This window comes from Bradyrhizobium sp. SZCCHNR1043 (assembly GCF_032489675.1).
Lineage (GTDB): Bacteria > Pseudomonadota > Alphaproteobacteria > Rhizobiales > Xanthobacteraceae > Bradyrhizobium.
Window position 1 is genome coordinate 114,131 of the sequence record NZ_JAUEYN010000014.1, and the last position, 57,671, is coordinate 171,801.

45 protein-coding genes (2 of these 45 running past the window's edge) are annotated in these 57,671 nt (G+C 65.6%); 19 read left to right on the forward strand and 26 right to left on the reverse strand.

Going from position 1 to position 57,671, the window contains the following annotated elements; translation table 11 throughout:
- On the forward strand, nucleotides 1–690 hold the 3' portion of the coding sequence (locus tag QX039_RS24270; protein ID WP_315772632.1) for a shikimate dehydrogenase. Its footprint begins 117 nt before the window's first position; the window shows 690 of its 807 coding nt (coding positions 118–807); its start codon lies beyond the left edge, outside the window; the stop codon is at nucleotides 688–690.
- A gap of 29 nt (nucleotides 691–719) precedes the next feature.
- Here QX039_RS24270 and QX039_RS24275 read toward each other — a convergent pair whose 3' ends face one another.
- Genes QX039_RS24275 through QX039_RS24285 form a run of 3 tightly spaced genes read right to left on the reverse strand, consistent with a single transcriptional unit; the run spans nucleotide 720 to nucleotide 4,255 of the window.
- Complete coding sequence (locus QX039_RS24275; RefSeq protein ID WP_315753527.1) at nucleotides 720–1,445, reverse strand: ABC transporter ATP-binding protein; 726 nt, start codon at nucleotides 1,443–1,445, stop codon at nucleotides 720–722.
- A complete protein-coding gene (locus tag QX039_RS24280) occupies nucleotides 1,442–3,211 on the reverse strand; it encodes a branched-chain amino acid ABC transporter ATP-binding protein/permease (RefSeq protein ID WP_315772631.1) in 1,770 nt (589 codons plus the stop codon). Before QX039_RS24280 ends, QX039_RS24275 begins: the two co-directional genes overlap by 4 nt.
- Nucleotides 3,212–3,214: 3 nt before the next feature.
- Complete coding sequence (locus tag QX039_RS24285) at nucleotides 3,215–4,255, reverse strand: branched-chain amino acid ABC transporter permease (RefSeq protein WP_315772629.1); 1,041 nt, start codon at nucleotides 4,253–4,255, stop codon at nucleotides 3,215–3,217.
- Between the two features lie 197 nt (nucleotides 4,256–4,452).
- On the opposite strand from QX039_RS24285, the gene QX039_RS24290 reads away from it, so the two are divergent.
- Complete coding sequence (locus tag QX039_RS24290) at nucleotides 4,453–4,959, forward strand: MarR family winged helix-turn-helix transcriptional regulator (RefSeq protein WP_315734713.1); 507 nt, start codon at nucleotides 4,453–4,455, stop codon at nucleotides 4,957–4,959.
- Nucleotides 4,960–4,977: 18 nt separating this feature from the next.
- On the opposite strand, the gene QX039_RS24295 is transcribed toward QX039_RS24290, so the two are convergent.
- From QX039_RS24295 to QX039_RS24335, 9 genes are all read right to left on the reverse strand, one after another.
- Nucleotides 4,978–6,258, reverse strand: coding sequence for a glycerate kinase (locus tag QX039_RS24295; protein WP_315772628.1), 1,281 nt, complete (start codon nucleotides 6,256–6,258; stop codon nucleotides 4,978–4,980).
- 28 nt (nucleotides 6,259–6,286) lie between these two features.
- Nucleotides 6,287–7,510: an ABC transporter substrate-binding protein gene (locus QX039_RS24300; protein WP_315734709.1), complete on the reverse strand. Its 1,224-nt coding sequence runs from the start codon at nucleotides 7,508–7,510 to the stop codon at nucleotides 6,287–6,289.
- A gap of 249 nt (nucleotides 7,511–7,759) precedes the next feature.
- Nucleotides 7,760–8,983 (reverse strand): ABC transporter substrate-binding protein, encoded by a 1,224-nt coding sequence (locus QX039_RS24305; RefSeq protein WP_315734707.1) that lies wholly within the window; start codon nucleotides 8,981–8,983, stop codon nucleotides 7,760–7,762.
- Nucleotides 8,984–9,296: 313 nt separating this feature from the next.
- Nucleotides 9,297–10,520: an ABC transporter substrate-binding protein gene (locus QX039_RS24310; protein WP_315734705.1), complete on the reverse strand. Its 1,224-nt coding sequence runs from the start codon at nucleotides 10,518–10,520 to the stop codon at nucleotides 9,297–9,299.
- A gap of 10 nt (nucleotides 10,521–10,530) precedes the next feature.
- Entirely contained in the window at nucleotides 10,531–11,547 is a 1,017-nt protein-coding gene (locus tag QX039_RS24315; RefSeq protein WP_315734703.1) for a branched-chain amino acid ABC transporter permease, read from the reverse strand.
- A gap of 2 nt (nucleotides 11,548–11,549) precedes the next feature.
- Complete coding sequence (locus tag QX039_RS24320) at nucleotides 11,550–12,428, reverse strand: branched-chain amino acid ABC transporter permease (RefSeq protein ID WP_315734701.1); 879 nt, start codon at nucleotides 12,426–12,428, stop codon at nucleotides 11,550–11,552.
- A 13-nt stretch (nucleotides 12,429–12,441) separates the two neighbouring features.
- On the reverse strand, nucleotides 12,442–13,155 hold the full coding sequence (locus tag QX039_RS24325) for an ABC transporter ATP-binding protein (RefSeq protein ID WP_315734699.1): 714 nt from the start codon (nucleotides 13,153–13,155) through the stop codon (nucleotides 12,442–12,444).
- Nucleotides 13,152–13,949 (reverse strand): ABC transporter ATP-binding protein, encoded by a 798-nt coding sequence (locus QX039_RS24330; RefSeq protein ID WP_315734696.1) that lies wholly within the window; start codon nucleotides 13,947–13,949, stop codon nucleotides 13,152–13,154. Before QX039_RS24330 ends, QX039_RS24325 begins: the two co-directional genes overlap by 4 nt.
- A 66-nt stretch (nucleotides 13,950–14,015) precedes the next feature.
- Nucleotides 14,016–14,900, reverse strand: coding sequence for an IclR family transcriptional regulator (locus QX039_RS24335; RefSeq protein ID WP_315734694.1), 885 nt, complete (start codon nucleotides 14,898–14,900; stop codon nucleotides 14,016–14,018).
- A gap of 213 nt (nucleotides 14,901–15,113) precedes the next feature.
- Between QX039_RS24335 and QX039_RS24340 the strand changes: the two genes are divergently transcribed.
- From QX039_RS24340 to glpK, 7 genes are all read left to right on the forward strand, one after another.
- Entirely contained in the window at nucleotides 15,114–17,207 is a 2,094-nt protein-coding gene (locus QX039_RS24340) for a 3-hydroxyacyl-CoA dehydrogenase NAD-binding domain-containing protein (protein ID WP_315734692.1), read from the forward strand.
- A 178-nt stretch (nucleotides 17,208–17,385) separates the two neighbouring features.
- On the forward strand, nucleotides 17,386–19,050 hold the full coding sequence (gene pimA / locus QX039_RS24345; protein ID WP_315734691.1) for a dicarboxylate--CoA ligase PimA: 1,665 nt from the start codon (nucleotides 17,386–17,388) through the stop codon (nucleotides 19,048–19,050).
- 19 nt (nucleotides 19,051–19,069) lie between these two features.
- Nucleotides 19,070–20,257: an acetyl-CoA C-acyltransferase gene (locus QX039_RS24350; RefSeq protein ID WP_315734690.1), complete on the forward strand. Its 1,188-nt coding sequence runs from the start codon at nucleotides 19,070–19,072 to the stop codon at nucleotides 20,255–20,257.
- A 250-nt stretch (nucleotides 20,258–20,507) separates the two neighbouring features.
- Nucleotides 20,508–21,698: a pimeloyl-CoA dehydrogenase large subunit gene (gene pimC, locus QX039_RS24355; RefSeq protein ID WP_315734688.1), complete on the forward strand. Its 1,191-nt coding sequence runs from the start codon at nucleotides 20,508–20,510 to the stop codon at nucleotides 21,696–21,698.
- Between the two features lie 144 nt (nucleotides 21,699–21,842).
- Nucleotides 21,843–22,985, forward strand: coding sequence for a pimeloyl-CoA dehydrogenase small subunit (gene pimD / locus QX039_RS24360; RefSeq protein WP_315734685.1), 1,143 nt, complete (start codon nucleotides 21,843–21,845; stop codon nucleotides 22,983–22,985).
- Nucleotides 22,986–23,259: 274 nt separating this feature from the next.
- Entirely contained in the window at nucleotides 23,260–24,033 is a 774-nt protein-coding gene (locus QX039_RS24365) for an SDR family oxidoreductase (RefSeq protein WP_315734683.1), read from the forward strand.
- Between the two features lie 286 nt (nucleotides 24,034–24,319).
- Complete coding sequence (gene glpK, locus QX039_RS24370) at nucleotides 24,320–25,822, forward strand: glycerol kinase GlpK (protein ID WP_315734681.1); 1,503 nt, start codon at nucleotides 24,320–24,322, stop codon at nucleotides 25,820–25,822.
- A gap of 21 nt (nucleotides 25,823–25,843) precedes the next feature.
- Here the strand turns inward: glpK and QX039_RS24375 are convergent, their stop codons facing one another.
- Nucleotides 25,844–26,734: an alpha/beta hydrolase gene (locus QX039_RS24375; RefSeq protein ID WP_315734679.1), complete on the reverse strand. Its 891-nt coding sequence runs from the start codon at nucleotides 26,732–26,734 to the stop codon at nucleotides 25,844–25,846.
- A 110-nt stretch (nucleotides 26,735–26,844) separates the two neighbouring features.
- On the opposite strand from QX039_RS24375, the gene QX039_RS24380 reads away from it, so the two are divergent.
- Nucleotides 26,845–27,438, forward strand: a complete 594-nt coding sequence (locus tag QX039_RS24380) for a GNAT family N-acetyltransferase (RefSeq protein WP_315734677.1) — start codon at nucleotides 26,845–26,847, stop codon at nucleotides 27,436–27,438.
- Nucleotides 27,439–27,498: 60 nt separating this feature from the next.
- Complete coding sequence (locus QX039_RS24385; protein ID WP_315734674.1) at nucleotides 27,499–28,131, forward strand: glutathione S-transferase family protein; 633 nt, start codon at nucleotides 27,499–27,501, stop codon at nucleotides 28,129–28,131.
- 239 nt (nucleotides 28,132–28,370) lie between these two features.
- Here QX039_RS24385 and QX039_RS24390 read toward each other — a convergent pair whose 3' ends face one another.
- The 5 genes from QX039_RS24390 to metF all read right to left on the reverse strand — a co-directional run bounded on the left by QX039_RS24390 (nucleotide 28,371) and on the right by metF (nucleotide 36,364).
- A complete protein-coding gene (locus QX039_RS24390) occupies nucleotides 28,371–29,393 on the reverse strand; it encodes an HlyD family secretion protein (RefSeq protein ID WP_315734672.1) in 1,023 nt (340 codons plus the stop codon).
- The gene (locus tag QX039_RS24395; protein WP_315734670.1) at nucleotides 29,390–30,109 is read right to left on the reverse strand and encodes an ABC transporter ATP-binding protein; all 720 of its coding nucleotides are present in this window, start codon (nucleotides 30,107–30,109) and stop codon (nucleotides 29,390–29,392) included. The genes QX039_RS24390 and QX039_RS24395 overlap by 4 nt, the downstream gene beginning before the upstream one ends.
- Entirely contained in the window at nucleotides 30,106–31,239 is a 1,134-nt protein-coding gene (locus QX039_RS24400) for an ABC transporter permease (RefSeq protein WP_315734668.1), read from the reverse strand. Before QX039_RS24400 ends, QX039_RS24395 begins: the two co-directional genes overlap by 4 nt.
- A gap of 341 nt (nucleotides 31,240–31,580) precedes the next feature.
- Complete coding sequence (gene metH / locus QX039_RS24405; protein ID WP_315772625.1) at nucleotides 31,581–35,447, reverse strand: methionine synthase; 3,867 nt, start codon at nucleotides 35,445–35,447, stop codon at nucleotides 31,581–31,583.
- Nucleotides 35,447–36,364, reverse strand: coding sequence for a methylenetetrahydrofolate reductase [NAD(P)H] (metF, locus tag QX039_RS24410; protein ID WP_315772623.1), 918 nt, complete (start codon nucleotides 36,362–36,364; stop codon nucleotides 35,447–35,449). Before metF ends, metH begins: the two co-directional genes overlap by 1 nt.
- A 371-nt stretch (nucleotides 36,365–36,735) precedes the next feature.
- Between metF and QX039_RS24415 the strand changes: the two genes are divergently transcribed.
- Entirely contained in the window at nucleotides 36,736–37,755 is a 1,020-nt protein-coding gene (locus QX039_RS24415; RefSeq protein ID WP_315734662.1) for an LLM class flavin-dependent oxidoreductase, read from the forward strand.
- 25 nt (nucleotides 37,756–37,780) lie between these two features.
- Here the strand turns inward: QX039_RS24415 and QX039_RS24420 are convergent, their stop codons facing one another.
- Together QX039_RS24420 and QX039_RS24425 are read right to left on the reverse strand one after the other, a co-directional pair.
- Entirely contained in the window at nucleotides 37,781–38,449 is a 669-nt protein-coding gene (locus tag QX039_RS24420) for an SDR family oxidoreductase (protein ID WP_315772621.1), read from the reverse strand.
- A gap of 85 nt (nucleotides 38,450–38,534) precedes the next feature.
- Nucleotides 38,535–39,404, reverse strand: coding sequence for an NmrA/HSCARG family protein (locus QX039_RS24425; RefSeq protein WP_315772620.1), 870 nt, complete (start codon nucleotides 39,402–39,404; stop codon nucleotides 38,535–38,537).
- A gap of 102 nt (nucleotides 39,405–39,506) precedes the next feature.
- Between QX039_RS24425 and QX039_RS24430 the strand changes: the two genes are divergently transcribed.
- Nucleotides 39,507–40,430 carry a LysR family transcriptional regulator gene (locus QX039_RS24430; RefSeq protein ID WP_315772619.1) on the forward strand — a complete coding sequence of 308 codons (924 nt, stop codon included), beginning with the start codon at nucleotides 39,507–39,509 and terminating at the stop codon, nucleotides 40,428–40,430.
- Here the strand turns inward: QX039_RS24430 and QX039_RS24435 are convergent.
- Both QX039_RS24435 and QX039_RS24440 read right to left on the reverse strand, forming a co-directional pair.
- Nucleotides 40,411–41,271 (reverse strand): prephenate dehydratase, encoded by an 861-nt coding sequence (locus tag QX039_RS24435; RefSeq protein WP_315734654.1) that lies wholly within the window; start codon nucleotides 41,269–41,271, stop codon nucleotides 40,411–40,413. The two genes, QX039_RS24430 and QX039_RS24435, sit on opposite strands and share 20 nt — an antisense overlap.
- Nucleotides 41,272–41,292: 21 nt before the next feature.
- Complete coding sequence (locus QX039_RS24440; protein ID WP_315772617.1) at nucleotides 41,293–42,033, reverse strand: 3-deoxy-manno-octulosonate cytidylyltransferase; 741 nt, start codon at nucleotides 42,031–42,033, stop codon at nucleotides 41,293–41,295.
- A 255-nt stretch (nucleotides 42,034–42,288) separates the two neighbouring features.
- Between QX039_RS24440 and QX039_RS24445 the strand changes: the two genes are divergently transcribed.
- From QX039_RS24445 to QX039_RS24470, 6 genes are all read left to right on the forward strand, one after another.
- The gene (locus tag QX039_RS24445; RefSeq protein WP_315734650.1) at nucleotides 42,289–42,837 is read left to right on the forward strand and encodes a c-type cytochrome; all 549 of its coding nucleotides are present in this window, start codon (nucleotides 42,289–42,291) and stop codon (nucleotides 42,835–42,837) included.
- 324 nt (nucleotides 42,838–43,161) lie between these two features.
- Complete coding sequence (locus QX039_RS24450; RefSeq protein WP_315772615.1) at nucleotides 43,162–45,063, forward strand: extracellular solute-binding protein; 1,902 nt, start codon at nucleotides 43,162–43,164, stop codon at nucleotides 45,061–45,063.
- A complete protein-coding gene (locus tag QX039_RS24455) occupies nucleotides 45,060–46,937 on the forward strand; it encodes an extracellular solute-binding protein (protein WP_315772614.1) in 1,878 nt (625 codons plus the stop codon). The genes QX039_RS24450 and QX039_RS24455 overlap by 4 nt, the downstream gene beginning before the upstream one ends.
- 3 nt (nucleotides 46,938–46,940) lie before the next feature.
- Complete coding sequence (locus QX039_RS24460) at nucleotides 46,941–48,053, forward strand: microcin C ABC transporter permease YejB (RefSeq protein ID WP_315734646.1); 1,113 nt, start codon at nucleotides 46,941–46,943, stop codon at nucleotides 48,051–48,053.
- A complete protein-coding gene (locus tag QX039_RS24465) occupies nucleotides 48,053–49,231 on the forward strand; it encodes an ABC transporter permease (protein WP_315734644.1) in 1,179 nt (392 codons plus the stop codon). Before QX039_RS24460 ends, QX039_RS24465 begins: the two co-directional genes overlap by 1 nt.
- Before the next feature lie 5 nt (nucleotides 49,232–49,236).
- Nucleotides 49,237–50,874, forward strand: a complete 1,638-nt coding sequence (locus QX039_RS24470) for an ABC transporter ATP-binding protein (protein ID WP_315735685.1) — start codon at nucleotides 49,237–49,239, stop codon at nucleotides 50,872–50,874.
- Between the two features lie 460 nt (nucleotides 50,875–51,334).
- On the opposite strand, the gene QX039_RS24475 is transcribed toward QX039_RS24470, so the two are convergent.
- The 4 genes from QX039_RS24475 to QX039_RS24490 all read right to left on the reverse strand — a co-directional run.
- Complete coding sequence (locus QX039_RS24475) at nucleotides 51,335–52,141, reverse strand: DsbA family protein (protein ID WP_315734642.1); 807 nt, start codon at nucleotides 52,139–52,141, stop codon at nucleotides 51,335–51,337.
- An 87-nt stretch (nucleotides 52,142–52,228) separates the two neighbouring features.
- Nucleotides 52,229–54,760: a hypothetical protein gene (locus QX039_RS24480; RefSeq protein ID WP_315734641.1), complete on the reverse strand. Its 2,532-nt coding sequence runs from the start codon at nucleotides 54,758–54,760 to the stop codon at nucleotides 52,229–52,231.
- Complete coding sequence (locus QX039_RS24485; protein ID WP_315734640.1) at nucleotides 54,757–55,941, reverse strand: hypothetical protein; 1,185 nt, start codon at nucleotides 55,939–55,941, stop codon at nucleotides 54,757–54,759. Before QX039_RS24485 ends, QX039_RS24480 begins: the two co-directional genes overlap by 4 nt.
- Nucleotides 55,942–57,115: 1,174 nt before the next feature.
- A protein-coding gene (locus QX039_RS24490) for an NlpC/P60 family protein (protein WP_315734638.1) crosses the window boundary here: on the reverse strand, nucleotides 57,116–57,671 show its 3' portion. 284 nt of this gene lie beyond the right edge of the window; 556 of the gene's 840 nt are visible here — the last part of the coding sequence; its start codon lies beyond the right edge, outside the window — the gene reads right to left on this strand; it ends in the stop codon at nucleotides 57,116–57,118.

A 57,671-nucleotide genomic window follows, 5' to 3' on the forward strand; every position in this document is an offset into this window, starting at 1 on the left:
ATCCTGGTCGCGGTGCAAGTCGCGCCGGCTGATCTCGCCGACTTTCTGGCGACGATGACCCGCGTGAAGAATCTCGACGGCATCGTCGCGACCATTCCGCACAAATTCGCCTGCTATCGCGCCTGTGCAACCGCGACCGAGCGCGCGCGTTTCATCGGCGCCGTCAATCTGATGCGCCGCAGCCCGGACGGCGGCTGGCATGGCGACATGGTCGACGGTCTCGGCTTTGTCGGTGCTGCGAGGGCAAAAGGCTTCGAGCCCGCCGGTGTGCGCGCGCTGCAGGTCGGCGCGGGTGGTGCCGGCTCGGCGATTGCCCTTGCATTGATCGATTCGGGCGTGCGCGAACTCGCCATTCACGACAGCGACCCAGGTCGTCGTGACGCGCTGATCGCGCGCCTCAATGAACGGGGTAGGGGCCGCGCGCTCGTCGGCAGCACCGATGCCGGTGGCTTCGACATGGTCGCGAATGCGACGCCTGCGGGCATGCAGCCCGGCGATCCCTTGCCCGTCGATATCGCGACGATCAACTCGTCAGCCTATTGCGGCTGTGTCATCACCCGGCCTGAGGTCTCGCCCTTCATCGCCGCTGCGCGCCAGCGCGGCTGCCTGACGGCGACCGGCACCGACATGTACCGGGCGCTGGAGCGCGTGATGGTCGACTTTCTCTTGTCGAAGGAGGCGCCATCCTGAGACAGCGTCGTCCTATCGAAATATCCCGCTCAGCTCGCGGCCGTCTCGGCAAAGCCGAGATAGCTCGCCGCCACCCGCTCGTCGGTGGCGATCTCGCTGGCCTTGCCGTTGAGCACGAACTCGCCGAGCTCCATCACATAGGCGCGGTCGGCGACCTGCAGCGCGGCCTTGGCGTTCTGCTCGACCAGCAGCACCGAGACGCCTTCCTGGCGCAGCTTGGCGACGATCTCGAAGATGCCGGCGACGATGATCGGCGCGAGGCCGAGGCTCGGCTCGTCCAGCATCAGCATCTTCGGCGCACCCATCAAGGCACGGCCCATCGCCAGCATCTGCTGCTCGCCGCCGGAGAGCGTGCCGGCGAGCTGCTTGCGCCGTTCCTTCAGCTTCGGAAACAGCGTGTAGACGTGCTCGAAGCCGCGTGCGGCGTGCGCCTTCGACATTCTGAAAGCGCCGAGCTGCAGATTATCCTCGACGTTCATGGTGGCGAACAGCTCGCGATGCTCCGGCACCAGGCACAGACCGCGCGCGACGCGGTCCTCGATCTCCAGCCGGGCCATGTCCTCGCCGAGGAACGCGACGCGGCCCTTCAGCGGAAACACGCCCATGATGGCACTGAGCAGCGTGGTCTTGCCGGCGCCGTTGGCGCCGATGATGGTGACGATCTCGTTCTCGGCGACGGTGAGCGAGACCGAGCGGACCGCCTCGACCTTGCCATAGGAGACATGGGCGTCGGTGACTTCCAGCAGCGTGCTCATGCGGTGGCTCCGAGATACGCCTTGATGACCTCGGGATTGGTCTTGATCGCGGCTGGTGTGCCCTCGGCGATCTTGGTGCCGAAATCGAGCACCACGATGCGGTCGGCGAGGTCCATGACAAATCCCATGTCGTGTTCGACCAGCAGCACCGACATGCCGCCGGCGCGGAGGTCGCGCAGCAGCGCGCCGAGGCGCTGCTTCTCCATGTGGCGCAGGCCCGCGGCCGGTTCGTCGAGCAAGAGCAGCATCGGATCGACGCACAGCGCGCGGGCGATCTCGACGATGCGCTGCTGGCCCAACGACAACGAGCCGGCGAGCTGGTGCATCTGGTCGCCGAGCCCGACGCGCTCGATCTGGCGCGCGGCCTCGGCGAGCAGCTTGGCTTCGTCGCCGCGGTCGAGCCGGAACATGCTGGAGAGCGCGCCGGAGTGACCGCGCAGATGCGCGCCGATCGCGACGTTCTCCAGCACCGTCATGTCCGGCACCAGCTTGACGTGCTGGAAGGTGCGGGAAATGCCGAGCTTGACGACGTCCTGCGGCGGGGCGTTGCCGACGGCCTTGCCGAGCACCGCGATGTTGCCGGAGGTCGGCGGCAGCACGCCGGTGATCAGGTTGAAGGTCGTGCTCTTGCCGGCGCCGTTGGGACCGATCAGCGCCACGATTTCGCGGGCCTGGACGTCGAACGAGACGTTGTTGACCGCGACCACGCCGCCGAACTGTTTTCGCGCGTTGTCGACCTGGAGCAGTACGTTTGGAGTCGTCGCAGATCGCTCCCGCGCCGGCAGCTTGACCGACGTGTCCGGCTGCTTGGCAACAGGCTTGAACGGCAGCCGCGCCGTCAGCCACGGCCACAGGCCGGTCGGCGCAAGCTGGAGAAGCGTGACGAGGAGGATGCCGAACACGATGGTCTCGAGCTGGCCCTCGCCATGCAGCAGCAGCGGGAGGTAGCTCTGCAGCACCTCCTTCAGGATCACGACGATCGCCGCGCCGAGCACGCCGCCCCAGACATAGCCGGCGCCGCCGACGACGGCCACGAACAGATATTCGATGCCGGCCTGGGCGCCGAACGGCGTCGGGTTCACCGCGCGGGTGAAGTGCGCATAGAGCCAGCCCGAGAGGCCGGCCAGGACGGCCGCGTAGATGAACACCAGGAGCTTGGCGCGGGGCGCGTAGACGCCGAACGCTTCCGCTGCGATGTGACCCCGGCGCAGCGCGCGGATGGCACGGCCGGTGCGGGAGTCCAGCAGGTTCATCGTCAGCAGCGCGGAGATCAGCACGGCAGCCCAGATCGCGAAATAGATCGTGCCGGGATCGAGCATCTTGAGGCTGCCGATCGACAGCGGCGGGATGCCGGAAATGCCGTCATTGCGGCCGAGGAAGGCGAGCTTGCTGAACAGGTAGTACAGGCCAAGGCCCCAGGCGAGCGTGCCGAGCGGCAGATAGTGGCCGGACAGCCTGACCGTGACGAGGCCGAGCAGCACTGCGGCGAGGCCGGAGACCAGCAGCGACAGCGGCAAGGTCAGCCAGGGCGAGATGCCATACTGCGCCGACAGCACGGCGGTCGTGTAGGCGCCGAAGCCGACGAAGGCCGCCTGGCCGAACGAGGTCAGACCGCCAACGCCGGTCAGCAGCACCAGCCCCATCGCGACCAGCGCCGACAGGCCGATATTGTCGAGCAGCACGATCCAGAATGGCGGCATGCCCGGGATGAACGGAATCGCCGCGACGAGGACGGCAAAGACGATGAGAGGCCAACGCTCGCGCACGGCTCAATCCTTCTCTTCTTCGACCGCGGGCGCGGCGAGCGAACGCAGCAGCAGAACCGGGATCAGCAGCGTGAAGACGATCACTTCCTTGAAGTTCGAGGCATAGAACGAGGAGAATGCCTCGACGATGCCGACCACCAGCGCGGCGACCGCAGTCAGCGGATAGCTGATCAGGCCGCCGATGATCGCGGCGATGAAGCCTTTGAGGCCGATCAGGAAGCCGGTGTCGTAATAGAGCGTCGTGATCGGGACGATCAGGATGCCCGAGAGCGCGCCGATGGTGGAGGCCAGCAGGAACGCGATCTGGCCCGAGAGCGTGGTGCGGATGCCGACGAGGCGGGCGCCGAGCCGGTTCACGGCGGTGGCGCGCAGCGCCTTGCCGTAAAGGGTCAGGCCGAAGAACAGCCAGAGGCCGACGATGAAGGCGATGGTGATGCCGTAGACCGCCATGCCCTGGCCGGTGAAGCGCAGCGAGCCGAGCGTCGCCGTGGCATTGAGCAGGGTCGGGCCACGTTGGCCCTCGGCGCCGAAGAACAGCAGGCCGAGGCCCTGCAGCGCCAGATGCACGCCGACCGAGGCGATCAGCAGCACCAGCACCGAGGTGTGGGCGAGCGGCTGGAACACGATCCGATACAACGACAGGCCGATGCTGGCGACGATCAGCAGCGACAGCACCAGGCTGACGCCGGCCGGCATGCGCTGATCGGCGGCCCACATCGTGGCGAGCATGACGACCACCGGGAAGGCGACGTTGAGGCCGAAGGTGCGAAGGATCTTCGGCATGTGCAGCGTCTTGCGCATCGCATAGAGGTCGAAGGCAAAGGCCACCAGGCCGATCACGACGGCAAGCTTCGCGGTCCCCGGCGTGCGGCCGGCCGCGAGCGAGGCATAGGTGAGGGCGCCGTAGGTGACGAATTCGCCCTGCGGGATCAGGATCACCCGGGTGACGGCAAACACCAGCACGAGCGCCAGCCCGAGCAGCGCGTAGATCGCGCCGTTGGTAATGCCGTCCTGCAACAGGAACAGCAAGATCGTTGTGTTCAAGACAGGACGCTCCCCCTCTGTGGTGACCGGGCGCGGCCGGCGCCCTGCGCCATCCACCGGTCTTGGGCAGTTGAATTCGGCTGCCCGTGTTTGATATAGTGGATAACAATTATCGATTATAATCTCAAGGCCGCTGTTCCGGCTGCGGCATTCGGGACCGGGGATGGAAGCCACTGTGATGAATTCGGCGGATCGTGATGGCCGATAGCGCCAAGCCCGTCGGCAAGAGGGAAGGCCGGAAGGAAGCTGCCGTAGCCGTCGAGGAGACGCAAGCGGTCCAGCTCGGCGAGCTGTCGGATCTGCTTGGCTATGTGCTGAAACGGGCGCAGTTGAAGGTGTTCGAGGACTTCCTGCGCTGCGTCGCGCCGCTGCAATTGACGCCGGCCCAGTTCTCGGTGCTGCTGCTGCTCGACGCCAATCCGGGCCGGAACCAGACCGAGATCGCCAACACCCTGGGCATCCTGCGGCCCAACTTCGTGTCCTTGCTGGACAGCCTCGAGAGCCGCGACCTGTGTGCGCGGGTGCGTTCGGCCAACGACCGGCGCTCGCACATCCTGATGCTGACCGAGAAGGGCCGCGCCGTGCTGGCACGCGCCAAGAAGCTGGTGGTGTCGAAGCACGAGGCGCGGCTCAACGAGCTGCTCGGACCGGATGGGCGCGAGGCGCTGCTGGCGATGCTGACCAAGATCGCGGAGGAGTTCTGAAGGACGCAGTCGCGCCCCTCAATCGACCAGGATGACCCTGACGTCGTTGACGTTGGTGAGCGTCGGTCCCGTCTGCAGCAGGCCGCCGGTCGCGGCAAAGAACGCGGTGGCGTCGTTGTTGGCGAGATAGGCCTGCGGATCGAGCCTCTGGCTTCGCATCGCAGCAATGACATCGGCATCGACCAGCGCGCCGGCCGGATCGGAGGCGCTGCCGCCGCCGCCATCGGCGCCGTCGGTGTCGCCGGCCAGCGCCGCGACGCCGTCCATGTCCTGGAGGAGGTCGGCGAGCGCCAGTGCATATTCCTGGTTCGGCCCGCCGCGGCCCTGGCCGCGCACCGTCACGGTGAGCTCGCCACCGGAGATGATCGCCATGCGGCGGCCGAGCGCGCGGGCCTCCCGCGCCAGCTTGGCGTGATCGGTCGCGACCTCGCGCGCCTCGCCCTCGAGGTCGGCGCCGAGATCGAGCACGTCGTAGCCCGCGGCCTTGACACTGGCCACGGCGGCTTTGAGCGAGCTCGCGGGACGCGCGATCAGCTCGAACGAGGCGCGGGCAAAGGCGGCATCGCCGGGCTTGCAGCTCTCGTTGGCGTCATCATCGAGCGCCCGGGCGATGGCCGGGTCGACCTCGAGCTTGTACTTCGCAACGATCGCGCGGGCATCGGCCAGCGTGGTCGGATCCGGCACCGTCGGCCCCGATGCGATGGCCGAGGGATCATCATGCGGCACGTCCGAGATTGCGAGCGTGACGATCTCGGCCTTCTGCCCGGCCCTTGCGAGCCGGCCGCCCTTGATGCGCGACAGATGCTTGCGGACGGTGTTCATCTCGCCGATCGGCGCGCCCGAGCGCAGCAGCGCATGGGTCAGCTGCTGCTTCTGCGCGAAGCTCACGCCATGGGCCGGCGCAATCCAGTTGGCGGAGCCACCGCCGGAGATCAGCACCAGCATCAGGTCGTCGGCTTCGGCCGTCGCCGCCAGCTGCAATGTGTCGTCTGCCGCTTTCAGCCCGGCCTCGTCCGGCATCGGGTGGCCGGCTTCGATCACCTTGACCCGCCGGGTCGGCACGCCATGACCGTGACGGGTGGTCGCAATTCCGGTCAGCCTCGCCGGATCGAACCCGAGCGTGTCCAGGTAATGCCGCTCGGCGGCCACCGCCATGGCCGCGGCGCCCTTGCCTGCGGCGAGGCAGATGATCCGCCCCCGGGGTGCCACCGGCAGATGCGCCGGAAGCACCACGTTGGGATGCGCCGCGGCGACCGCGGCATCGAAAATGGCGCGCAACAGCGGACGGCGGCCGGTCATGCGGCGCCGCCCGTCTGACGTGCAAAGCCTATTTGAGCTCGCCGCTCATCACGTCGCCGAACAGCTGCCAGCGCTCGCCCTTGAACTGCATCAGCTGCAGCTGCTCGATCGGCTGGAAATCGTCGGGACCCGTGGTCAGCGTGATGCCGGGCAGCAGCCCGCCTTGCGCAAACTGCTTCAGGCTTGCCGCCTGCTTCATGACATTTGCGCGGGTCAGTTCGTCGCCGCATCGCTTCAGCACCTCGACCATCGTGGTGGCGATGTTGTAGCCGGTCAGCGCCGACGAATCCACGGGGTTGATTTCCGGCAGATATTTGGCGAGCAGCTCCCTGAACGCGCCGAGGCCCGGGTCGTTGGCCCATTGCGGATCGGACGCGTCCTTGGCATAGGCCGCCGAGATCACCCCTTGCGAGTTCTCGACGCCGGCCGGCCGCATCACGGCCGCGGTGGAGGCACTGACGTTCGAGATGATGGTCAGCGGCTTCCAGTTCATCTCGCCGAGCTTCTTGATCGCCTGCGCTCCGGACTTCGGCGTGGTGAACAGCACGACGATGTCGGGGTTGGCCGACTTCATCTTGACGATGTGCGATTCAACCGTGGGTTCGGCGATCTCGTAGCTCTCTTCCAGCACCAGGCGCGACGCATCACCGAGCCCGTCCTTGAGGCCCTTCAGGTAGTCCTTGCCCATGTCGTCGTTCTGGTAGAGCACGGCGATCTTGCCGGCGGGCTGCTGCGCGGTGAGATACTTCGCGTAGATGCGCGCCTCGGACTGGTAGCTCGGCAGCCAGCCCATGGTCCATGGAAATGTCTTGGGCTCATTCCACTTGGTGGCGCCGGTCGCGACGAACAGCTGCGGCACCTTCTTGGAGTTGAGATATTTCTGGATCGCCGTATTGGGCGCGGTTCCGAGCACGCCGAACAGGAACAGCACCTCGTCGCTCTCGACGAGCTTGCGCGCCTGCTCGACCGTCTTCGGCGGCGAATAGGCGTCGTCATAGGAGATGAAGTTGATCTTGCGGCCGTTGATGCCGCCGTCGTCATTGACCTTCTTGAACACGGCCGTCATCGCCTTGCCGACCGAGCCATAGGCCGACGCCGGGCCGCTATAGGGCACGATATTGCCGATCTTGATCTCGGTGTCGCTCGCGCCGGTGTCGTATTTCTTGTCGGCATGGGCGCTGCCGGCAACTGCGCCGGCCAGGGCGAGACCGAGCATGCTGGAGACGGTGCGGCGGGTGAGGGCAGTGGTCACGTGGGGACTCCTTCTCGGCCCTGGAGCTTGGCCTTGTTGTTGGATCCGCCCGCAACGCGGGCGACTCGTTTCACTCCGGACGAGTCCCCATAGCGCAGCCGCGCGCTCGGCGTAACCGCCGCCGCTGCATGACCGCCTCTCTTTCAACTCCTAGCTTAAGAAATTCTTGGCAAAGACAGCAAAGATGCTTGGAGAGAGCGCCGCCTGCGGCGGGAGGCCGCAGGAGGCGGTTTCAACTGCGTTCCGTCGTTAGCCGCCGACGTCGGCGGAGATCACGTCGCCGAACAGCTCCCACTTCTCGCCCTTGAAGCGCATCAGCTGCAACTGGCTGACGGGTGCGAAGTCGGTCGCCGAGGTGTTGATCGTGATGCCAGGCAGCAGCATCTCGGTGCGGAAGTTGCGCAGGGATGCGGCCTGCTTCATGACGTTCTCGCGGGTGAGGTTGTCGCCGCACTGCTTCAGCACTTGGACCAGCGTCTGCGCGACGCTGTAGCCGACGACCGTTCCGCCGTCGAGCTTGTCGCCATCGGGAAAATCCTTGGACATGAAGTCGAGGAATTGCTTCATCCCGGCATCGTCCTTCCATTGCGGATCGGAGACGTCCTTCAGATAGGCCGCCGAGATGATGTCCTGCGAATTCTCATAGCCAGCCGGCTTCAGGACGCTGCCGACGGAGGCGGAGACGTTGTTGAGGATATGCAGCGTCTTCCAGTCGATCTCCTTGACCTTCTTGATTGCCTGCGCCGCAAATTTCGGCGTGGTGATGTTCACGAATACGTCGGCGCCCGTGGACTTGAGTTTGACAATGTGATTGTCGATCGAGGGTTCGGCGGTCTCGTAGCTCTCCTCCATGACGATCATTGAGGCGGCCTTGGCGCCAAGCCCGTCCTTCAGCCCTTTCAGATAGTCCTTGCCGTAATCATCGTTCTGATACAGCACAGCGATCTTGGCGTCCGGCTTTTCCTTCAGCAGATATTTTGCGTAGATTCGGGATTCGCTCTGGTAGTTGGGCTGCCAGCCCATGGTCCAGGGGAAATCCTTCGGGTCGTTCCACTTGGTGGCGCCGGTGGCGACGAACAGCTGCGGGACCTTCTTCGAGTTCATGTATTTGTGGATTGCCGAGTTCGGCGGCGTGCCCAGCGAATTGAAGATGAACAGCACCTCATCGCTCTCGACCAGCTTGCGTGCCTGTTCGACCGTCTTTGGCGGCGAATAGGCGTCGTCATAAGAGATGAAGTTGATCTTGCGACCGTTGATGCCTCCCTCGGCGTTGATCTTCTTGAAGTAGGCCGCTTCCGTCTTGCCGATGATGCCGTAGGCCGAGGCCGGCCCGCTATAGGGCATGATGTTGCCGATCTTGATCTCGGCGTCGGAGGCGCCGGTGTCGTACTTCTTGTCGGCGGCGATTGCGGAGCTCGAGGCGAGGACGATGGCGGCGGCCGAGGCGAGGGCGGCCCTTCGCGTGATCATCATGGTGCGTTTCTCCCGTGTTGGTTTGGTTGACGTGTCGCGGCCGCCTTGATGGAGGCTCTTGTTACGCCCGGAACTATAGCAGAGCTGCACCGGGGTGGTTGCGACATCACGGCACGGTCCGTGTTTTCGCGGTGCCTGGGCGGTCCATGTCATGTGCAACTGCGAGAGATCGGCGCAATCTCCGCGAGTGAGTGCTCTGCAAGAACAGCCTGAGATAAATGGCTCGATGCCGATCCAGATATGAAAAAGCCCTCCGCGCCGATAGCGCGGCGGGCCAGTGGAGATCGGCACCGCTTTCTGCGGCGATGCGCGATTACTCGATGGCGCCGCTGATCGCCTCGCCGAACAGCTCCCACTTCTCGCCTTTGAACCGCATCATCTGCAATTGCTCGATCGGCGCGAAGTCGGTGGCCGAGGTGTTGATCTTGACGCCCGGCAGCAGCGTGTCGGGCGCGAAGTCCTTCAGGCTCGCGGCCTGCTTCATCACATTGGCGCGGGTGAGGTCGTCACCGCACATCTGCAGCACCTTCACCAGCGTCTGCGCGGCGCCGTAGCCATAGACCGTCGAGCTGTCGAGCTTGTTGGCGTCGGGATAATGCTGCGCGAGGAAGTCGAAGAACTTCTTCATGCCGGGATCATCGTTCCACTGCGGATCCGCAGCATCCTTGGCATAGGCGGCCGAAAGAATCCCTTGCGAGTTCTCGAAGCCGGCCGGCTTGATCACGCTGCCGACGGAGGCCGACACGTTGACGACGAGATGGGTCGGATGCCAGTCGATCTCGGCGAGCTTCTTGATCGCCTGTGCAGCGAATTTGGGCGTCGTGACGCTAAAGAACACGTCGGCGCCCGAGGCCTTGAGCTTGACGATGTGGCCGTCGATCGAGGGCTCTGAGGTCTCGTAGCTCTCTTCCATGACGATCATGGACGCGGCCTTGTCGCCCAGGCCGTCCTTGAGGCCCTTGAGATAGTCCTTGCCGAAATCGTCGTTCTGGAACAGCACCCCGATCTTGGCGCCGGGCTTGTCCTTGAGCAGGTACTTCGCATAGATGCGGCCCTCGCTCTGGTAGCTCGGCTGCCAGCCCATGGTCCAGGGGAAGTTCTTCGGGTCGTTCCACTTGGTGGCGCCGGTGGCGACGAACAGTTGCGGGATCTTCTTGCCGTTGAGATATTTCTGGATCGCCGAGTTCGAGGGCGTGCCGAGCGGGTTGAAGACGAACAGGACCTCATCGCTCTCGACCAGCTTGCGCACCTGCTCGACCGCCTTGGGCGGCGAGTACGCGTCGTCATAGCTGACGAAGTTGATCTTGCGGCCGTTGATGCCGCCCTCGGCATTGATCTTCTTGAAATACGCCTCCTCGGTCTTTCCGATCACGCCGTAGGCGGACGCCGGCCCGCTATAAGGCATGATGTTGCCGATCTTGATCTCGGTGTCGGAGGCGCCGGTGTCGTATTTCTTCTGGGCGAATGCTCCGCCCGAGGTGAGGGCGATGACCGCCGTCGCGAGCGCGGCGATTCGTAGTTGTTGAATGAGCTGCAAGAGTTCCTCCTTAGTTCTTTCTGAGTTTGCCGAGCAGCTGCTGCGCCACCATCGCCACTTGCCGCGAGCCGTGCGGTACGAGGAAGATGACGAGGAACAGCAGCACGCCGAACACCGCGCCGGACAGGCCCTTCGAAATGCTTTCGGCGATATTGGGGACGAAGATGATGAAGGCGGCGCCGACGAACGAGCCGGGCAGCCAGCCGACGCCGCCGACCACCATGCCGAGGAACAGCGATATCGCGAGCACGATCGTGTAGCTGTCGGGCGCCACGAACTGCACCGCGATGGCGCCGAGACCGCCGGCGACGCCGGTGATGCCGGCGCTGACGCCGAACGCCAGCGTCTTGTAGGTCGCGACGTCGATGCCCATGGCGGAGGCCGCGATCTCGTTGTCGCGGATCGCCATGAAGGCGCGGCCGGAGCGCGAGCGCAGCAAGTTGACCGAGAACACGTAGATCGCGATCGTGATCGCCAGCGTGAAGTAATACAGCCACATGTCCTGCGACATCGGCAGGCCGAACGGCGCGTCCGGCTTGGTGACGACGAGGCCCTGCACGCCGCCGGTCCATTGCTCGAAGAAGCCGAGCTTGAGGATCTGCGGCATGGCGGTGGCGAGCGCGAACGTGGCGAGCGCGAGATAGACGCCTGACAGCCGCAGCGCCGGCTGGCCGAACAGGAAGCCGAAGCCGAAGCAGATGACGCCGGCGACCGGCAGGGTCAGCGCGTAGTTGACGTTGTACTGCTCCATCAGGATCGCCGAAGTATAGGCGCCGACGGCATAAAACGCGCTGTTGCCGAGCGAGAACTGGCCGGAGCCGCCGGTCAGGATGTTCAGCGCCAGCACGGCTAGCCCGTAGATCAGGAGCATCGTCATCTGGAAGATGATGAAGTTCTTGACGAACAGCGGCGCCACCAGGAGCAGCAGCACGATCACGAAGGCCGTACCGGAGCTCAAGGTCATGGCCCGCTTCGGAATGGCCTCGACCGCGGGCGCCTGGGATGAGATGTCCTCGATTGCGCTCATGATCAGACTCGCTTCACGATGTTGCGGCCGAACAGGCCGGCGGGCTTGATGACCAGGACGGAGATGATGAGGGCCAGCGCGATCGGCAGCTTCATCTCGTTGCCGACATGCGGGATGTAGGTTCCGGCGAGATTCTCGAAGATGCCGACCAGGAAGCCGCCGAGCACCGCGCCGAACGGGCTGGTGAGGCCGCCGAGCACGGCCGCGGCGAACCCGTAGATCAGGACGCCGCCCATCATGTTGGGCTCGAGGAAGACCACCGGCGCGATCAGCATGCCGGCGATCGAGCCGATCGCCGCCGCCATGCCCCAGCCGAGCGCGATCATCCAGGACGTGTTGATGCCGACCAGCCGCGCCGACTCGGGCACCGCCGCCGCCGCGCGCATCGCAAGCCCGACCCTGGTGTACTGGAAGAAGAAGTACAGGCCGATCAGCAGCAGCAAGGTGATGCCGATCATGCCGGCCTGATGCGTCGAGATCAGCTGGCTGCCCAGGAACGGCGACGATCCGAACGGTGTCGGATACTGCTTGATGGTGAAGTCCCAGGTCAGTCCGGCAAAGGAGTTGATGATCGAGTACAGCGCGATGAAGCCCGCGACCTGGGTCAGGATCGGCGCCTTGGTGAGCGGCTTGAACAGCACGCGCTCGATCGCGATGCCGCCGGCAAAGGAGAAGGCCAGCGTCACCACGAAGGCAACCCAGTAGGGCAGGCCCCATTGCATCAGCTGCCAGGAGATGAAGGTCGAAAACATCGCCATCTCGCCTTGCGCGAAGTTGAGATGGTCGATCGCCTGGTAGATCATCACGACCGCGAGCGCCATGCAGGCGTAGATCGCACCCGTCGCAATGCCGGCCAGGACCTGGTTGGTGAACAGCTCCATTGTCCCGCCTCCGTTAGTAGCCCAGATAGGATTTGCGGACGTTCTCGTCGTTCGCGATGTCCGAGGCGACACCCGACATGACGATGCGGCCGGTCTCGATCACATAGGCCTGGTCGGCGAGCTCCAGCGCGAGCTGCGCGTTCTGCTCGACGACGAGGATCGATACCTTTTCCTCGCGGTTGATCTTGCCGAGGATGCCGAAGAGGTCGCGGACCACCAGCGGCGCGAGGCCGAACGACGGCTCGTCGAGCAGCATCAACCTGGGACGCAGCATCAACGCCCGCGCCACCGCCAGCATCTGCTGCTCGCCGCCGGACAGGGTGCCGGCCTGCTGGGTGTGGCGCTCCTTCAGCTTCGGGAAGTAGGTATACATCCGCTCGATGTCGGCAACGATGCCGGCCTTGTCGCTGCGCGTGATGGCGCCGAGCTGCAGGTTTTCTTCCACCGTCATGTTGGTGAAGGTGCCGCGGCCCTGCGGCACATGGGCAATGCCGAAGCGCACGATGCTCTCGGTCGATTTGTTGTTGAGCGGCTTGCCCTCGAACTCGATCGCGCCGGTCGAGCGCACCATGTTGCAGATGGCGCGCAGGGTGGTGGTCTTGCCCGCGCCGTTGGCGCCGAGCAGGGTCGTCAGCGAGCCTTCGTTGAGGGAGAAGGAGAGGCCGTGCAGGGCCTGGACCTGGCCGTAATAGGCGCGCAGGTCCTTGACGTTGAGCAGCGGCGTCATTGATCCTTGCTCCCGAGATAGGCCTTGATGACGTCGGGATCGGCCTGCACCTGGGCGGGCGTGCCCTCGGCGAGCTTGCGGCCGAAATTCAGCGCCACGACGTGGTCGGCGATCGACATCACCAGTCCCATGTGATGCTCGACCAGCAGCACGGTCACCTTGCGGTCGTCGCGGATGCGCCGGATCAGATCGCCCAGCACATGGACCTCCTCGTGATTGAGGCCGCCGGCGGGCTCGTCGAGCAGCAGGATCTTCGGGTCGGCGGCGAGCGCGCGCGCCAGCTCGACGCGCTTCTGGGTGCCGAACGGCAGCCCGGACACGGTCTTGTGCGCGACCTCCTCGAGGTCGAGATAGGCGAGAATCTCGTGAACCTTGGTGTTGACGGAATTCTCGCTGCGCCGGACCCAGGCCAGACGCAGCGAATCCGAGATGATGTCGCTGGAGGTGCGCGCGTGGGTGCCGACGCGGACGTTGTCGAGCACGGAGAGATTGGGAAACAGCGCGACGTTCTGGAAGGTGCGGCCGATGCCGATCTCGGCGATGCGGTGCGGCGGTCGCTTCAGGATGCTGCGGCCTTCCATCAGGATGTCGCCGGAGCTCGGCTGATAGAGGCGGCTGAGGCAGTTGAACAGGGTGGTCTTGCCGGCGCCGTTCGGGCCGATGAGGCCGAGGATCTGGCCCTGGCGCATGTCGAACGAGACGCCGTTCAGCGCCACGATGCCGCCGAACACGACGCTGACGTCGCGGACGGCGAGCAGCGGATCGTTGGTCTGGGCGAGTTGTGCCTGCGTCATCTCGTCTCGCCCCTCCCGAATTCGTTCAGGTCAGGACGCGGCGCCAGCCGACCGCGATGATGCAGGCTATCTGATACCCTCGGCAACACGGGCAACTTTTCCTCCTGGCTTCGGCTTCTTATTGAGTTCTTTGTTTGATGGGCTGCTTGTTTGATTAGTTGACAGCGCGAGGCCGCCGAGCGCCGCTTCGATGTTTCTTACCATCGCGACGAGACGAGGTCCAATGTCGGTCCGCAAACGCTCTTCCGTGAAGCGGAATGCCGGTGCTCCGCAATTCACGGCGTAGGGACCGGTTCCGTCGTTCAGCCGCAACGCGACGCCGACCGCATGAACGTCGTCCTGCCATTCGCCGGCCGAGATCGTGAAGCCATATTTCGCGACGGTCTCGCCGGCGCGTTCGATGCCGTCGCGGATCTTCGGCCAACGGCTGCCATAATGCTCGCGCATCTCCCGCATCAACGCGGCGCGGTCCTCGTCCGGCAGCGCCCAGATGTAGGCGCGGCCCATTGCTGTCGTTGCAATCGGAATGCGCGATCCGACGTCGAGTTGAACGTTGACGACGCCGTGACGGCTCTGGCCGAAATAGATCATGCTGAGCCGGTCGCGGCCGCCGATCGCGACCGCGCCGCCGGTCTCGCGCATCAGCTGCTCGCGGAATGGCTCGGAAAGATGGCGGATGCCGAGGTTGGCGAGCGCGGCATAGCCCAGCGCCAGCGCCGATGGCGCCAACTGGTATTTCTCGAAGCGCGGCACCGGGGTGAGATAGCCGAGCTTGGTGAGCGTGTAAGTCAGGCGCGAGACCGTGGCCTTCGGCAGGTTGGTGCGCGCGGCGATTTCCTGATTGCCCAGCAGGCCGTCATTCGGCCGGAATGCCCGCAGCACGTCCAGGCCGCGCGCCAGCGCGACGACGAAGCTCCGATCGGTCGCTGGTTTCTTCCCTGGGCGTTTCATGTCATCGGCTGTTGATTGATGAGCCTCGTTGACAACGCTCGTGCTTCAAAATAACCCTGGATGTCAAGATGTGGAATTAGATTTCGCACTGCGGAATTGACGTTCAGCAGCGGGTAGACGCAAGCAAGGCTGATACTCTGCGCAAATGAAAAGCCAAGAATTGGCCGGCACGTTAACCGGCCGCAAAGAAACGACATCCCAAGGAGCTTACGCGTGAGCGAAGTGGCAAAGCTTGATCGTCATGACATCATCGGCATCGTCACCATCGACAGTCCGCCCGTCAATGCGCTGAGTGCCGCAGTGCGCGGCGGCATCCTGGACAACGTCAAGGCGGCGATCGCCGATCCCGCGATCAAGGCGATCGTGCTCACCTGCGGCGGGCGCACGTTCATCGCCGGCGCCGATATCACCGAATTCGGCAAGCCGCCGAAGCCGCCGGCGCTCAACGACGTCTTGAGCACGATCGAGAACAGCCCCAAGCCGGTGATTGCCGCCATTCATGGAACGGCCCTGGGCGGTGGTCTCGAAGTGGCGCTCGCCTGTCATTATCGTGTCGCCACCAAGGAGGCGAAGCTCGGCCTGCCCGAGGTGAAGCTCGGCCTGCTGCCGGGCGCGGGCGGCACCCAGCGCCTGCCGCGCGCCGTAGGCCCCGAACTCGCGGTCAAGATGATCGTCGGCGGCGATCCGATCGGTGCGGCGGAGGCGCACAAGGCGGGCCTGATCGAGGAGATCGTCGAGGGGCCGGCATCGGGCGGCGAGGCCTTCGCGCGCAAGGTGGTGGCGGAGAACCGTCCGCTGCGCAAGTTGCGTGACGACGATTCCAAACTGGCGGCCGCCAAGGCCGATCGCTCGATCTTCACCAGTGCAGTGGCGGCGATCACCAGGAAGTCGCGCGGCCTCGAGGCGCCGTTCGCGGCCGCCGACGCGGTCGGCTACGCGATCGACCTGCCGTTCGACGAGGGCCTGAAGAAGGAGCGCGAAGGCTTCCTCAAGCTCCTCACCAGCGATCAGTCCAAGGCGCAGCGCTACGCGTTCTTCGCCGAGCGCGAGGCGGCCAAGATCGCCGGCGTGCCGGAGGGCACCAAGGGCCGCAAGGTCGAGCGTGTCGCCATCATCGGCGCCGGCACCATGGGCGGCGGCATCGCGATGTCGTTCGCCAATGCCGGCATCCCGGTCACGCTGATCGAGACCGCCGAGGAACAGCTCAAGCGCGGCATGGGCATCATGCAGAAGAACTGGGAGGCGACCGCCGCGCGGGGCGGCATCCCGGCCGATGCGCCGGCCAAGCGCATGGCGCTGATTGATGGCAAGGTCGGACTCGAGAACGTCAAGGATGCCGATCTCGTGATCGAGGCGGTGTTCGAGACCATGGCCGTCAAGAAGGAAGTGTTCGGCAAGCTCGATCAATACGCCAAGCCCGGCGCCGTGCTCGCCTCGAACACGTCCTATCTGAACATCGACGCCATCGCCGCAGAGACCAGCCGCCCGCAGGACGTGCTCGGCATGCACTTCTTCTCACCCGCCAACGTGATGAAGCTGTGCGAGATCGTGCGCGCGGAGAAAACCGCGCCGGACGCGCTCGTCACGGCAGTATCGATCGCGCGCAAGATCGCCAAGGTGCCGGCGGTGGTCGGTGTCTGCGACGGCTTCGTCGGCAACCGCATGCTGGCGCAGCGCGGCAAGCAGGCCGAGAAGCTGTTGTTCGAAGGCGCGCTGCCGCAGCAGGTCGACGCCGTCGTCACCAAGTTCGGCATGCCGATGGGCCCGTTCGCGATGGGCGATCTCGCCGGCCTCGACATCGGCTGGCGCTCGCGCAAGGACCGCGGCATCAAGAGCGAGATCGCGGACGCGCTGTGCGAGGCCGGCCGCTTCGGCCAGAAGACCGGCAAGGGCTATTACAAATACGAGGCCGGCTCGCGTGCGCCGCTGCCGGATCCCGATGTCGAGAAGCTGATCGACGAGACACTCGCCAAGCTCGGCCTCAGGCGGCGCGCGGTCAGCGACGAGGAGATCCTCGAGCGCATGATGTATCCGATGATCAACGAGGGCGCGAAGATCCTCGCCGAGGGCATCGCCGCGCGGCCGTCGGATATCGATGTCGTCTGGCTCTATGGCTATGGCTGGCCGATCTATCGCGGCGGGCCGATGTACTGGGCCGACAGCGTCGGTCTGAAGCACATCGCCGAGCGGCTGGCCTACTACGCCAAGGAGACCAATGACCCGTCGCTGGAGCCGGCGCCGCTTTTGAAGAAGCTCGCCGACGAAGGCAAGACCTTCGCGTCGCTGGCACAGGGGAAGGCCGCTTGAGGCTTCGCTCTAGCTCCGCGCTCAACTGCGCCCCCCTCCCCCTTGCGGGGAGGGGGCGGGGGTGGGGGTCCACAACGGCGGTCTCGCCTGGGGCCACCCCCCTCCCTGGCCCTCCCCCACAAGGGGGGAGGGAACGGAGAGAGCGGGGCCGCCTTACGGCAAGAAATACAGAGTCCTCATGACCCATCCCGGCGAACAATACTATCCACAAGGCGTCCGCTGGGACGCGCCGATCGCGCGCGGCACCTTGCCGGACCTGTTGGCGCAGGCGGTGAGCGAGTTCGGCGATCGCGACGCGCTCGAATTCCGCGACCGCCCCATCACATTCAAGCAGCTCGAAGCGCTTGCCAACCAGGCCGCCGCGGCCTTCCTGCGTGCGGGCTTTGGCAAGGGTGCCTCGATCGCGCTGTTCCTCGGCAACACGCCGGATCATCCGATCAACTTCTTCGGCGCGCTCAAGGCCGGCGCCCGCGTGGTGCACCTGTCGCCGCTCGATGGCGAGATCGCGCTGTCGCACAAGCTCAGCGATTCCGGCGCGCGCATCCTGGTGACGTCGAACCTCAGCGCGCTGCTGCCGACGGCGTTGAAGTTCCTGGAGAAGGGCCTGCTCGATCGGCTGATCGTCTGCGAGGACGACCATTGGGGCAAGGTCGGCACGCCGCAAACGCCGCTGCCGGACAACCCTGCGGTCGTCACGCACCGCGCCTTCGTCGATGGCGCGGTGGTGCCCGCGAAATGGCCGGCCATCTCGCCCGACGACATCGCCCTGCTGCAATATACCGGCGGCACCACCGGCCTGCCCAAGGGCGCGATGCTGACGCATGGCAATCTCACCTCGGCGGTGTCGATCGCCGCAATCTGGGGGCGCGCGACGCGCGCGAACGGCAATGGTTCCGACCGGGTGATCTGCGTCTTGCCGCTGTTCCACATCTATGCGCTGACGGTGGTGCTGCTGACCTCGCTGCGCCTCGGCAGCCTGATCTCGCTGCACCAGCGCTTCGATCTCGACGCCGTGATGCGCGACATCGAGGTCAAGCGCGCGACCTATTTCCCGGGCGTGCCGACGATGTGGATCGCGATCGCCAACCTGCCCGACCTCGACACGCGCGATCTGTCGTCGCTGACCAGCGTCGGCTCCGGCGGCGCGCCGCTTCCGGTCGAGGTCGCGCGCATCCTCGAGCGCCGCGTCGGCATGAAGCTGAAGAGCGGCTGGGGCATGACCGAGACCTGCTCGCCCGGCACCGCCCACCCCAAGGGCGGCCCGGACAAGCCGGGCTCGATCGGGATCACGCTGCCCGGCATCGAGATGGACGTCGTGTCGCTCGAGGATCCCTCAAAGGTGCTTGGCGTGAACGAGGTCGGCGAGATCCGGATCAAGGGGCCAAACGTCACCAAGGGCTATTGGAACCGGCCGGAGGAAACGGCGCAGTCGTTCGTCGGCGATCATTTCCTGACTGGCGACATCGGCTATGTCGACGCCGACGGTTTCTACTTCCTGGTCGACCGCAAGAAGGACATGATCATCTCCGGCGGCTTCAACGTCTATCCGCAGATGATCGAGCAGGCGATCTACACCCATCCGGCGGTGCAGGAGGTCATCGTGATCGGCATTCCCGACGCCTATCGCGGCGAGGCCGCCAAGGCCTTCATCAAGCTGCGCGACGGCGCAGCACCGTTCCCGGTCGAGGATCTCCGCGCCTTCCTCACCGGCAAACTCGGCAAGCACGAGCTGCCGGCGGCGGTCGAGTTTGTCGACGAGCTGCCGCGCACGCCGGTCGGCAAGCTGTCGCGTCACGAACTGCGCCAGCAGCAATCACCCACGTCTCACAGCAAACATCAGTAACAACAACAGGAGGTCGCCCATGACCGATGCCGTCATCGTTTCCACCGCCCGCACGCCGATCGGCAAGGCCTATCGCGGCGCGCTCAACGCCACTGGCGGCGCCACCTTGCTCGGCCACGCCATCGGCGAGGCGGTCAAGCGCGCCAAGGTCGATCCGGCCGAGGTCGAGGATGTCGTGATGGGCGCGGCCCTGCAGCAGGGCTCGACCGGCGGCAACATCGCGCGCAAGGCGCTGCTGCGCGCCGGCCTGCCGGTGTCGGTCGGCGGCACCACGATCGACCGCCAATGCGCCTCCGGCCTGCAGGCGATCGCGCTCGCGGCGCGCTCGGTGATCTTCGACGGCGTCGAGATCGCCGTCGGCGGCGGCGGCGAGTCGATCTCGCTGGTCCAGAACGACAAGATGAACGCCTTCCAGGCGACCGATCCGGCGCTGCTCGAGATCAAGGGCGACGTCTACATGCCGATGATCGACACCGCCGAGATCGTCGCCAAACGCTACGGCATCTCGCGCGAGCGGCAGGACGAATATGCGCTGGAGAGCCAGCGCCGCACAGCGGCCGCGCAGCAGGGCGGCAAGTTCAACGACGAGCTGGCGCCGATCACCACCAAGATGGCGGTGACCGACAAGGCCACCGGCAACATCTCGTTCAAGGACGTGACCTTCTCGCAGGACGAAGGCCCGCGTCCGGAGACGACCGCCGAAGGTCTCGCCGGCCTCAAGGCCGTGCGCGGCGACGGCTTCTCGATCACCGCCGGCAATGCCAGCCAGCTGTCCGATGGCGCCTCGGCCTGCGTGATCATGAGCGACGCCAACGCGGCCAAGCGCGGCCTGCAGCCGCTCGGCATCTTCCGCGGCTTCGTTGCGCATGGCTGCGAGCCCGACGAGATGGGCATCGGCCCGGTGTTCGCGGTGCCGCGCCTCTTGAAGCGCCACGGCCTCACCGTCGACGACATCGGCCTGTGGGAGCTCAACGAGGCGTTCGCGGTGCAGGTGCTGTACTGCCGCGACAAGCTCGGCATCGACCCCGACAAGATCAACGTCAATGGCGGCGCCATCGCGGTCGGCCATCCCTACGGCATGTCGGGCGCGCGGCTCACGGGCCATGCGCTGATCGAAGGCCGCCGCCGCAAGGCCAAATACGCCGTCGTCACCATGTGCGTCGGCGGCGGCATGGGCGCCGCCGGCCTGTTCGAGGTGCTGCAGTAGCTTGATTGTCGTCCCGCGCGAATCTCGCGCGGGATTTTAACAGGTGTCGTCCCGGGCAAGCTTGCGAGCGCGCGAGCGCTCGCAAGTGCAGACCCGGGACCCATACCGCGTGATATCGCTTGAGGCATTCTGGCAGACGCCTTTGCCTCCAACGTCCGCCGGTGGATATGGGTCCCTGCGTTCGCAGGGACGACAGCGGAGCAAGACGAACTGACCGCAGGTCGATTTGAATACCTAAAGGGAGGATCCGATGGATCTTGCATTTACGAAGGAAGAGCAGGCGTTCCGCGAGGAAGTGCGGCAGTTCTTCAGGGACAATGTGCCGCCGGAGACGCGGCGGAAGATGATCGAAGGCCGCCATCTGTCGAAGGACGAGATGGTGACCTGGTGGCGCATCCTCAACAAGAAGGGTTGGGGTGTCTCGCACTGGCCGGAGGAATATGGCGGCACCGGCTGGACCTCCGTGCAGCACTACATCTTCAACGAGGAGCTGCAGGCCTATCCAGCGCCGCAGCCGCTCGCCTTCGGCGTCAGCATGGTTGGCCCCGTCATCTACACCTTCGGCAACGAGGAGCAGAAGAAGAAGTATCTGCCGCGCATCGCCAATGTCGACGACTGGTGGTGCCAGGGCTTCTCCGAGCCGGGCTCGGGCTCCGACCTCGCCTCGCTGAAGACCAAGGCCGAGCGCCGCGGCGACAAGTGGATCATCAACGGCCAGAAGACCTGGACCACCTTGGCTCAGCACGCCGACATGATCTTCTGCCTGTGCCGTACCGATCCCGCGGCGAAGAAGCAGATGGGCATCTCCTTCATCGTCTTCAGCATGAAGTCGAAGGGCGTGACGGTGCGTCCGATCCAGACCATCGACGGCGGCCACGAGGTCAACGAGGTGTTCTTCGACGACGTCGAGGTGCCCATCGAGAACCTGATCGGCGAGGAGAACAAGGGCTGGGACTACGCCAAGTTCCTGCTCGGCAATGAGCGCACGGGGATTGCCCGCGTCGGCGTCTCCAAGGAGCGCATCCGCCGCATCAAGGAGCTCGCCGGCAAGATCGAATCCGGCGGCCGTCCCGTGCTGGAAGACCCGTCGTTCCGCGAGAAGCTCACGGCGTGTGAGGTCGAGCTCAAGGCGCTGGAGCTGACGCAGCTGCGCGTCGTCGCCGACGAAGGCAAGCACGGCAAGGGCAAGCCCAATCCGGCGTCCTCGGTGCTGAAGATCAAGGGCTCCGAGATCCAGCAGACCACGACCGAGCTGCTGATGGAGGTGATCGGCCCGTTCGCCGCGCCGTATGACGTGCACGGCGACGACGACAGCAACGAGACCATGGATTGGACCGCCCAGATCGCGCCGAGCTACTTCAACAACCGCAAGGTCTCGATCTACGGCGGCTCCAACGAGATCCAGCGCAACATCATCGCCAAGGCGGTGCTGGGGCTCTGACATGTGAGCCGCAGCGCCTCGACGACGCACGCTGTCATGGCCGGGCTTGACCCGGCCATCCACGCCGCCCGCATAACGGCACGACGTGGATGCCCGCGACAAGCGCGGGCATGACGGAGAATGGGGATACTGGAGAGTCAACCAATGGATTTTGATCTCACCGAGGAGCAACGCCTCCTCAAGGACAGCATCGACGGCCTGCTGGCGGATGCCTATGATTTCGACAAGCGCAAGCTTTACATGAAGGAGAAGGGCGGCTGGAGCCAGGCGATGTGGTCCAAGCTCGCCGAGCAGGGCCTGCTCGGTCTGCCGTTCTCCGAGGACGATGGCGGCTTCGGCGCCGGCGGTGTCGAGACCATGATCGTGATGGAGGCGATGGGCCGCGCGCTGGTGCTCGAGCCGTATCTGGCGACCGTGGTGCTCGCTGGCGGCTTCCTGCGTCATGGAGCCTCGGCAGCGCAGAAGGCGGCGCATCTTCCCGGCATCATCGACGGCAGCAAGACGTTCGCCTTCGCCCAGCTCGAGAAGCAGTCGCGCTACGACCTGTTCGATGTCGCCGCCTCGGCGAAGAAGAAGGGCGACGGCTATGTCATCGACGGCGAAAAGTTCGTCGTCCTCAACGGCGAGAACGCCGACACCCTGATCGTGACCGCGCGCACCTCGGGCGGCCAGCGCGACAAGTCCGGCATCGGCGTGTTCATCGTGCCGGCGGATGCCAAGGGCGTCACCCGCAAGGGCTATCCGACGCAGGACGGCCTGCACGCGGCCGACATCACCTTCACCGGCGTGGAAGTGGGGGCTGACGCCGTGATCGGCGATTCCGCCAACGGCCTGCCGCTGATCGAGCGCGTCGTCGACGAAGCCCGCATCGCGCTGTGCGCGGAAGCCGTCGGCCTGATGGACGAGTCGCTCAAGACCACGGTCGAGTACATCAAGACGCGCAAGCAGTTCGGCGTCGCGATCGGCTCGTTCCAGTCGCTGCAGCACCGCGCCTCCGACATGTTCGTCGCGCTGGAGCAGGCCCGCTCGATGTCGATGTTCGCGACCATGGCCGCCGAGTTCGACGACGCCAAGGAGCGCACCACATCGATTGCCGCAGCCAAGGTCCAGATCGGCAAATCGGCCAAGTTCGTCGGCCAGCAGTCGATCCAACTCCATGGCGGCATCGGCATGACCATGGAGGCCAAGATCGGCCACTACTTCAAGCGGCTGTCGATGATCGAGACGACGTTCGGCGACACCGACTACCACATGCGCCGCGTCAGCGAGGCCGGCGGGTTGATCTAAGCGAATGCGTCGTTGCCGGGCTTGCCCCGGCAACCCATCGCTCTCTGAGATGGATGCGCGGGCCTTCGCCGCGCCGAAGGGGCTTCGGCCCCGCAGGCGGGTCAAGCCCGCGCATGACGGATTTGAGAGAGCTACGTTGCCGGCGTCGACTGGCTCCGGAGCAATTTGATCGTCGAGCCGTCATTGCGAGCGGAGCGAAGCAATCCAGGGCGTCACGCGCAACTCTGGATTGCTTCGTCGCTTCACTCCTCGCAATGACGCGGAGGAAGCAGATATGACCCCCAATCCCTTCGACCTCACCGGACAGGTCGCCGTCGTCACCGGCTCCAGCCGCGGCATCGGCCGCGCCTCGGCGGAGCTGCTCGCGCAGCTCGGCGCCAAGGTGGTGATCTCCAGCCGCAAGCTTGACGCCTGCGAGGAGGTCGCGAGCGGCATCCGCGCCAACGGCGGCGACGCCCATGTCATCCCCTGCAACATCTCGCGTCGCGCCGAAGTCGATGCGCTGATCGACGGCGCCGTGACGCATTACGGCCAGGTCGACATCCTCGTCTGCAACGCGGCGGTGAACCCGTATTACGGTCCGCTGCTCGACATCACCGACGAGGCCTTCGACAAGATCATGGCCTCCAACGTGAAGAGCAACCTCTGGCTCTGCGCCAAGGCGATCCCGCCGATGGCCGCGCGCGGCAAGGGCTCGGTCATCATCGTCTCCTCGATCGGCGGCCTGCGCGGCTCGACCGTGATCGGCGCCTACGGCATCTCCAAGGCTGCCGACTTTGCGCTGTGCCGCAGTCTCGCCGGCGAATGGGGCCCGCAGGGTGTCCGCATCAATTGCGTCGCGCCCGGCCTGATCAAGACCGACTTCGCCCGCGCGCTGTGGGAGGACGAAGCCCGCCTGAAACAGCGCTGCGCCACCACCCCGCTCCGCCGCATCGGTGAGCCACACGAGATCGCCGGCGCGGTCGCCTACCTCGCTTCGGATGCGTCGACCTTCATGACCGGCCAGACCATCGTCGTGGATGGCGGTGTGACCACGGCGGCGGTGTAGCGGGCTCCTACCTAACCGAGCAGCAGCGATCGATTTCTTCACCCTCCCCTGGAGGGGGAGGGTCGCCTCACGACGAGCGAAGCGAGACGTGAGGCGGGGTGGGGTGATCTCTCCACAAGCACCAGCATCCGTGGCCTCACCCCACCCCGCTCGCCCGCTGCGCGGTCGATCGACCCTCCCCCTCCAGGGGAGGGTGGACAGGGCACGTGCCGCTCCACCTTGACCTCGCCCGCCTGATCCGCTTGCTTGTCGACCCAACGTCGTCAACCTCCCGGGAAGAAACTCCATGTCCTTCGTGCTGGCCATCGATCAGGGCACCACGTCCTCGCGCGCGATCGTGTTCCGCTCCGACATCTCGATCGCCGCGGTGGCGCAGCAGGAATTCCCGCAGCATTTCCCGGCGTCGGGCTGGGTCGAGCACGAGCCGGAGGACATCTGGACCTCGACCGTGATGACCTGCCGCGACGCGCTGACAAAGGCGGGCCTAGCTGCAAAGGACATCGCCGCGATCGGCATCACCAACCAGCGCGAGACCACCGTGGTATGGGACCGCGCCACCGGCCAGGCGGTGCACCGCGCCATCGTCTGGCAGGACCGCCGCACCGCCGACATCTGCGCGCGGCTCAAGGCGGACGGCCATGAGCCGGATGTCAGCGCCAAAACCGGCCTGATCATCGATCCCTATTTCTCCGGCACCAAGGTCGCCTGGATTCTCGACCACGTGCCGGGCGCGCGCGAGCGGGCGGACCGCGGCGAGCTGATGTTCGGCACCGTCGACTGCTACCTGCTGTGGCGCCTGACCGGCGGCAAGGTGCACGCCACCGACGCCACCAACGCGTCGCGCACGCTGCTGTTCAACATCCACACCGGGCAGTGGGACGAGACGCTGTTGAAGCTGCTGCGCGTGCCGCGCTCGATGCTGCCCGAGGTGAAGGACTCCTCCGCCGATTTCGGCACCACCACGCCCGACCTGTTCGGCGGTCCGATCAAGGTCGCGGGCATTGCCGGCGACCAGCAGGCCGCGACGATCGGACAAGCCTGCTTCACGGCGGGCATGATGAAGTCGACCTATGGCACCGGCTGCTTCGCGCTGCTCAACACCGGCGCCACGCCGGTGAAGTCGAACAACAAGCTGCTGACGACCATCGCCTATCAGTTGGGTGGCGTCCGCACCTACGCGCTCGAAGGCTCGATCTTCGTCGCCGGCTCGGCGGTGCAATGGCTGCGCGACGGGCTCGGCATCATCAAGCATGCCGCCGAGACCGGCCCGCTCGCCGACAAGTCCGACTCCATGCAGTCGGTCTATCTGGTGCCCGCCTTCGTCGGCCTTGGCGCGCCGTATTGGAATCCGCGCGTGCGCGGCGCGCTGTTCGGCTTGACCCGCAACACCGGCCCGGCCGAGCTCGCGCATGCGACGCTGGAAAGCGTCTGCTATCAGACCTACGATCTGTGGGCGGCGATGCGCGCCGACTGGCCCGATGCGTCCGCGGCCACGATCGTGCTGCGCGTCGATGGCGGCATGACCGCCTCGGACTGGACCATGCAGCGTCTCGCCGACCTGCTCGACGCACCGGTCGACCGTCCCATGATCCAGGAGACCACCGCGCTCGGCGCCGCCTATCTCGCCGGCCTGAATGCGGGCGTCTATCCGGAGCCGGAGAAGTTCGCCGACAATTGGCGGCTCGAGCACCGCTTCCGGCCGGCGATGAGCGCGGCGACCCGGCAGCGCAAGCTCGCCGGCTGGGCGCGCGCCGTGAAGGGCGTGCTGGCGAGCGACGAGGGCGAGTAGGACGCTCACGTCCCACAGCAGCTAAGCCAGGAACGCAGCAAGGTCGGCATTGACCTGCTTCATGTGGGTCACGAACAGCCCATGCGGGCCGCCGGGATAGACCTTCAGCTCGGCGCCCTTGATGCCCTTGGCGGTCGGCCGTCCCGTCATGTCGAGCGGCGCCGAGACGTCCTTGTCGCCGTGCAGGATCAGCACGGGACGGTCGATCTTCGCAAGCACCGGCCGCAGGTCGGTCGCGATCAGCGCGCGGTTGGTGGCGACCGCGACGGGAATGGGCATCTGGCGCATCATCGCCGCGACCCATTCCATCATCTGCGGCGAGGCGTCCTTCGTGAAGAACGGCAGCTTGTTGTCCTCGATCCATTTCGGAAAGTCGCTCTGCCACGCGGCCCAGCACTGCTCGAAATAGCCGTGGGGCGCGCCGAGCGCATTGTCCGCGGTCTGCAGCGGAAACGGCGTCGTCGGTCCGAGCATCGCGATGCGCGAGATGCGTCCCGTGCCGTGCCGCGCGACGTAGTTGAGGATCTCGTTGCAGCCCATGGACATGCCGACCAGCGCGACGTCATCAAGGTCGAGCTGCGCGATGACCTCGGCGATGTCGTCGGCCAGGCGGTCGAGCTCGTAGCCGCTGCCCGGCACGTCGGAGCGTCCATGGCCGCGGCGGTCGAAGGCAATGCAGCGCAGCCCGCGCTGGCTGAGATCGGAGATCTGGTAGGTCCACATCGCGCTGGTCAGCGCCCAGGCATGTACGAACAGCACCGGCCGGCCGCTGCCCCACTCCTCGTGATAGAGCGTCACGCCGTCGCTGCAGCGGATACGCGGGCGCGCCGCGGTCGGTGCGGCGGCGAGGCTCGCTCCCGTCGCCGCGAAGCTGGCTGCTGCCGCGGTCAGCAGCACGTCTCGTCGTTGCATGGGCATGGCTCCTGATGTTGAATGCGCCGACCATGCCGGGACCGCTGTGCGGTTCCAATTACGTCCGGGGTAAGCAAGTTGCCGATCACTCTTCAATCAGGTCGTCTAGAGTGACCATTCCCGACGGATATTTCGACGTCCCACCCGGCAAGGTCGCGGCCGTGGTGACCTCGTTGGAAATGCTGGCACCGCCAGTGCTGCCGCCCGATCCGATCGGCGACTGGAGCATTCGCCGCGTCGCGCAGCCCGATCTCGCTTGGTACCGCGACCTCTATGCCCGCGTCGGCTGGGAGTGGCTGTGGTCGCAGCGCACGCGTATGAGCGATGCGGAGCTTGCCAAGACGATTCGCGCTGACGGAGTCGAGATCTACACGCTCGTCCATGATGGCGGCGACGAGGGCCTGCTGGAGCTCGACTTCCGCACCAAGAACGATTGCGAGCTGGTGCTGTTCGGCGTCACGTCGAAGCTGATCGGCACCAGCGCCGGCCGCCTGCTGATGAATCACGCACTGCGCCGCGCCTGGGCGCAGCCGCTGACGCGGCTCTGGGTCCACACCTGCAGCTTCGATCATCCGCGCGCGCTCGCCTTCTACCAGCGCTCCGGCTTCCGGCCCTATCGCCGCCAGATCGAGATCGCCCCCGATCCGCGCCTCGACGGCACGCTGCCGTGCGATGTCGCACCGCATGTGCCGCTGCTCGCCTGAACATGGGAGCTGACAACGGCGCCGAACGGCGCTTCAATGCGCCGCACAGGAGGATAACCGATGTTCCTGATCGGCCAATACGACTCGCCTTTCGTCCGTCGCACCGCGATTGCGCTCAGGCTCTACAGCCTGCCGTTCGAGCACAAGCCGTGGTCGACCTTCGGCGATGCCGACAAGATCGCGCCGTACAATCCGCTGCTGCGCGTGCCGGTGCTGGTGCTCGACGACGGCGAGGCGCTGATCGATTCGGTCGCGATCCTCGACCATCTCGACGAGACCGTCGGGCCCGAGCGCGCGATGCTGGCGCGGAGCGGCGCGCTGCGCCGCAGGCAGCTGCATACGATCGCGCTCGCGACTGGCTTGGGCGACAAGGCCGTCAGCCTGATCTATGAGCGCGTGCTGCGCAAGGACCGCCTGGCCCTGTGGGTCGCGCGTTGCGAGACGCAGATCTCGGGCGTGCTGGCGATGCTAGAGGCGGAGCGCGCCGCAATCACGACAGACTACTGGTATGGCGAGCGAATCGGCCATGCCGACATTGCCGTCGCCTGCGTGCTGCGCTTCACACGCGAGGCGCATCCGCATCTGTTCGACGCCACGCGCTATCCGGCGCTGGCCGCGCATGCCGCAAGGTGCGAGGCGCTGCCGCCATTCCAGGAGATCGTCCAGCCGCTGGCCCCGCCGAGCGGGGATTGATGGAGTCCATCGAGACGTCAGACCGTGCCGCTTGCTCGGTGCTCACCCTCCCCTGGAGGGGGAGGGTCGCCTCACGATGAGCGAAGCGAAACGTGAGGCGCGGTGGGGTGATCTCTCCATCAGCAGCAGTGCTCGTGGCTTCACCCCACCCCGCACGCCCGCTGCGCGTGCGAGCGACCCTCCTCCTCCAGGGGAGGGTGGGCAGCAGCGCGCGAGGCGTGGGCCGCACGGCGCGCCCCTCACGGCCGGAAATACACGTCCACCTTCATGCCCACCGCGAACGGGCCCGGCTCGGCCAGATCGACCAGCACCTCGACGACATCGACATCGGTCATGTTGCGCTGGCTGAGCGCAGCAGCGCGGCTGCTCTCGACCAGGGGGGCGATGGCGGCGACCTTGCCGGCGACGTCGCGGCCGCGGAAGGCGTCGGAGCGGACCACGGCCTGCTGGCCGACCTTGATTTTGTCAAGGTCGCGCTGGTCGAGCTCGGCGCGCACGCGCAGCGACGACGTGTCGCCGAGCAGCACCATCGGCTGGGTCGCCTGCGGCGAGGCGATCTCGCCGGTGCGCGCATTGACCTGCAGCACCGTGCCGTCGAGCGGTGCGCGGATGGTGAGCTTTTCCAACGTGGCGCGGGCGCCCTGCAGTTCGCTGCGGGCGACGTTGAGCTGGCCCTCGGCGCTGATCGGCAGTGGCGCATCAGCGGTGACCTTGCGCAGCTCGTCGGCCTGCTGCTCCAGCTTCGCCTGCGCGACTGTCAGTTGCGTGCGTGCGGTGTCGACATCGGCATCGGCGCCGTGCCCTGCGCGCCGCTCGGCCACCGCCTTGTCGAGCGCAGCACGCGCGTCGAACACGGCCGCCTGCGCGTCGGCGACGCCGTCTTCGGCCCGGCGCCGCGGACCCGCGCCAGACGGTGTCGACTCCTTGTTGCGCACGCGCTTGCGCATCGCGACCTGCGCCTCGGCGCTGGCGAGCTGCGCGCGGGCTTCGGCGTCGCCGAGCCGCACCAGGGCCTGGCCGGTGAACACGGTCTCGTTCGGCTTGACCAGCACCTCCTGGATCGGCCCGACCACGGGGGCGCCGAGCTTGATCAGGCCGGATGCCGGCTCGACCCGGCCGGGCGCGACGGCCAGCCAGCGTTCCTCCTGGGCATTGGCGGCGCGCGCTGTCGGTGGAATCGAGGTCGGCGTGACGGTGATAGCAAGTGCGGCCGCTGCGACGAGCCCGAGCAGGTGAGCGCGTTCTGGAATTCCCGATATCATGCGTGCGAGACTTTCTTCATGGACTCGCCGCCGCTCTCCTCGCGGACGATGCGGCCGTCCTCGATGTGAATGACGCGATTGGCGAACGGCAGGATGCGCGGATCGTGCGTGACCACCAGCACTGCGCGTGAGGGATCCTTGGCGATGTCCGCGAGCAGGGTCATGATCGCATGGCCATTGGCCGTATCGAGCGCGCCGGTCGGCTCGTCGGCGAGAATGACCTGCGCTTTGCCGACGATGGCGCGGGCGATCGCGACGCGCTGCTGCTCGCCGCCCGAGAGCTCGCGCGGGAACGACCGCTTCTTCGGACCGAGGCCGACCCTGTCGAGCACCTCGCGCGCCGCCTTCTTCGCAGACCCCGCGCGTTCGCTGCGCACATCGAGCGCGAGCCGCACATTGTCCTCGGCGTTCAGCGTCGGAAACAGATGATAGGATTGGAAGATGAAGCCGATGCGCTCGCGGCGCAGCTTCGCCAGCGCCTCGGGATCGAGCCCCGCGACCGGCTGGTTGGCAACCCGCACGGCACCGCCATCCGGCGTCATCAGGCAACCCAGGATCGACAGCAGCGTCGTCTTGCCGCTGCCCGAGGGGCCCATCAGCAGCGCCAGCTCGCCGCCCTTCAGCGACAGGCTCACGCCCTTCAGTGCCTGCACCCTGCCGGCCCCCTGGCCGAGGTGATGCACGAGATCGGTGGCCTCGAGCACGGTGTCGGTCATCGCGAGAATACCAGGGTCGGGTCGATGCGCATGACCTTGAGGATCGCCGCGATCGCCGAGCCGACGCACATCGTCACCGTCAGCACGAACAGCGCGACCGTCAGCGTTGGTGTCATGATGACCGGCAGCGCCGATTCCGCGGTCGCCGCCGCCACGATCTTGCCGATCGCCGCAGCGCCGGCGAAGCCGACGATGGCGCTGAGCAGCGCCTGCCAGATGATGACGGTGTAGATGTAGCGGCTGGACGAGCCGATCGCGCGCAGGGTCGCGAACTCGTTGATGTGATCCTTGGTGCTGGAATAGAGCGTCTGCGCCACGATCACGGTGCCGACGATGAGGCCGAGCAGGGCGCCGGCGAACAGCGCGGCACCGGCGCCGGTGCCGAACAGCCAGAACGAGCGGCTGCGGCTCGCGAACTCGGCTGCGGTCAGCACCTCGACATTGGACAGGCTGTCGCGCAGCGCCCGCTGCACGGTCCAGAGGTCGGCCTCGGCCGCCAGCTTGACCACCAGATAGGACGCCTTGTTCGAGGCGATGCCGGTATAGGCGCGGGCGCGGTCGACGTCGGTGAACACGTAAGGCGTTGTCGTGAACGAGCGGATGCCTTTGGTGACAGCCATCACCTGCACCTTCTGGTCGCGGAGCTCCGCAGCCTGGCCGGCGCCGCCGACGCCGAGCCGCTCGAAATAGGTCTGGTCGATGGCGACCGCGCCCGGCACGGACAGGTCGTCCAGCCGTCCCTCCACCACGTTCCAGGGATGCAGCCCGAGCCCGCGCAGCTCCGAGCCGACCACGAAGACCGGCGTCGTGGTGCCCTGCGGCAGCCGCCATTGCGCATAGCCGATCACCAGCGGCGTCGCCTCCGCCACTCCAGGAACCGCCAGCGCCCGGAACCGCTGCCGCTCGTCGAGCAGCGAGGGATCCTCGAAGCATTTGGTGCCGACCGGCATGATCCACAGCTCGGCCGGGGAATGGTCGATCATGGTCGTGACCATGCGGCGGAAGCCGACATAGAGGCCCATCTGCACGGTCACCAGCACGATCGAGAAGATGATGCCGATGATGGTGGCAATGAAACGAAGCCTGTCATGGAACAGGTTTCGGGACGCAAGCCTGAACTGCAACGACATGAACGAAAAACCACCCGGAGGCCCCGGCGGCATTTCAGCCGGTTAGCGGGGATAAGTCCACGCTGCATCGCATGGCGCCGGCTGTGGCGCTTTGTCATTCGCGGCGGCCGTGGCGCGGGGGACACGGGGAGGGGTCACATGCGGTGCTGCCCCTGCGAACGCATATGGGAGGCGACGGCGGTCCGCCATAACTGGTGTCGTCCCGGCGAACGCCGGGATCCATAACCACAGGGAGGTGTCGTGCGCTCGGTATCGACCACGGCGGCCGACAGATGCATCACGCGGTATGGGTCCCGGCGCGAGGCCGGGACGACAGTTTGGGGTGGGAGACTGCGCGCCGGCTACTTTGCGCCGACCGCCTTCTTGCGCCAGGCGAGATGAACGGCACAGGTGCAGCCCACCGGATGGCTCGCGAGCTCGGCGGGTGCGGCGTCGTTGGCCGGAGCGGGCGAAGCGACGGCGCGCGCTGCCGCGTCCGCCTGCTGTCCACTCCTTGCCGGAATGTAGTTCAGGATCGGCGCCAGCCAGCGCTCGGCTTCGGCGACGGTCATGCCCTTGCGCGCGGCGTAGTCCTCGACCTGGTCGCGCTCGATCTTGCCGACGCCGAAATAGAAGCTCTCCGGCGAGGCGAAATAGAGGCCCGACACCGACGAGCCCGGCCACATCGCAAAGCTTTCGGTCAGCCGCACGCCGGCATTCTTCTCGGCGTCGAGCAGCTCGAACAAGGTCGCCTTCTCGGTGTGGTCGGGCTGCGCCGGATAGCCGGGCGCGGGACGGATGCCGTGATACTTCTCCAGGATCAGATCGTCTGGTGAGAGCGCCTCGTCCGGAGCGTAGGCCCAGAACTCGCGGCGGACGCGGGCATGCAGGCGCTCGGCGAACGCCTCGGCGAGCCGGTCGGCCAGCGCCTTCACCAGGATCGAGGAGTAGTCGTCATTGGCGTTCTTGAAGCGGTCGGCGACGGCATCCTCGCCGAGGCCTGTCGTGACGACGAAGCCGCCGACATAGTCCGGCACGCCGGAACCCACAGGCGCGATGAAGTCGGAGAGTGCGGTGTTGAAGCGACCCTCGCGCTTCTCGAGCTGCTGGCGCAGGGTGTGCAGGGTCGCGACCGCCGTGGTGCGGCTGTCGTCGGCATAGAGCACGATGTCGTCGCCCTTGGCATTGGCCGGCCAGAAGCCGATCGCGGCGCGCGCCGTGAACCACTTCTCGGCGACGATGCGCTTCAGCATCTTCAGCGCGTCGTCATAGAGCGCCCGTGCGGCTTCGCCGACCTTGGCGTCGTCGAGAATCGCAGGGAAACGGCCGGCGAGCTCCCAGGTCTGGAAGAACGGCGTCCAGTCGATATAGGGCACCAGCTCGGCGAGGTCGTAATCAACGAAGGTCTTGACGCCGAGGAAGGTCGGCTTCACCGGCTTCGCCTTGGCGAAGTCGATCTTCGGCGCGTTGGCGCGCGCGTCCGCGAGCTTCAGCCGCTTCTTGTCGGCCTGGCCGCGCAGATGCGCAGCGGCGATCTTCTGATACTCGCTGCGAACCTCCGTGGCGTAGGTATCCTTGCGCTCCGGCGACAGCAGCGAGGAGGCGACGCCGACGGCGCGGCTGGCGTCGTTGACGTGAACGACCGGGCCATTCCGGTAGTTCGGATCGATCTTGACCGCGGTGTGGACGCGGCTCGTCGTGGCGCCGCCGATCAGGAGCGGCACGTTCAGGCCCTGGCGCTCCATCTCCGAGGCGAGATACGCCATCTCGTCGAGCGACGGCGTGATCAGGCCGGAGAGCCCGACGATGTCGGCGTTCTCGGCCTTGGCGGTCTCGATGATCTTGGCGGCGGGCACCATGACGCCGAGGTCGATGACCTCGAAATTGTTGCACTGGAGCACGATGCCGACGATGTTCTTGCCGATGTCGTGGACGTCGCCCTTGACGGTCGCGAGCACGATCTTGCCGGCGTTGGAGCGCTCGTTGGCGCGGCCCTTGTTGGCGGCCTTCTCGGCCTCCATGAACGGCATCAGATAGGCCACCGCCTGCTTCATCACGCGTGCGGACTTCACGACCTGCGGCAGGAACATCTTGCCGTCGCCGAAGAGGTCGCCGACCACGTTCATGCCGGCCATCAGCGGGCCTTCGATGACGTCGAGCGGCCGCGTCGAGGCGGCTCGGGCTTCCTCGGTGTCCTGCTCGATGAACTCGGTGATCCCATGCACCAGCGCGTGGCTCAGCCGCTTGCCGACCGGCCATTCGCGCCAGGCGAGATCGGCCTCCTTGGTCTGCTTGCCCTGGCCACGGAATTTCTCGGCCAGCGCCAGCAGCCGCTCGGACGCGCCGGGGTCGCGGTTCAGCACGACGTCCTCGCACACCTGGCGCAGCTCGGGATCGATGTCGTCATAGACGATCATCTGGCCGGCATTGACGATGCCCATGTCCATGCCCGCCTTGATGGCGTGATACAGGAACACCGAGTGCATCGCCTCGCGCACCGGCTCATTGCCGCGGAACGAGAAGGAGAGATTGGACACGCCGCCCGAGACATGCGCATGCGGCAGGTTCTGCCGGATCCAACGTGTCGCTTCGATGAAGTCGACGCCGTAATTGTTGTGTTCCTCAAGTCCGGTCGCGATCGCGAAGATGTTCGGGTCGAAGATGATGTCCTCGGGCGGGAAGCCGATCTGCTCGACCAGGATCTTGTAGGCGCGGGCGCAGATCTCGGTCTTGCGCTTGTAGGTGTCGGCCTGGCCGGTCTCGTCGAACGCCATCACGACGACAGCGGCACCATGCCGGCGCGCGATCTTCGCTTCGTGGATGAACTTCTCCTCGCCTTCCTTGAGCGAGATCGAGTTCACCACCGGCTTGCCCTGCACGCATTTCAGGCCGGCCTCGATGACGTGGAATTTCGAGGAATCGACCATCACGGGAACGCGGGCGATGTCCGGCTCGGCAGCGACGAGGTTGAGGAAGGTCCGCATCGCGGCTTCCGAATCCAGCAGGCCCTCGTCCATGTTGACGTCGATGACCTGGGCGCCGTTCTCGACCTGGTCGCGCGCGACCTGCAGTGCAGCCGTGTAGTCGCCGGCGGTGATCAGCTTGCGGAATTTGGCGGAGCCCGTGACGTTGGTGCGTTCGCCGACGTTGACGAACGGAATGGCGGGCGTCAGCTCGAACGGCTCCAGGCCCGACAGCCGCAGCCGCGGCGCGATCTCCGGCACGGCGCGCGGCTTGTGCGGGGCCACCGCGGCGGCGATCGCGGCGATATGGTCCGGCGTGGTGCCGCAGCAGCCGCCGACGATGTTGACGAGGCCGGCGCTCGCGAACTCGCCGATCAGCCGCGCCATATAGGCCGGCGTCTCGTCATACTGGCCGAACTCGTTGGGCAGGCCGGCATTGGGATAGGCGCAGACCAAGGTATCCGCGACGCGGCCGATGTCGGCGACATGGGCGCGCAGATCCTCGGCGCCGAGCGCACAGTTGAAGCCGATGGTCAGCGGTTTCGCGTGGCGGACCGAATTCCAGAACGCCTCCGGCATCTGGCCCGAGAGCAGGCGGCCGGACTTGTCGGTGATGGTGCCCGAGATCATGACGGGCACGTCGACGCCGCGCTCCTCGCAGAGCTCGGCGATGGCGTACAGCGCCGCCTTGGCGTTGAGCGTGTCGAAGATGGTCTCGAGCAGCAGGATGTCGGCGCCGCCGTCAAGGAGACCGCGCGCCTGCTCGCCATAGGCAAGCCTGAGATCGTCGAAGGTCACGGCGCGGTAGCCGGGATTGGACACGTCAGGCGAGATCGAGGCGGTGCGGTTGGTCGGGCCCATCGCGCCGGCGACGAAGCGCTGTTTGCCGTCCTCGGCCGCAACACGCGTGGCCGCATTGCGGGCGAGCCGGGCGCCCTCGCGGTTGAGCTCGTAGATGATGTCGGACAGGTCGTAGTCGGCCTGCGCGATCGATGTCGCCGAGAAGGTGTTGGTGGCGACGATGTCGGCCCCGGCGCGCAGATATTGCGCGTGGATGTCCTCGATCGCTTCGGGCTGGGTGAGGATCAAGAGATCGTTGTTGCCGCGGAGGTCGCGATGGAAGTCCTTGAACCGCTCGCTGCGGAACGCGGCCTCGTCGAGCTGCAGCGCCTGGATCATCGTGCCCATGGCGCCGTCGAGAATCAGGATGCGCTTGGCTGCAGCGGCAAGGAAGGCGGTACGCGCTGGGGATACGGGGGCGGGCATCAGGCAGCAGCCTTGTTGGCGGACTTCGGACGGATGCCGAGCAGATGGCTGATCGCGAACACGAGGTCGGCGCGGTTCATGGTGTAGAAATGGAAGGTGTCGACGCCATGCTTGGCGAGCTTTTGCACCTGGCCCGCGGCGACGGTCGCCGCGACCAGCTTGCGGGTCTCTGGATCGTCGTCGAGACCGTCGAATTTTTCGGCCAGCCAGTGCGGCACCGTGGTGCCGGCGCGGGTGACGAAGCCGCGCGCCTGCTTGAAATTGTGCATCGGCATGATCCCTGGCACGATCGGAATGTCGATGCCGCGGGCGCGGACACGGTCGAGGTAGCGGAAGTAGAGGTCGTTGTCGAAGAACACCTGGGTGATGGCGCGGGTGGCGCCGGCGTCGACCTTGGCCTTGAGCATGTCGATGTCGGCGTCGAAGTCGCGGCTCTCGGGGTGCTTCTCCGGATAAGCCGAGACCGAGATCTCGATGTCGGGGTGGCGCTTCTTGATGCCGGCGATAAGTTCGGGCGAGGTCTGGTAGCCGTCGGCACGGGTGGAGTAGGGCGTGCCGATGCCGCCGGGCGGATCGCCGCGAAGTGCTACGATGTGGCGGACGCCGACCTCATGATAGCGGTCGACGACCTCGTCGATCTCCCGGCGCGAGGCGCCGACACAGGTGAGATGGGCCGCCGGCAGCAGCGCGGTCTCTTTCAGGATGCGCGCGATGGTGGCGTGGGTGCGCTCGCGGGTCGAGCCGCCGGCACCATAGGTCACCGAGACGAAGCTCGGCTCCAGCGGCGCGAGGCGCTCGATCGAGGCCCACAGCGTCCGGTCCATCTCCTCGGTCTTCGGCGGAAAGAACTCGAACGAGATCTTCGGCCTGGGAATCGCGGTGTGGCCGTCGGCGATGGCGGTGGCGAGGTCGGTCATGGCAACGCAGGTTCCGAATGGGGCGTAAATTTCAACTCAAGAGGGGCGTCCCCCTCGTGATGTGCCAAGATAAGGGAAGTGCGTCGCAAGTGACAGCCCACCGTAAATGGGATTTGGCCCACCGGGCCGCGAATATTGCTGTTTTTGTCGCTGAGCCTGGCTTGATTGTGGGCGAAGAAACATGAGTTATATCAAAGGGTGTCTGTGTGTCCCGGACGGCTCTCGCTGAAATATCCAGTGGGAGATGCCAGATATCATCCTGTATACAGGCGGAATGTCCCAACTTCGTTGCGGTCGATCTCTGCATTCGCGGCAGGTCACGGTCGCGGTCAGCCCATTGTGGCGCGACGCGCAGGCATTAGGTTGGGCCAATGATCCCGCTTTCCGTCCTCGACCTCTCCGTCACCACCACGGCCACCAGGCCGTCGGTGGCGTTGCGCAACAGCATCGATCTGGCCCGCCATGTCGATCAGCTCGGCTACGTCCGCTATTGGCTGGCCGAGCATCACAGCCTGCCGTCGGTGGCGAGCCCGTCGCCCGACATCATGATCGGGCAGATCGCGGCGGTGACGCAGCACATCCGCGTCGGCTCCGGCGGCGTGATGCTGCCCAACCACGCGCCGCTGGTGGTCGCCGAGCGCTTCAAGATGCTGGAGGCGCTGTTTCCCGGCCGGATCGATCTCGGTCTGGGACGCGCGCCCGGCACCGACGGCACCACGGCCTATGCGCTGCGGAGCCGGCTCGACCGCCGCGAGGGCGACGACTTCCTGGAGCGGCTGCATGAGCTGATGCTGTGGGAGACCCGCGAGTTCCCTGCCGGTCATCCCTACAACAACGTCATCGCCATGCCCGACGATGCGCCGCTGCCGCCAATCTGGCTGCTCGGCTCCAGCGACTATTCCAGCGAGCTGTCGGCGCAACTCGGCATGGGGTTTGGCTTCGCGCATCATTTCGCCAGCCACGATGCCGTCGACGCGATGCGAACCTACCGCGCGCATTTTACGCCGTCGCGCTGGCGCTCGCAGCCGCATGCGATCCTGGCGGTCGCGGTGGTGACGGCCGAGACCGACGCCGAGGCTGAGCGGCTGGCGTCGTCGATGGACCTCAACCGCCTGCGGCGCGACCGCGGCCAGTTCCTGCCGCTGCCGAGCCCCGAGGAGGCGGCGGCCACCATGTATACAGACGCGGACCGCGCCTCGATCGCACGCAACCGGTCGCGGCTGTTCGTGGGTAGCCCGGCGACGGTGCGAGCCAAGCTCGATCCGATGATCGCGGCAAGCCAGGCCGACGAGCTGATGGTGATCACGGCGACCTTCGACCACGACGCCCGCAAGCGCTCCTACAGCCTGCTTGCCGACGCCTTCGGCCTGGAGCGGAAGGCGGCGGCGTGAGCATCGACGCCGCGCGTCGCTGGTCTCACCACGTGATCAGGGGCGAGCGATGCAGGAAGCTGTCGTCGCTCACCTGATCCAGGACGAAGCGCGCGACGTCGGCCCGCGCGATCGTGCCGCCATGAAAGTCGGTGAGATCCGTCAGCGCGCGCACTGTGTGTCCGCCCGGCTTGTCGTTCAGCACCGAGGGACGAACGACCACCCAGTCGAGCCCGCTATTGCCGATGATCGCCTCCTGCCGATTCTTATCGGCGTAGACCTTGCGCAGCAGCAGCGGAAAGATCAGCCGGTCGAACAGAAAGCCGCCGTGCCCGGCGCTGTCGCCGGCGCCAATTCCGGTGATGGCAACCAGCCGCGAGACGCGCTCAGCCCGCATTGCGTCGAGCAGCGAGCGCGTCACGGTCGAGAGCAGCGTCACCTCCCGGAATGGACCGGCCGGCGTGCCCAAGGCACTGATGACGGCGTCCTGACCCTTCAGCGCCTTCCGCAACGTCGCTTCGTCACGGGCGTCACCGACGATCAGATGCGCGCCTTGCAGATCGCCGGCCTTCCCCGGCGAGCGCACCAGCGCGGTGACATTGTCGCCGCGCGCCAGCGCCTCGCGCACGATCAGCCGGCCGGTGCCGCCGGTCGCGCCGAGAACCAGGATGTTCGGCTTCGCGCCATTGGCGCTATCACGTGTGGAATGAGTCATGATGACCTCCTGAGACTTGGCATGGGACGCGTCCGCGGAGGCGCCCCACAGTTTGGCTTTGGTGGATGATCAGGGCTTGTTGCCGTCAGGCGGCGGTCGCGATGTCAGCGACGAAGTCGCGATAGGAGCGCAGGGGACGACCCAGCAGCGCCGTCAGGCGCGCGACGTCGCCGGCCTCAGGCACCATGCCGTCGGTCAGGAAGCGCTCGGCCATCAGCCGCATGTCGAACGCCATCCAGCTCGGCATGACCTGCCGGAGGTTGGTCTCGAACTGCGTGGCGTTGTCGCCGCCATAGGCGATCGTGCGGCCCAGCACGTCAGACCAGATCGCAGCGGCATCAGCGCCGGTCAGCGTGTCCGGACCGACCAGGTTGATGCGATCGAGCGGCAGCGGCACGGCTGACTGCTCGCGGCGGATCAGCTCGATCGCTGCGATCTCGCCGATGTCGCTGACGTCGATCATGGCAAGGCCCTTGGCTCCGATCGGCATCGGGTAGATGCCGTAGCCGAGCACGACGTCCTTGATCGTGAGATCGTTGGTCATGAAGTAGGCCGGGCGCAGGATGGTGGCGTTCAGGCCCATCTGCTCGATCATCCGCTCGACGGCGAACTTGCCGGCGAAGTGCGGCACGTTGACGTAGACGTCGCTGTGGATCACCGAGAGATAGACGATCCGCGCGATGCCGGCCTCGCGGGCGACGTTGAGTGCGACCAGTGCTTGGGTGAATTCACCGGGCGCGACGGCGTTCAGCAGGAACAAGGTCGAGACGCCCGAAAAGGCAGAGCGCAGCGAATCGATGTCGAGCAGGTCGCCCTGCGCGACCGCGACGCCCGCCGGAAACCTCGCCTTGGCAGGATCGCGGACGAGGGCACGGACGTCGGCGCCGCGCTTGACGAGCTGGTCGACGACGTGGCGGCCGACGGTACCAGTGGCGCCGGTGACGAGGATGGTCATGGGGATCACTCCGGGTTGGTTGTTGAGACGCCCCGAAAATAGCGATCCATATGCGAGCCAATAGACGCTATAAATGGACATGTCGTCTCATTGGTGGAACAGATGGATCTGCTGGCGCTCGCCGATTTCACACTGGTCGCCCGTCACGGCGGCTTTGGCCGCGCCGCCCGCGCCAGCGGTCGCCCCAAGGCGACGCTGTCGCGCCGGGTCGCCGAGCTGGAGGCGAGCCTCGACATCAGGCTGATCGAGCGCGGCGGGCGCGCGCTGAGGCTGACCGAGGAGGGACGGGCGCTGTTCGAGCGGGCGGGCGCTCTGCTCACCGAGCTCGACGAGACCGTGGCTGCGATCTCCTCGGGCGGCGACACGCCGCGCGGCCGCCTGCGGATCAGCGCGCCGCTGCTGTTCTCGCAAACCGCGATGGGCAAGCTCGCCGCGTCGTTCGCGCTTCGATATCCCGAGGTCCGGCTCGACGTGACGACCGACGACCGGGCCGTCGACATGGTCGAGGAGGGCTATGATCTGGTGATCCGGGTCAATCCCGATCCCGATGACAGCCTGGTCGGGCGCATCTTCCTGCGCGACCAGATGGTGGTCGTGGCGAGCCCAGCCCTGACGAGGCCGGCGGACGGCGCGCGCGTTCCTGCTGTCGTTCGCAGCACCGAGCAGATCGCAGCGTGGGACGTCACGACTGCAACGGGACGATCGCGCATCGCAATCGATCCGATCCTGCGGCTGTCATCGCTGATCATGGTGCGCGATGCGGTCCGTGCCGGGGTCGGCGCCGCATGCCTGCCGCTCTCGCTCGCCAGCCACGACCTCGCTGCAGGCCGGCTCGTGCAGTGGGCGGATCTCGACGCGCCAGCGGTTGCGCTGTGGGCGCTGTATCCGTCGCGGCGGCTGTTGAGCGCGCGCGTCTTCGCCTTTCTCGACCATCTGAAGCAGGCGTTCCCGATGGGAACGCCGGCCGAGCTGGCGGCCTATCTGGAGCCGCGAGATGACGGTCCGATCACTCCATCCGCTCGCTGAATGTCGCGCGGAACGGGTGCGCCGGATAGACGCCGACGATGCGCAGCTCGCGGGAGAAGAACTTCAGCTCCTCCAGCGCGAAAGCGAGGCCCTTGTCGTTCGGGTGGCCGTCGACATCGGCATAGAATTGCGTGGCGAAGAAGTTGCCGTCGACCATGTAGCTTTCGAGCTTGGTCATGTTGACGCCGTTGGTAGCGAAGCCGCCGAGCGCCTTGTAGAGCGCAGCCGGCAGGTTGCGCACGCGGAACACGAAGCTCGTGACCAGCGGCCCGGAATTCTGCTCCGCCCACTGCTCCTGGCGCGCCAGCACCACGAAACGCGTCGTGTTGTGGGCTTCGTCCTCGATGTCCTCGGCGAGGATGTCGAGGCCGTAGATCTCGGCCGCCAGCCGCGAGGCGATCGCCGCGACGCTCCTGTCGCCGCGCTGGGAGACGTCCCGCGCGCTGCCCGCGGTGTCGCCGGCCACGATCGGCCGGACGCCGAGCTGGCGGATGATGCGGCGACACTGGCCGAGCGCGTGGACGTGGCTTTCGACGGTCTTGATGTCGGCGAGCTTGGTGCCCTTCAGCGCCATCAACTGGTGGCGGACCGGCAGGAACCACTCGCCGATGATGTAGAGGCCCGAGGCCGGCAGCAGATGGTGGATGTCGGCGACGCGGCCGGCGACCGAATTCTCGATCGGGATCATGCCGAGATCGGCCTCGCCGGAGGAGATCGCGCTCAGCGCGTCCTCGAAGGTTGCGCAGGGCATGGCCTCGGCGGTCGGATAGGCCTCGGAGATGGCGATGTGGGAATTGGCTCCCGGCTCGCCCTGGAATGCGATTTTCAAGATCTTGCTCATGTGGGGCCTTGTAGCAGCAGCTTAAGACTTGGACAGCAGCCGGCGTGCGGTTTCGAGATCGGCCGGGGTGTCGACGCCGCGGGGCACGGCGTCGACGACCATCACGTCGATGCGCATGCCGGCTTCCAGCGCCCGCAGCTGTTCCAGCTTCTCCTGCTGCTCCAGCGGCGACGGCGGCAGGCTGACGAAGCGCTCCAGCGCCGCCCGGCGGTAGGCGTAGAGGCCGATATGATGGTAGCGCGGTCCGTCGCCATGCGGCGCCGTGGCCCGGGTGAAGTACAGCGCGCGCATGCGCCGCCCGCCGAGAGGCGACCCGACCGCCTTGACGACGTTCGGATTGAGGCTCTCCTCCTCGGTGTGGATCTGCGCGGCAAGGGTCGCGATGTCGACGGCGGGATCCTCGAGCGGGGGCAGCACGTCGCTGATGTTCTGCGGGTCGATGGTCGGAAAGTCGCCCTGCAGGTTGACCACGATCTCGGCCTCGCGGGCCGGGTCGAGCTTGCACATGGCCTCGTAGATACGGTCGGACCCGGAGGGATGATCCGGCCTGGTCATCACCACCTCGCCGCCCGCGGCCGTGACGGCCGCAGCAATCTCGGGCGTGTCGGTGGCGACGGCCACCCGCCCGATCGCGGCCTCCTGCGCGCGCCGGAGCACCTGCACGATCATCGGCTGGCCGGCGATGTCGAGCAGCGGCTTGCCCGGCAGGCGGGTCGACGCCATGCGGGCGGGAATCAGCACGAGAATTCGGGATTTGGTCATCCGGGAACGGCAGGTCGGAGCCGGTCGCAACAGCGCGGGCCGGACTGGATGGGGACAGCAGAAGCGGCCCGCTTATACGGGTTGCCAGAGCACGGGCAAACCGATATCTCACTTCTGCCGCAGGGGGAGGCGCGACGGCTCGATTCCGCTCGATGCCTTGACGAGTCCTTATCTCGACTCCTGGGGCGATTCGCGGTCGCGGCCTCGCGGCCTCCGACAGAACAATGAAATCCGCCCTCGGAGCCTGATTCCAAGATGGACTCCTTCGAACTGAACAAAATCATCGGCGCCGTGCTGGCTGCCTGTCTGGTCGTGCTGGTCACGAGCTTCTCCGCTGGCGCGATCTTCGCGCCGAAAATGCCGGAGAAGCCGGGTTTTGAGATCGCCGTGAAGGAGGCCGAGGGCGCCGCCAAGGGTGGCGCGGCGCCGGCCGCGGCCGAGCCGATCGAGAAGCTGCTGCAGACCGCCTCGGTCGAGAAGGGCGCTGCCGCCGCCAAGAAGTGCGCGGCCTGCCACACCTTCGCGAAGGGCGAGAAGAACGGCGTCGGTCCCAACCTCTACGGCATCGTCGGCGACAAGATTGGCGAAGGCCGCGGCTTCAACTTCTCGGCGGCGATGAAGGCCAAGGGCGGCACCTGGACGATCGACGACCTCAACAAGTTCATCGCCAATCCGAAGGGCTACATCCCGGGCACCGCGATGGGCTTCGCCGGTATCCAGAAGGACTCGGAGCGGGCCGACGTGCTGGCCTATCTGAACTCGCTGGCCGACAGCCCGGCGCCGCTGCCCACCGCAGCCAAGTGATCGGCTGCTGACCCACCAGTTTCCGACGGCCGGGCCCCAAGCCCGGCCGTTCTGCTTTGCGGGGCGAATTTCGCCGCATTTGGGACCTTTGGTCGCATCCACCTCGTTCACAACCCGGTATCATGAGGAAAAAGCAAGGTTATTGGTCGAAACCTTGCCGTATATTGGTCCCCTGAATGGAACGGGTTCGCGGGCCGGAGCACCTCGCTGAGGCCGGCGAAACCTGCCCTTGCGAATTGGGTTACGATCAGACGTTGGATCTGGGAGCAGCAGCGGCCACGGCTACCACCTGCTTCAAGCGGTCTTATTCAGAGGAAGTCTCATTTGACGATTACCCGACGACAGCTCCTGCAGAGCAGCGTGCTCGCTGCGATGACCCCGGCGCTCGGCACGGCGGCCAGCCTTGCCCCTCTCGACGCCGCCCGGGCGCAGGGCGGTGAAGATCCAGCTTGGCGTCATGCGCTATCACTGTTTGGGGATGTCAAATATCCGGTGGACTTCAAACGTTACGACTACGTCAACCCCGATGCGCCCAGGGGAGGACAGGTCCGTTTCAGCCCGGCCGGTACGTTCGACAACTTCAATCCCGTCGTTGCCGGCGTTAAGGGAGCGCTGGGGGTCGGGATTTCTTATGTCTACGAGACGCTCACGACGGGTTCTCTCGACGAGGCGTCGACCGAGTATGGACTGCTGGCTGAAAGCGTGAAGCATCCGTCTGATTATTCCTGGGTCATCTATCGCCTGAGGCCCGAAGCCAGATGGCACGATGGCGTTCCGGTCACGCCGGCCGATGTGATCTTCTCGCTCGATGCGTTCAAGAAGAACCATCCGCGCTACAGCGCTTATTATCAGCATGTCGTGCGCGCCGAGGTGGTCGGCGAGCGCGACATCAAGTTCACCTTCGATGGGCCGGGCAATCGCGAACTGCCTCAGATCGTTGGCCAGCTGATGGTGCTTCCGAAGCATTGGTGGGAGGGCACCGACGCGCAGGGACGCAAGCGCGACATCGCCGCGACCACGCTGGAGGTCCCGCTCGGCTCAGGACCCTACCGGATCAAGGAGTTCGTCGCCGGGCGCACGATCGTTCTGCAGCGAGTGAACGACTGCTGGGCTCGCAACCTCAATGTCAATGTCGGCCGCTACAATTTCGATGAGCTGCGCTTCGACTATGTGCGCGATAGCCTGGTCGCGCTCGAAGCCTTCAAGGGCGATCAGTCCGATTGGCGCACCGAGAACTCGGCGAAGAACTGGGCAACCGCGTATGATTTCCCTGCGCGCAAGGACCAGCGCGTCGTGATCGAGGAGTTTCCCAATCGCAGCTCCGGCGTGATGCAGGCATTCGTGCCGAACAGCCGACGTGATCTGTTCAAGGACGCCCGGGTGAGGCGCGCGCTGAATTTCGCATTCGACTATGAGGAGATGAACAAGCAGCTCTTCTATGGTCAGTACAAGCGTATCTCTAGCTATTTCGATGGCACCGAGCTGGCGTCGTCCGGGCTGCCCCAGGACATGGAGCTCGAGATCCTTGAGAGCGTCCGCGCGGAAGTTCCGGCCGAATTGTTCACGGCGGAGTACACCAATCCTGTCGGCGGCAGCACCGAAGCGGTGCGTCGCAACCTGCTTGAAGCGCAGAGGCTGATGAAGGAAGCAGGCTACGAAGTTCGTGATCGCAAGCTCGTCAACGCGACCAGCGGCGCGCCAGCCACCATCGAGCTGCTCGCCGACGCCGATGATCCGGCCTTCGAGCGGGTGGCGTTGTTCTACAAGCCATCACTCGAGCGGGTTGGCTTTACCGTGATTGTCCGCAAGGTGGATTCGGTTCAGTTCGAGAACCGTATTCGCAATTGGGATTTTGACATGGTCGTGCATTCCTGGCCAGAGTCGCTTTCGCCCGGCAACGAACAACGCGAGTTCTGGGGATCGAAAGCTGCCTCGATGGTCGGATCGCAGAACTTAGCAGGAATCCAGAACCCAGCGATCGACAAGTTGATCGATCGGGTCATCTTTGCCAAGAGCCGTGATGAACTGGTCGCGGCCACGCGCGCGCTGGATCGCGTGCTGCTGTGGAACCATTATGTCGTGCCGCAATGGAATTATCCGAAGCAGCGGACAGCGCGATGGGACCGTTTCTCTCGCCCCGAAAAGCTGCCGAAATATGGGATGGCGAGTTTTCCCGACATCTGGTGGTACGACGCCGACAAGGCTGCCAAGGTGAAGCGCTCTTGAGCACGCTCTATCACCTGTCGCGCCGCGGCGTGCTCGGGCTTGGGTTCGGCGCGCTCAGCGTCCCCCTCCTGAAGCCGGCCATGGCTGCGGAGTTCGGCGCAGACTCGCACGGCACGTCGGCGTTCGGAGACCTGAAATACCCGGCCGATTTCCACCATTTCGATTACGTCAATCCGGATGCGCCGAAGGGCGGGCTGTTCTCGCTGATCCCGTCGGTGCGCGCCTACAACCAATCCTATCAGACCTTCAACTCGTTCAATGCCTACGTCCTGAAAGGTGAGGGCGCGCAGGGCATGGACATGACGTTCGCGTCGCTGATGGTGCGCGCCAGCGACGAGCCGGATGCGGTCTATGGCCTGGTCGCGAAGTCGGTCGCGATCTCGCCGGACAAGCTGACCTATCGCTTCACGCTGCGTCCCGAGGCGCGCTTTCACGACGGGTCCAAGATCACGGCCCACGACGTCGCCTTCTCGCTGAATACCTTGAAGGAGAAGGGCCATCCGCTGATCGTCGTGCAGTTGCGCGACTTCGTGAAGGCCGAGGCGCTCGACGATGCGACGGTCGTGGTGAGCTTCGTCGAGAAGCGCGCCCGCGATGTGCCGCTCTATGTCGTGACCCTGCCGATCTTCTCGAAGGCCTGGTACGCCAATCGCGCCTTCGACGAGGGGCCGCTCGACGTGCCGCTCGGCTCGGGGCCGTACAAGGTCGGCAAGTACGAGATCAACCGCTATGTCGAGTTCGAGCGCGTCAAGGACTGGTGGGCGGCCGACCTGCCGGTCAGCCGCGGCATGTATAATTTCGACATCGTGCGCTACGAGTTCTATCGCGACCGCGACGTCGCCTTCGAGGGCTTCACCGCCAAGAGCTATCTGTTCCGCGAGGAGTTCACCTCGCGCATCTGGGCGACGCGCTACGACTTCCCGGCGATCAAGGACGGCCGCGTCAAGCGCGAGCTCTTGCCGGACGAGACGCCGTCGGGCGGGCAGGGCTGGTTCATCAACACCCGCCGCGATAAGTTTCGGGATCCGCGCGTCCGCCAGGCGTTGACCTACGCGTTCGACTTCGAATGGACCAACAAGACCATCATGTACGGCGCCTATGCGCGCACCGTGTCGCCGTTCCAGAATTCCGACATGGTCGCGGTCGGACCGCCGTCGGCGGAAGAGCTGAAGCTGCTCGAGCCGTTCCGCGGCCAGGTGCCTGACGATGTGTTCGGCGAGCCGTTCGTGCCGCCGGTCTCGGACGGCTCCGGCCAGGATCGCGCGCTGCTGCGCAAGGCCATGCAGCTCTTGCTGCAGGCCGGCCTGCCGGTCAAGGACGGCAAGCGACTGCTGCCGTCCGGCGAGGTGTTCGCGATCGAGTTCCTGATCGACGAGGTCTCGTTCAAGCCGCACCACGGCACCCTGATCAAGAACCTGCAGACGCTCGGCATCGATGCCGAATTGCGCATCGTCGACGCCGTGCAATATCGCGCGCGGGTCGAGGACTTCGACTTCGACATCGCCATTCAACGCATGTCGATGTCGCCGACCCCCGGCGACGGCCTCAGGGCTTACTTCACCTCGGACACGGCAAAGACCAAGGGCTCCTACAATCTCGCAGGGATCAGCAATCCCGCGATCGACGCGCTGGTCGCCAAGGCGATCGCCGCGGAAAGCCGCAGCGAGCTGACCTTGGCCTGCCGGGCGCTCGACCGCGTGTTCCGCGCCGGCCACTACTGGATACCGCAATGGTATCGCCAGACCCACCCGATCGCCTATTGGGATCAGTTCAATCACCCGCCGAAGCCGCCGAAATACGCCTCGGGCGTCGGCGCCCCCGACATCTGGTGGTACGATGCCGCCAAGGCCGTAAAGCTGGAGCAGGCGAAGTAGTTCATGGCCGCCTATATTGCCCGTCGCATCTTGCTGATGCTCCCGACCCTGCTCGGGATCCTCTTCATCTCCTTCGTCGTGGTGCAGTTCGCGCCGGGCGGTCCGGTGGAGCGCGTCATCGCGCAATTGACCGGCGCCGACACCGGCGGCACCTCGCGCATTTCTGGCGGCAGCGGTTCGGATTTCGGCGCGCGTCCGCCGGGACAGGTCGGATCCGGCGGCGAGCTGAACTCGAAATATCGCGGCGCGCAGGGGCTCGATCCCGCCTTCATCAAGCAGCTCGAAAAGCAGTTCGGCTTCGACAAGCCGGCGCCGGAGCGGTTCGCGCTGATGGTCTGGAACTTCGCGCGCTTCGATTTCGGCAAGAGCTATTTCCGTGACACCAGCGTGCTGCAGCTCATCAAGGAGAAGCTGCCGGTGTCGATGTCGCTCGGCCTCTGGATGACCCTGCTGACCTATTTGATCTCGATTCCCCTGGGGATTCGCAAGGCGGTGCAGGACGGCTCGCGCTTCGACGTCTGGACCTCCGCCGTGATCATCGTCGGCTACGCCATTCCGGGCTTCCTGTTCGCGATCCTTCTGATCATCCTGTTCGCTGGCGGCTCGTTCCTCAACATCTTCCCGCTGCGCGGGCTGACCTCGGATGGCTGGTCGGACTTCCCGTGGTATTGGAAGATCATCGACTATTTCTGGCATCTCACTTTGCCGCTGGTGTCGATGGCGCTCGGCGCCTTCGCGACCATGACGCTGCTGACCAAGAACTCCTTCCTCGACGAGATCCGCAAGCAATATGTCATGACGGCGCGCGCCAAGGGCTGCAGCGAGAACCAGGTGCTGTACGGCCACGTCTTCCGTAACGCCATGCTGATTGTGATCGCCGGCTTTCCCGGCACCTTCATCCACGCGTTCTTTTCCGGCTCGCTGCTGATCGAGACGATCTTCTCGCTGGATGGGCTCGGCCTGCTCTCGTTCGAGAGCATTCTCAATCGTGATTATCCTGTCGTGTTCGGCAATCTCTTCATCTTTTCGCTGCTCGGCCTCGCGATCAACCTGGTCTCGGATCTGACCTACATGTGGATCGATCCGCGGATCGACTTCGAGGCGCGGGAGGTCTGATGACGATCACGGCCCCCCCTCCGGTCGAGACCACGGCGCAGGCTCCGCTCGGCGAGGCTGTGCCGCCGACGCGGCATCGTTTCCGGCCGTCGCCGCTGAATCAGCGCCGCTGGCAGAACTTCAAGGCCAACGGCCGCGGCTACTGGTCGCTGTGGCTGTTTCTGTTTCTGTTCATCGTCTCGATGTTCGCCGAGCTGATCGCCAACGACCGGCCGTTCCTGATCAGGTTCGACGGCCACCTTTATTTCCCGGCGTTCGTCACCTATCCGGAAACGGCATTCGGCGGCGACTTCGAGACCGCCGCGGACTATCGTGATCCGTATTTGCAGAAGCTGATTGCGGACAAGGGCGGCACGGTGGTCTGGCCGCTGGTCCGCTACTCCTACGCCACGCACAATCTCGATCTGCCGACGCCGGCGCCATCGCCGCCGACCTGGATGCTGACGGAGGCACAGTGCAAACCCGTGGTCGAGAAGAAGGGGCTGAAGAGCTGCCGGGATCTCGAATACAACTGGCTCGGCACCGACGACCAGGGCCGCGACGTCGTCGCACGGCTGATCTACGGCTTCCGCATCTCGGTGTTGTTCGGCCTGTCGCTGACGTTCTTCTCCTCGATCATCGGCATCGCCGCCGGCGGCGTGCAGGGCTATTTCGGCGGCTGGGTCGATCTTCTGTTCCAGCGCTTCATCGAGATCTGGAACGCCATTCCCTATCTCTATCTGCTCCTGATCCTGTCCGCGGTGCTGGTGCCCGGCTTCTTCACGCTGCTCGGGATCATGCTGCTGTTCTCATGGGTCTCGCTGGTCGGCCTGGTGCGGGCTGAATTCCTGCGCGGCCGCAATTTCGAGTACATCCAGGCGGCGCGCGCGCTCGGCGTCTCCAATGCCGTGATCATGGTCCGCCATCTCCTGCCGAACGCGATGGTCGCGACCATGACGTTCCTGCCCTTCATCGTGTCGAGCTCGGTGATGACCTTGACCGCGCTCGACTTTCTCGGCTTCGGCCTGCCGCCGGGATCGCCGTCGCTGGGCGAGATGCTGTCGCAGGCCAAGTCCAACGTGCAGGCGCCGTGGCTCGGTCTCACAGGCTTCTTCTCCGTCGCGATCATGCTGTCGCTGCTGATCTTCATCGGCGAGGCCGTGCGCGACGCGTTCGACCCGCGCAAGACGTTCAGGTGACCGACATGGATGCGATCAGCCAGCCGCTGCTCTCGGTCAGCGATCTCTCGGTGGCCTTTCATCAGCAGGGCCGCCTGTCGACCGCCGTCGACCATGTCTCGTTCGAGATCAAGCGCGGCGAGTGCGTCGCCCTGGTCGGCGAGTCCGGCTCGGGCAAGTCGGTCAGCGCGCTGTCGGTGCTGAAGCTGCTGCCCTATCCGGTCGCCTCACATCCGTCGGGCAGCATCCATTTCAAGGGCCGCGATCTCCTGCCGTTGTCCGAACGCGAGATGCGCGAGATCCGCGGCAGCGACATCTCCATCATCTTCCAGGAGCCGATGACCTCGCTCAATCCGCTGCACACGATCGAGCGGCAGATCGGCGAGATCCTGCAACTGCATCGGCCGATCTCGAACAGTGCGGCGCGGACGCGCACGCTCGAGCTCTTGACCCAGGTCGGCATTCCCGAGCCGGAGACGCGGCTCGGCAGCTATCCGCATCAGCTCTCCGGCGGCCAGCGCCAGCGCGTGATGATCGCGATGGCGCTCGCCAACGAGCCGGCCCTGCTGATCGCCGACGAGCCGACCACAGCGCTCGACGTCACCGTGCAGGCGCAGATCCTGGCGCTGCTCGCCGATATCCGGGCACGCCTCGGCATGAGCCTTCTGTTCATCACCCACGATCTCGGCATCGTCCGCCGCATCGCCGATCGGGTCTGCGTCATGAACGGCGGCAAGATCGTCGAGCAGGGCCCGGTCGAGCAGGTGTTCACCGCGCCGGCTCATCCCTACACCAAGGCGCTGCTCGCCGCCGAGCCGAAGCCGGACCCGGCGCCGCCGCGACCCGATTCGCCGGTGGTCATGCAGGCCAAGGATCTCAAGGTCTGGTTTCCGATCAAGCGCGGCTTTTTTCGCTCGACCGTCGGTCACATCAAGGCCGTGGACGGCGTCAGCCTTGCCGTGCGCAAGGGCGAGACGCTCGGCGTCGTCGGCGAATCCGGCTCGGGCAAGACCACGCTCGGGCTGGCGCTGCTGCGGCTGATTTCCTCCGACGGCCTCATCGTCTTCCTCGGGAAGGAGCTGCAGGGGCTGTCCTTCAAGGAGGTCCGCCCGTTCCGCCGCGACATGCAGATCGTGTTTCAGGATCCGTTCGGCGCCTTGAGCCCGCGCATGTCGGTCGGCGACATCATCGCCGAGGGACTGAGCGTGCATCAGCCGAAACTGACGGATGAGGAGCGCGAGGCCAAGGTCGTCAAGGCGCTCAAGGAGGTCGGGCTCGATCCGGAGACGCGCTTCCGCTATCCGCACGAATTCTCCGGCGGCCAGCGCCAGCGCATCTCGGTGGCCCGCGCGGTCGTGCTCGAGCCGAGCTTCGTCGTGCTGGACGAGCCGACCTCGGCGCTCGACATGCTGTTCCAGTCGCAGATGGTCGATCTCCTGCGCGATCTGCAGCGCAAGCGCGAGCTGACCTACATGTTCATCTCGCACGATCTGCGCGTGGTCGCCGCCCTCGCCTCCCATCTGATCGTGATGCGCAACGGCAAGGTCGTGGAGGAGGGGCCGGCGGTCGAGCTGTTCAAGGCGCCGAAGACCGACTACACCCTCGCGCTGTTCGCAGCGGCGTTCAGGAACGAGACGGCGGGGAATGGGACGGCGACGAGCTAGATGTCGCTTGTCGGCAGCCACTCTGCTGCAACTGATGGCGCGAATCCGGAGAGCGTGCCGTGACTGATGCTCCAGGACGTCCAGAATGGATTTCTGGAACCACGCATAAGGATTGGCTGCGTGACGGCTATCGCGTCACCGAAGAACAATGGGCTGATCTCGATTGGAATCGCGCCTGGGTCGATATGGGTCCGTCGCCGGCAGGCAACCTTGGCCCCTACTGGCACGTCCCGCTCAAGAGCGGAGAGACCGTGCACCGGCTCTATCCGAGGCTCCTGCCGCACCAGTCCTGCCCACCATGCGCGGTTTCCTCCTTTGGAGGCTTTCGGACGCCGGCCGCCCGAATGTGCCGCGCCGTCAATCATGCTGCCGGCATCCGAAGCCCTTCACAGCAGCGGACTCGCGCGCCGCACAAATCGAGACCTCGGGCGTCGATGCATATCTTCGCTATCGGAGCGTACTACTGGCGAGCCTGCTGAATTCTGGCCTTCAGCGTGGCAAGTCCGACCGCGCCGACGATGACATTGCCGCCGATGACATAGCTCGGCGTCCCGTTCAATCCCAATTTCTGCGCAAGATTGCCGCTCTCATCGAGGCTTTGGCGCACCTCCACGCTGTCCATGTCCTTTTCAAGCTGAGCAACGTCGAGACCGATCGTCTGCGCGATGGCCAGCGCGCGCGCCTTGTCGGCGGGTCCGCTGCTTTGGAGAAGCCGCTGATGAAAGTCGAGGTATTTCGCGCCCGTCGGGTCTTGCATGCGTACCGCTACCGCGACGCGCGCCGCCTCCAGCGAACCGGGGCCGAGGATCGGAAATTCCTTGAGCACGATCTTGAGCTTGGGGTCGCTCTTCAACAATTCGAGTATATCGCCGAGCGCACGCTTGCAGTAGCCGCAGCTGTAATCGAAGAACTCGACCAGGGTGACATCACCCAGCGGGTTGCCGAGCGTGACCTGGTGCGCTGACGCGAACAAGGCCGGCGCATTTTGCTTCACCAGTGCAGTCTTGTCGGAACCGGGCGCTGCCGCCGGTGTCGCGGCTTGCCGCTTCTTGATCAGGTCGGAGATGGCCTGTTGCACGGCCTCGGGGTGCTTGGCGAGGTAGTCCTTCACGACCTGCTCGATTTCTTCGGGATGGGTCGCTATATAGTCCTTGACGATCGCCTCGATGTCGCTGCGCGAACTCTCCGCTCGGCCGGGCTGCACGCAAAGCAAAGACAGCGTGAAGACGGCAGCCGCCGTGGCAACGCTACGGATCAAATTGGTCATCGGTCATCCTCCATATGGCTGCCGACTTCCGCAGTTGGCGTGCAGTAATGATTTGCGAATTCGTGTCCTCGTGCATCGCTGCTTCCTTCATCGTCGCGGCATCATCGTGCCGGGCGGGGGGACCGGTCTGAACCCCGGCATGCGCGGCGCAAATCGGCCGGCCGGCCGGCAGCGCGCGCCAAGCGGCCCCGGAATCCAACCGGGGGGGCAGACGATCGGGCGACCGACATCCGGCGCCCGCCGGTCCCGCGTCACCCCCGGTTTGCGTGCCACGCACACGCCGTTGGCATTGCGCCGCTCACCAGGTTGGCACGTCGTCGGCAGCTTCGGAATCACGGGGACGACCGTGGTGGACTTCTTCTCGATCTTCTTGGAGCACTGGCTTCGATCCTTTGGGTCGACCGGGGCCGCGCAGCACTCGCCGCTCGTCGTCAGATTCGCGGGCGCGCAGCATTTGCCATTCGCAGTCGGCAAGAAGCCCGAGGCGCAACACTGTGAAAGTCTCGGCAGCCAGTGCAGCGGTATGCATAGCGTGCCGTCGGGGCTCGCAATCTGGCCGGCCGGGCAGCACTGTCCCTTCGACGTCGCCTGGCTCTTGAGACAGCACTTGCCGGCGATCTTCACATAGCCGGGCGCACAGCAGCTGGGGCATTTCCAGTCCGGAATTTTCGGCTTCAACGGATCGCACACGCCGTTCACCACGGTCGTCCCGCAGCAAAGTTGTTGGCCAATCGGGCCGGAATAGATCTGGCTGTTCTCGCAGCATTCATTGTTCGGGCCGATCGCCGTCTGGTTGACGCCGCACATCGGCTTGGCGATATCAGTCGACGGATTGTTGTTCGAACAGATGCCCCTCGGCTGTAGGTCTTTGGGCGAGCAGCATTGGCCATTGACCAGAACATTGGGCGGGGCGCAGCTCGACGCGCAGCTCTTGGTCTTGATGATCCAGATCTGATTGGGCGGACAAACCGATCCGTCCGAACCGCAGACATGGGTCTTGCAGGTCTGCAGACCCGGCGGCTTCGGCATGCCGGCGGGAGGCGGCGCGCCGGCTGGACGCGGCGCAAGCCGTATCTGTGCGGCTTCCCTCGTACACGCGCGCAAGATGGCGATATCTCCCATGTGCCCGCGAGCTGATAGATCGGGCGGCGCGTCGGCATAGTCGATGAAGTAACTGAGCAGCGGTGGCTCATCGCCGCGGCGGATGCGCCAGATCGGATTCCCCTGCAGTCCGTCGATCGCAAGCGCGTCGTTCTGGCCGAGTTGAGCCACGAGCTTGGGATCGGTGGCGTGGCGCAATTGTTCGCCGGTGGTCCAGACGAAGCCGCCGCAGGAGGCCGGATTCATGGTACCGCCCATGTCGTAGCTGTAGCCGATCGCGACGCCGCCATTGCCATTGCGGAAACGTTCGGGGAATCCCACCGCATATTCGTCCGGCAAGGGCTGCCAGATCGGCTGCTTGATCTCAGTGACACCGATCAGCGTATAGCGCAGCACGCGGCCGATCGACGGCGCGGACAAGGCCTCGAAATCCTGCGCCCCGGTCGGCGCCGGCCGCTCGGCCAAAAACATCCGTCCCTCATCGTCGAAAGTAATCCTGGAGATCTCGGTGGGGCCGGCGGCGGACGGCGCGACGACTTCGATTCTGGCGTCCGCACCGAACGAGCCGTTCGCGTTGAGCCCGACCGACCACACCCGCAAGCCCTCGGCGACCGCGTAGTAGAGCCGGCGGTCGCGAATGGCGAGGCCGAACACTCGCCGATCCGGTGCCGCGTAGCCCCAGGTCTCGGGCTGCGCGCTGTCGAATTGAGGATTCGTAATATCGACGCCTGGCCCGGCCGGCGCCGGCGTCGTCGGAAGTCCCGCGGCTGCGTTGCCGGCGACGCCGTGATCATAGACACCGAGGTCGACGCCGTTCGGGCCGAAGCGATGGATCAGCCCGGTCTCACGGTCGGCGACGAACAGAGACTTGGTCGCCGGATCATAGGCCAATCCCCCGAGCGCCGCGCCCGAATTGGCCTTGTCGCCCGTGGTGACATTCGCGAACAGCGTCACCGCGCCGGTGGCGCCATTGATCTTCCAGATCGATCCCGGGCCGCCGCCCGGACCCCATTGTGCCGGCATGAAGGTCGCGCCGCTAGTCCCGAGCCTGACATGTTGCGGTCGACCTTCAGGTCCCGGCGCGACGATCGAGAGACCATAGGCGGATGTCGCCGCGACGTAAATGTTGGCGGGGGAACTGTCGTCCAGAGCGACGCCAAACACCTGCCCGATCGACTTCGCGCTGACGGTGAACGGCTTCGGCGCACCGACCAATTGCGCCTGGGGCGGACCGCCCATGCGTCTTAGATCGACGATGCGCAGCGACGGCCCTCCAGGATCGATGATGGTCCGAACGTCGGGATCCTGACCGGGCTCGATCTCGAACGGGCGAATAGCCCCGGAGAATCCGGTGACTGCAGCATCGCCGGGGGTGTAAACGCCGGGCGGCGTTTGCGCCGACGCGGGCCCCCCGAGTGCGAGAGGCAGGATCAGCAGCCAGGCGAGGCGCCGCATCGCACGGACGGCGGCTGTCAAGGACGTCTGTCGGCCAAGCTCGATCATGTCGGTCCGCCTCATTTCGGCTGCTTGGGCCGTGGCTCGCAGGAGCCGGTCTTGACGTTGGGCACGGTGTCCGGTGGGCAACATTCTCCACAATTGGTCATCTGCGCGGGATTGCAGCAGCTCCCGTCAAAGGCCATTCCCTGGCTCTTGTCGGAGCAGGGCGTGACACAGGGGCTGTTCTTGTCGCCGCCGAGTCTTGTTTGTCCGGCCGGGCAGGCCGCGGGCGGACACATGCCGTAGGGCGCAAAGCCGAAAACCGCCACCTGGTTGGTGTCGTCGCACAGGCACTCGGAGAGCCCGTCCGACTTCAACGCGCCGGGATGGGTGTCCTTCGGGCAATCGCACGAGAACACGTACTTGCTATCGCCGGATCCGGGGTTGGGGACCTGTTGCCAGTGCGGCACCATCGGTTTCGGACAGGTGCAGTAACTGCTCCCTGTGTGGCAGGCATAGGCGCCGGGATCCGTGACCACCAGCGTCCCGTCGCCGGTTTCCACCATGCCCACGCCATATCGATCGTATTGATCCTGATAGACGCCTTTGCTGGAAGGGCTGAAGATCGAGCCGGGGCCGCCGATGCCTTGACATTCCGGGTACCTCCACCACTCCATGTAATGTACTTTTTCGCACGTCGCGTTGATCGCGGCGCATGTGGCTTGAACAGGCGGAAGGACCTCGCAATCGCCGCAGGACTGCATGCCAAGCTTTTCCTGCCCCCAGCACAGCGCCTCCTGAAGACATGAGCCGACTTCGGAACCCAATCCAACGGTGCTCTGCTCGCTCTTGCAGGCGCATTTCACGACGTCTGCGGCCGCGCCAACGGCTGCGAGCTCCTTGGAAAGATCGCCGAGAACATTTTCTGCGATCGCGTTGCCAAAGATCGTGTTCAGCTTGCTGACGACTTGGTCGGCGTTGCCCTGCGCCTCTGCGCAGAATTGATTGACCAGGGCTTGCCCTTTCCCCGTGTCCGACCCTGACAAGGCGACGCCGCTGAGTGCTGCGGTCAGTGCAATCGCTGCGTAGCGGCTTGCGTCATTCTCATAGACCGACTTGCACACATATGCGGCGGACAGCGTCCCGATAAAGGCATCCGCGATGTCTTCTGGACTGCAGCCCGCCCGCGCCGGCGACGCCAGCAGAATCATCGCGGCGACGATGGCCGCTCCTTGAACCCGCCAGCGTCCTGCGCGCCCCATGATCCGCCCCTCTGTCGCATCAACGTGGCCCTTCTTCTCAATGTGGCCGTTCTTCTCAATTCCAGCCTTGCGCTAGATCAACAGAGGCGACGGCAGCCGCGCCATCAGCCGACTGCGCCAACCAGCGCCATCAGGATCGACACCTCGTGACCGTACAACCGCCATTCTGCAAAGCTGCTCGTCGTGCCCGCCGCTCATCGAGCGGCCCGGTGGAATGCGCCTCCGCACCAGTCCTGCCCACCATGCGCGGGTTCCTCCCTTGGAGGTTTTCGGACGCCGGCCGCCCGAATATGCCGCGCCGTCAATCATGCGGCCGGCATCCGAAACCCTTCACAGAAGCGGCAATCGTCTGCCGGGCACCAATCTGTCGCTATACTCTCGAGACCGGGCGAATTACCAAAAGCGCCGACAGTCAGAATCTCAGATCTCTTGGGCTGCGGCGAGAACCCACGCGATTGCGGGTGATTTGGCCGACGGGCGCGGTCCGCGAACGCCTGTCCAGTCCTCTCGCGAAAAATATTCATATTTCTTTTTTCCGGAAATCGTGCATACTCTGCCCCGTCCTGCCCCACGAGAGGGACGTACGCGTCGTCACGGACGTCGGGTGCGGGATGCGATGGCCGCGATGATGTTGCAGTGTGCATTCGCGCACCGACGAACGGTGTCATGCGGACGGCGAAGTCGTGTGGTCCTGGCGCCCCGATGCTGGCGTCAAGGTCGCGGGAGCCGATGAGGCCTGCGGCCGGCAGGGGCAAGAAAGCCGGTCCCTGGGGAGATCACGAAGTAAGTCGCAAAACATCGCGCAGGGAAGGCCGGATGTTCGGCCCGTACCTGTGGTGACTACCGCGTGCTTGTTGCACGCAACCACGGGTGCGGTCGGCACCCGGCCTTCCCTGCGCCCTCTCATGTTTTCGAGGGCGGATGATTGCGCAAAGCTCGGGCCCATGAGGCCGCGAGAATGCGGATGCTTGCCCTGCTGTTTGGCGCGGCCTGTTGCTGTTTGATAGGTATATCGGACTCTTGCGCCGCTCTCTCCGCGTCATTGCGAGCGCAGCGAAGCAATCCAGAGTCGAGGGCGGGACTCTGGATTGCTTCGCTTACGCTCGCAATGACGGAGGAGGGAGCCTGCGTCTCAAAACCTCATCGGGAGGACGCGCCAGCGCGATGAGGCGAGTCAATCCAGCCGCTTGATCGCGAGCACATCGCTCCCGCTCGCCTTGATACGGGCAATCGCTTCGCCGATCGGCTCGATCTGCGTGGCCATATGAAACGCGTTGGCGTGGACGATCGTGTCAGCATCGCGCACGATGGCGACGTGGCCCCTCCAGAACATCAGATCGCCGCGGCGAAGCGGCTCTCCCCCGTCGAGCAAGCGCCCCAGCGCGGCGAGCTGCATGTCGCTGTCGCGCGGGCACGGCACACCCGCAGCATTCAACGACACCTGCACCAGGCCGGAGCAGTCGATGCCGAGGCTGCTCTTGCCGCCCCACAGATAGGGCGTGCCGACGAAGCGTTCGGCGACCGCGACATAATCGGGCTCGATGGCACCGAGCAGCGCCACGTGCGGCTTCGGCACGAACCAGCCATCGGCCGTCACGGCGAAGCTCGCGTCCTCGCGCGCGACCGCGATGGTCGAGCCCATCAGCAGCGTCGCGACCGGCGGCAGTTTGATCGACGGTCCGGGGAACGCGAAGCTGCGCACGGCGCTGATCTTGTGCGTCGGTGCTACG

What these genes read in the sequence shown, in the direction of transcription:
- QX039_RS24275 (WP_315753527.1), bottom strand. Translation starts at nt 1,445, where the DNA reads ATGAGCACGCTGCTGGAAGTCACCGACGCCCATGTCTCCTATGGCAAG.
- QX039_RS24290 (WP_315734713.1), top strand. Translation starts at nt 4,453, where the DNA reads ATGGCCGATAGCGCCAAGCCCGTCGGCAAGAGGGAAGGCCGGAAGGAA.
- QX039_RS24295 (WP_315772628.1), bottom strand. Translation starts at nt 6,258, where the DNA reads ATGACCGGCCGCCGTCCGCTGTTGCGCGCCATTTTCGATGCCGCGGTC.
- QX039_RS24305 (WP_315734707.1), bottom strand. Translation starts at nt 8,983, where the DNA reads ATGATGATCACGCGAAGGGCCGCCCTCGCCTCGGCCGCCGCCATCGTC.
- QX039_RS24315 (WP_315734703.1), bottom strand. Translation starts at nt 11,547, where the DNA reads ATGAGCGCAATCGAGGACATCTCATCCCAGGCGCCCGCGGTCGAGGCC.
- QX039_RS24320 (WP_315734701.1), bottom strand. Translation starts at nt 12,428, where the DNA reads ATGGAGCTGTTCACCAACCAGGTCCTGGCCGGCATTGCGACGGGTGCG.
- QX039_RS24325 (WP_315734699.1), bottom strand. Translation starts at nt 13,155, where the DNA reads ATGACGCCGCTGCTCAACGTCAAGGACCTGCGCGCCTATTACGGCCAG.
- QX039_RS24330 (WP_315734696.1), bottom strand. Translation starts at nt 13,949, where the DNA reads ATGACGCAGGCACAACTCGCCCAGACCAACGATCCGCTGCTCGCCGTC.
- QX039_RS24335 (WP_315734694.1), bottom strand. Translation starts at nt 14,900, where the DNA reads ATGAAACGCCCAGGGAAGAAACCAGCGACCGATCGGAGCTTCGTCGTC.
- pimA (WP_315734691.1), top strand. Translation starts at nt 17,386, where the DNA reads ATGACCCATCCCGGCGAACAATACTATCCACAAGGCGTCCGCTGGGAC.
- QX039_RS24350 (WP_315734690.1), top strand. Translation starts at nt 19,070, where the DNA reads ATGACCGATGCCGTCATCGTTTCCACCGCCCGCACGCCGATCGGCAAG.
- pimC (WP_315734688.1), top strand. Translation starts at nt 20,508, where the DNA reads ATGGATCTTGCATTTACGAAGGAAGAGCAGGCGTTCCGCGAGGAAGTG.
- pimD (WP_315734685.1), top strand. Translation starts at nt 21,843, where the DNA reads ATGGATTTTGATCTCACCGAGGAGCAACGCCTCCTCAAGGACAGCATC.
- QX039_RS24365 (WP_315734683.1), top strand. Translation starts at nt 23,260, where the DNA reads ATGACCCCCAATCCCTTCGACCTCACCGGACAGGTCGCCGTCGTCACC.
- glpK (WP_315734681.1), top strand. Translation starts at nt 24,320, where the DNA reads ATGTCCTTCGTGCTGGCCATCGATCAGGGCACCACGTCCTCGCGCGCG.
- QX039_RS24375 (WP_315734679.1), bottom strand. Translation starts at nt 26,734, where the DNA reads ATGCAACGACGAGACGTGCTGCTGACCGCGGCAGCAGCCAGCTTCGCG.
- QX039_RS24385 (WP_315734674.1), top strand. Translation starts at nt 27,499, where the DNA reads ATGTTCCTGATCGGCCAATACGACTCGCCTTTCGTCCGTCGCACCGCG.
- QX039_RS24390 (WP_315734672.1), bottom strand. Translation starts at nt 29,393, where the DNA reads ATGATATCGGGAATTCCAGAACGCGCTCACCTGCTCGGGCTCGTCGCA.
- QX039_RS24395 (WP_315734670.1), bottom strand. Translation starts at nt 30,109, where the DNA reads ATGACCGACACCGTGCTCGAGGCCACCGATCTCGTGCATCACCTCGGC.
- QX039_RS24400 (WP_315734668.1), bottom strand. Translation starts at nt 31,239, where the DNA reads ATGTCGTTGCAGTTCAGGCTTGCGTCCCGAAACCTGTTCCATGACAGG.
- metH (WP_315772625.1), bottom strand. Translation starts at nt 35,447, where the DNA reads ATGCCCGCCCCCGTATCCCCAGCGCGTACCGCCTTCCTTGCCGCTGCA.
- metF (WP_315772623.1), bottom strand. Translation starts at nt 36,364, where the DNA reads ATGACCGACCTCGCCACCGCCATCGCCGACGGCCACACCGCGATTCCC.
- QX039_RS24415 (WP_315734662.1), top strand. Translation starts at nt 36,736, where the DNA reads ATGATCCCGCTTTCCGTCCTCGACCTCTCCGTCACCACCACGGCCACC.
- QX039_RS24420 (WP_315772621.1), bottom strand. Translation starts at nt 38,449, where the DNA reads ATGACTCATTCCACACGTGATAGCGCCAATGGCGCGAAGCCGAACATC.
- QX039_RS24425 (WP_315772620.1), bottom strand. Translation starts at nt 39,404, where the DNA reads ATGACCATCCTCGTCACCGGCGCCACTGGTACCGTCGGCCGCCACGTC.
- QX039_RS24430 (WP_315772619.1), top strand. Translation starts at nt 39,507, where the DNA reads ATGGATCTGCTGGCGCTCGCCGATTTCACACTGGTCGCCCGTCACGGC.
- QX039_RS24435 (WP_315734654.1), bottom strand. Translation starts at nt 41,271, where the DNA reads ATGAGCAAGATCTTGAAAATCGCATTCCAGGGCGAGCCGGGAGCCAAT.
- QX039_RS24440 (WP_315772617.1), bottom strand. Translation starts at nt 42,033, where the DNA reads ATGACCAAATCCCGAATTCTCGTGCTGATTCCCGCCCGCATGGCGTCG.
- QX039_RS24445 (WP_315734650.1), top strand. Translation starts at nt 42,289, where the DNA reads ATGGACTCCTTCGAACTGAACAAAATCATCGGCGCCGTGCTGGCTGCC.
- QX039_RS24460 (WP_315734646.1), top strand. Translation starts at nt 46,941, where the DNA reads ATGGCCGCCTATATTGCCCGTCGCATCTTGCTGATGCTCCCGACCCTG.
- QX039_RS24465 (WP_315734644.1), top strand. Translation starts at nt 48,053, where the DNA reads ATGACGATCACGGCCCCCCCTCCGGTCGAGACCACGGCGCAGGCTCCG.
- QX039_RS24470 (WP_315735685.1), top strand. Translation starts at nt 49,237, where the DNA reads ATGGATGCGATCAGCCAGCCGCTGCTCTCGGTCAGCGATCTCTCGGTG.
- QX039_RS24475 (WP_315734642.1), bottom strand. Translation starts at nt 52,141, where the DNA reads ATGACCAATTTGATCCGTAGCGTTGCCACGGCGGCTGCCGTCTTCACG.
- QX039_RS24480 (WP_315734641.1), bottom strand. Translation starts at nt 54,760, where the DNA reads ATGAGGCGGACCGACATGATCGAGCTTGGCCGACAGACGTCCTTGACA.
- QX039_RS24485 (WP_315734640.1), bottom strand. Translation starts at nt 55,941, where the DNA reads ATGGGGCGCGCAGGACGCTGGCGGGTTCAAGGAGCGGCCATCGTCGCC.